Source organism: Acetobacter sp. A11-2, from assembly GCF_040208445.1.
Taxonomy (GTDB): Bacteria; Pseudomonadota; Alphaproteobacteria; order Acetobacterales; family Acetobacteraceae; genus Acetobacter; species Acetobacter oryzoeni.
The window spans coordinates 132501-188190 of sequence record NZ_CP157843.1 but is presented as its reverse complement, the minus strand read 5'-3'; the positions used below and the strand labels follow the sequence as shown (position 1 = coordinate 188190).

Here is a 55690-nt window from a genome sequence, read left to right as displayed (position 1 = left end):
CTTCGGGTCGGATGAGCTACGTGGTTCATTATCGAGCCAATGGCCGGTTCCGACGTTATACGATCGGCCATCATGGTCCCTGGACGGCAGACAAAGCACGCGATGAAGCGATTAAAATCCTCGCTCGTGTGAAAGACGGCAACGACCCAAACACCGAACGCGGCGAAGAGCGGACCTCCCCCACAATCAGTCAGTTCTGCAAGACTTTCATTGAACGGCATGTAAAGACGCATCTGAAATCAACCACACAAGCCGAATATCAACGCGCGATTGACCTGTTCATTATAAAAAAAATTGGCAGCCGGATGGTGGCCACCCTGACCCACTCGGATGTGGTCGCATTCCACCACGCCTATCGCCATATCCCGTATCAGGCGAACCGGACTCTGGGTGTGCTGTCGAAAATGTTCTCTCTGGCAATCCTCTGGGGTGTGCGGACAGACAACGTCAATCCATGCAGGGGCGTGAAACGCTATAAGGAGCAGAAGCGCGAGCGCTACCTCACAACAGAAGAACATCAGCGTCTTGGCAAAGCACTCGACGACGGCCGTTCCGCAATGCCGGAAGCCGTCAACGCGTTCCAACTCCTGCTTTTAACCGGTTGCCGCCTGCGGGAAATCCAACGTCTGAAATGGGAATATGTTTTTCTGGACGAAGGGATAATCAGATTACCTGACAGCAAAAATGGTGCCCGCACGGTTCAGTTGGGCGAGAGTGCGATCGGCTTGCTTGGAGACATCACGCGGGTTGAGGGCAATCCCTATGTCATCACGGGACGGAAAGACGGTGGTCACCTGACCGATCTGGAGAAGCCGTGGCGGCGCATCCGAAAGGAAGCCGGGCTGCATGATGTCCGCATTCACGATCTCCGCCATTCCTTTGCATCCGATGCGCTGGAACTCGGCGAGGATCTGGTCATGATCGGGAAACTGCTGGGTCATCGCGATCTCAAATCGACCGCACGTTATGCTCACCTCAAGAAAGAACCAATCCAGCGTGCAGTCAAAGGGATCGATTTGAAAATTTTTACGGCACTTGTTTCAGGAGGCAGCGAGAGCAACATCTGAACACGTCAATTATGCCCTGCCTCACAGAACTATTTTTAAAAATACCTAAAAATATATTCGGCTTTGTTGCACAATTCACTGATTGGTCGTGCTGAACGCTCTTATGTTTTTTGTTATACGACCTCCTAAGTGATTGAGGTTCCGAGCGTTGTGAAGCGGTTAAAAGTAGCAACGTGGATGTGAACTTCGGCGATCTTCCACGTATTTGCGAAACAAAGCCGCCGCCAAGCCAAAATGGGCTCTTCAACGCGGAAATCTCACAGAAGGGTTGTACATCGGGTTAGGTTATGAAAAAGTCTGTTTTACGTAAAAGAAATTTTCGTAAGCTATAAGAAAACCCGATGCAGACAGAGTGTAGCGCAGGCGCGTATGAGTTTCCAGCCTCCTGTGGACGGCGTGTTGTGGCCCGTTTTGACGGGGGTCGCATGAGTTCGGATGGGGGCGTCATTCTGGTGAAGCAGGCTGATGACATTCTGGGTCTCAGTCGCCGCTTTGCTGCCTGTTTTCGCGATGAACGGCATCCCGGCTTTGTGGAATACCGGGTTGAAGACCTTGTCCGTCAGCGGATCATGGGCCTGGCACTGGGCTATGAAGATCTCAATGATCACGATGCCCTGCGGCATGACCTGATCTTTGGTCTGGCCTCGGGCCGTCTGTCAGGAGGCCGGGCAAACTGCGCAGCATTGGCTGGCAAATCTACACTGAACCGGTTGGAGCGCAGTGGGCACAAGGCAGATCGTTACTGCCGCATCATTGCTGATCATGAGGCCCTGGCTACCCTGTTCGTCACGCTCTTCCTTGACCAGCATGAGCACGCACCCGCCCGGATCGTTCTGGATGTGGATGCCACCGATGACCGTATCCATGGCCATCAGGAAGGCCGCGCCTTTCATGGATATTACGGCCATAACTGCTATCTTCCCCTGTATGTCTTCTGCGGGGACCATCTCCTCAGCGCTACCCTGCGCACGGCAGACAGGGACCCGGGGAAGGAAGCACTGGCAGACATCCGCCGGATCGTGGAGCAGATCAGGAGCCGTTGGCCCCGGGTGCGTATCCTGGTGCGTGGGGACAGCGGTTTCGCCCGGGATAGTCTGATGACATGGTGCGAAGACAACCACGTTGACTTCCTGTTCGGGCTTGCAGGCAACACCCGCCTGTATGACCGGATTGCCTCTTTGTCCGCTGAGGTGCGTGACGAAGCCGCCACGACAGGCAGAGCTGCGCGCGGTTTCGCCTCCTTTGACTGGATCACAAAGGACAGCTGGACGCGCCGCAGGCGGGTCGTGGCCAAGGCCGAATGGCGCCACGGCAACCGCTATCATCGCTTTATTGTCACCACGCTACCGCAGGGAATGTCCGACCCCCGCCATCTCTACGAACAGATTTACTGCGCACGCGGGGATATGGAAAACCGCATCAAGGAATGCCAGATGGATCTGTTCTCAGACAGGACCTCGTCCCACACCATCCGGGCCAACCAGCTCCGGCTGTGGTTCTCGGCCGCAGCCTATGTCCTGCTGACCGCTCTGCAAAGACTGGCCCTTGGCCAGACCAGCCTGGAGACGGCGACCTGTGGCACCATACGCGCACGACTGCTCAAAATCGCAACAGTCGTAAAGGTCAGCGTCCGTCGGATTGTCCTGTCCATGCCGGACATGTTCCCCTGTCAGCATGAATTCGCCCTCGCTCATGCACGATTGCGAAGGCTCCGGCAGGCCATCTGAAGAAACAGACAGTGCACAGACCACATAGCTTCCACCAACACTGCCTTCTCAGGCCGTGACACCCTCACTGCGTTCAGAACCCGCTGCCAGAAGCAGAATATCGTCAATATTCCAGATCGGGCTCCTGTGGGATGACTGAATTCTACAAAATAACCCGAAATTGCCTCAAGTGTGAGAAATCAGCGTCAAGCATCCTGGTAGGAATGCCTGCCATGTGTGTGCAATATCGGGTTGACAGGCTCGCAACCATAATGGATTTTATAAAAAGTCTACCGTGACAGGAGCATATGTTTTCAAAAGATGGCCCATGCCATACATCCTGCGCCCCGCTCTTCATTGAGCCGCTGGTTTCTGGTCGCGTTCACGCTCATGGGCTTTCTGGGGCAACTCCTGATCCAGAGTCAGGCAATGCCGGGAGAAATGCCTCGTGCTACCATCCTGCGCCTGACAGGCATTGATATCGCTCCACATCTTTATCACACGCCACATAAGCACTCCGTCTGTGCGGATATGCCTGGCATGACAATGGACAATGTGACGCAGGCTGTGTCAGCCGACAATGAGGGCGACCACGACCACATGTCCGGGCATCCTTCTCATCACGATGGAAGCTGTCCGTTATGCCCCCTCCTGCACCTGCCAGTATTCCTGTTCACAGCTCTCGTGATCTTGCTGGCACTGGCGTTTATTCGTTGGCAACGCCACGTCAACATCGTTAACCCCCGTGCTCCACCTGTCATCACACTTGGTGTTCCTTTCTCCTGTGGCCCCCCTGTGTCTGCGGTCTTCTAGCGCCCGCAGGCCGTTTAAGCTGTCATTCATCGACCGTACGCGTTCACTTAACGCATAGTGCGTCGCTGACGTCATAAACTAATGACGAAAAAGACAATGACCGTCCTGCTGGCTGAACGATATTCTCAGCTCAGGATCAGCTTTCATGTCTTCGACACATGTTTGCGCACACACGTTCCACCGCGCGCACTTACTTTCTGCCGCCGCAATTTTTCTTATCCCGTCCTTCGCGGCGCATGCCAATGAACTGCCCGGAAAAGAGCGTGAGAGTGCCGCATCAACCAGGCAGGCGGCGATTAAAAAAACTCCGGAACAGTCATCACGAAACACGTCAAAACAACTCGGCGCTCACGTAAAAACAGGAGCAGCCGTCCCTATATCCAGCAACGCAGCTGAGCGGCTCGTTGTCACAGCCACGCGAACGCCACAGCAGATCCAGGACGTTCCCGCCTCGGTCAGCCTGATAACACGTCAGGACATCCAAATGAGGCAATCTTCCACGATTTCAGATGCCCTCAATCGCTTGCCTGATGTCGATATGGTCGGCACGGCGCGTATGGAAGGTCAGGTTCCCCAAATCCGTGGGTTTGCGGGACGCGAGATCATTTTGATGGTCGATGGCGCACGGCGTAATTGGGATTCCCAAGGGATTGAAGCGCCGCTTTATATCGATCCCGCCTTTATCCAGAGTGTAGAAGTTGTCGCCGGATCAGCGTCCACTCTTTATGGAACAGGTGGTCTCGGCGGAGTTATGTCAATTAAGACTATTGACGCAAAGTCCCTTCTGAAACCGGGTCAAGGCTTGGGCGGAGAAATTGATGGCGGCTATCAAAGCGCCAACGGAAATGGGAAGGGATCAGCAAAAATATACGGAAAATGGGGCAAGTTCGATGCGCTTCTTGCTTATTCTGGGCAAACCTTCAACTCGATACGATTAGGGGGCGGCGAGAGACTTTCACCCAATGACGGGCAAAGCCACAGCGCACTACTTAAACTTGGATATGACATCAATGACCGAATTAGAATAGATTTTGGTCAGCAATTTTATCTTGATGAAAACTATAGATCTTCAGTGCCACAAAAAGGTCCTTCCACTTACCACTGTTCTACCTGCCAAGAGCAAAATGTCCGACAGGACGAGTCAACATTGCACCTCACAACACATAACGAGCAAGGCGAGGAAGATGGAAGGCTGACCCTTTACAGAACGAAAATGGCCTCAAAGCAGGTGCCGAACAGCATGGACTCTAATGGCGGGTCCACTGTCCTTGAGACCTATGGTTTCGACTTACAAAAATCATACTTTCGTAATTTCGGATTGTTTGGAAGACATAAATTTACTGGAGGCGTAAATTACTACCGCGATTTTTATACGTACACCACATCTGGTTCAAATACACCCAACGCACAACAGCAGGTATATGGGGTTTACGGGCAAGATGAAATAAAATTTCGCCACCATGTCACTCTTTCCCCTAGCTTGCGTTACGATAGATACAATACCTTTCCTGAACACGGGAAAGGTCTCTCAAATAGCTCAAACGGTGCTATTCTTCCAAAAATAACATTATCGTGGCAACCAACACGCGAATGGATGATATATCTCAGTTGGGGGAAAGCTTATAATGCTCCCACCCCAGCGCAAAGCGACATGGATTTGACAGGCAATCAATGGTTCGCAAATTTTGTTTCTAACAAAAATCTAAAACCCGAATCTGCCAAAACATACGAAGGCGGATTTACTTATACAAAGAGCGCACTGTTTAGCGAGCACGATCGTGCGAGCGTCCGCGCTACAGGTTTTTACGAAGACGTAACCAATCTCATTCAAGAAGTTACTATCGGGCGTTTTAATGGAAAATATGGGAAAAACAGACCCATTTATCAATATCAGAACGTTGGACACGCCACACGTTACGGTATTGAGCTACATAGTAATTACGACATAGGAAACTGGGGGTTTGATCTGAGCTTCAGCCACATAAGAGTCACAAACGCTCGGACCGGTGCTGGGTTGTACTCGCCTCCAGATAAAGTTGCCGCTGATATGCGTTACCGTTTTCCGAACATCGGACTGACTTTAATGTACAGCCTCATGGCCGTAGACGCTCAGAACTACGATGCAACTATTATTCGTCGGCGTCCCGGCTATATGGTGCACGACATACTCGCAACCTGGGCACCTCCTCGCAAGCCTTGGCGAATTAATTTTGCTGTTACCAACTTATTCGACAAGGAATACAGTATGTATAAAATGGCTTCCACAAACGTTGATTTTCCTGAAGTAGGTCGCAGCTTTCGCTTTGATCTATCATATAGATTTTGACAATTGCCAGGAGGTTATTCTGAAATAAATCAAATTATTACACGTAATTCCATTGATTTATTTCCTGTTTTTATGTATAATTAGACGCCACATAGAATGTCTATTGTGGTTACTGGAGGTATGAAATGACTATTACTATAACTATACTTAAAACCAAACAAATTTCTGTACCTGTCCGGGCCGGACTGCAGTGTGGTTCGGGTGTCTGCGGTTATAACGCTTAAAACAATACAGAGACTGGCGCCTTTCCGCGCCAGTCTCGCACTAGGAGGTATACGATGTGTAACGGTTCTATTGGCATAAATTTCACTGGCGGCCAATCTTACTCATCTATTATGTCCCTTATTGACGAGGGACATATAGATTACGTCGAACTCCTGATCGACAATTTTTTACATCTCAATCCAACAGAAATTGCAAAGAAATTTCCTTGCCCTGTCGCATTCCATATTATGCAATCCCGTTTTTTGGAGCGAGGTGAGGAAGAATTAAAGTATATATCAAGCAGAATAACGCAAATGTCTGAGGCGTTTCAGCCACTTTATATTTCCGATCATATCGCACTTTTCGAGCATAACGGAACTAATTTTTATCAACTCGCCGAAATAAATTATGCAATAGGGTCAATATATTTTGATAAAATTCGGCGATGGCAGGATATGCTTGGTCATACTCTATATTTAGAGAATTATCCTTCACTGCTCGACGGTTCTTATGAAGCTCCAACTTTCTTCGAGCATATATCAAAGAAAACTGAATGTAATGTGTTGTTTGATATATCCAATGCTGTTTGTGCCTCTAGGAATACGGGCGCAGACATAGACGACTGGAAGAATGTAATATCGAAAACGCTACACTATCATGTTGCAGGATACACTCCAGCACCAAGCGATAATAATATTTTAATTGATTCACATTCGGAGCAGATTTCATCAGAAACGGAGATCTTCATAGATCGTTATGCTGATCTGTTTTTTCGTGAAAATACTACAATTACTTACGAACGAGACGGAAATTTTGATTACGACCTTATAGTGGAAGATTTAAACAGCCTTCGCTTGAAATCGAAAAACCAGAGTGTATACAATGAACAATCATAGAAAATATTTGCGTGATATCGATGTCATAGACTTTATGTCGCGCCCAGATCAGTTTTCTTTGTTTTCTGACAACAGGCGCGCGTTGGTGCGATTAGATATTGCGTGGCGCGGTTATTGGCATGCTCTTTATGATCCATGTCCATCCCTACTGGATTTTTCTGGTGATCAAGACGGATTCAATATTTTTCGGCCCTTTATGAGGTGGGGTTCTGAGCGAAAAATTTGTTTTGGTTGGCCATTACACCTCTGGGTTATCATTTGGTTGCAAGAAAATGAGATGCTGAATAGTTCTAATTCCGAAATCATTCTATCGGAATTGGCGGGAGCTGCAGCTGCTCGGTGGGCCATATCTGATCGCACAGAAGCACTAGGCATCGCCATTTACCGCGGTATCAAACAAAACTGGACTGTCGGCTGGAAGTGCCGTGCGGTAGATCTGCAACGAGAAATTCAAGAAATTGAAATTGGTGCGGATTTAAGCCCGGAAGATGATATTCCGTCGTATTTCCTTATTTTTGATAACAAAATTTCTGTATTCCCTGGATGGAGCCGCATACTGTGAGCAATTTGACCTATGCGCCGTCAGTGTATAGAATAAATTTTTTTTTGTTATTCATTGGGATGGGTCTATTTATTTTCCCGGCCTTTTCTTCAAACGAAGCCCACGCAGCACCAAAGCTCGGGCGCCTTACTTTCCAGGCGGCATTCGGAAACCAGCCGGTAAGTTGTGCTAGAACCATAAGCCCGGTGGGGACAAGCGACAATACGGTCCGCATCAACGATCTACGCTTCTACATCCACGATGTGGCGCTGCTCACGAAGGACGGCCGTGCGGTGCTGGTCAAGCCAGGGCCGTCCGGCCTCTGGCAGCGTGACGGGATAGCGCTGATCGACCTGATCGATCGCAATATTCCATGCAGCGATACGACTCCGTCGCCGAACTCGGCTATCAGTTTTGTTTGGCCGCAAGGCCATTTCACCGGCCTGCGCTTCACCGTTGGGCTGCCTATGGCCGCCAATCACGGCGATCCTACGATTGCACAGCCACCACTGAACATGACGAGCATGTTCTGGACCTGGCAGTCAGGATATCGTTTTTTCACGCTCGACATCACGATGATTCCGAAGCCTGGCGACAAAGCGCGACCGCACGGCTTCCCTGTCCATATCGGGAGCACCGGCTGTGAGTCCGCCAGCGCGGTCGAGGCGCCGAAGGGCGCGTGCACGGCCCCGAACCTCGTCACGGTCACGCTGCCGGAGTTCGATCCGGCGCATCAGACCGTGAAGCTCGACATAAGTCGACTGCTCGCTCTGAGTAATGTCAGCACCAACCAGATTAATAGTGCGCCAGGTTGCATGTCTGGACCGGACGACAAGGATTGCGCAGGTGTGTTCCGTGAGTTCGGCCTGCCATTCGGATCAGAGACCTCTCCGCCGGCTCAGTCGGTATTTCGGGGTCGATAAGATGCGCACGTTATTTCGCAAAGTTCTCCAGATGGCCCTTCTGGGTGGGGGGGCGCTGCTTCTATCGGCCGCAACCCGGCCCACGACGTGGCATTGGGACATCCCCTCCTGGGCGCCTGCGCCAGTCGTCCCGTCCGACAATCCGATGAGGGCAGAGAAGGTCGCACTGGGGCGGCGGCTGTTTTATGACAAACGGCTATCGGAGAATGGGACGCTCGCCTGCGCGTCGTGCCATCTCCAGAAACTGGGCTTTGCCTCTGGTGTCCCGACGCATGTAGGCGCGCATGGCGAGCCGGGACTACGCACGCCGATGCCACTGGCGAACGTAGCCTATCTGCCGAGCTACACCTGGGCCAATCCACAGCTCACCACTCTGGAAAAGCAGATGCTGATCCCGATGTTCAGCGACCAACCGGTCGAGCTGGGCATGGGCGGCCAGGAAAAGGCGCTGTTCGCCCGGCTCTCGGATGATCCCTGCTATGCGCGCCTGTTCCGTGTCGCCTTCCCCGAGGCGAAGGGCGCGATCACACTCTCCACGGTCACGAAGGCGATTGCATCCTTCGAGCGCACGCTGCTGTCCTTCGACAGTCCCTACGACCACTCGCTGCATGGCGACAAGACGGCGCTGTCCCCGGCCGCGCAACGAGGCGAGGCGCTCTTCTTCGGCGAGAAGCTCGAATGTTCGCATTGCCATAATGGCCTGAATCTGACCGACAATATCCGCGCGGCTAACATGCCCTTTCCAGAAACAGGCTTTCACAATACCGGCTTGTATAACGAGGACGGCAAGGGGGCCTATCCTGCCAGTGATCACGGGCTGCGGACAGTGACAGGCAATGCCGAGGACGAGGGGAAATTCCGCACGGAAAGCCTGCGCAACGTCGCTCTGACGGGTCCCTATATGCATGATGGCTCCATCGCCACGCTGCACGACGTGCTGGCAGCACATTACTCGAAGGGAGGTCGGTCGGCGACAGGGCCACACGGAGAGAACCCGTTGCGCGACCAGTTCATAGAGCCGTTCGATATCAGCGAGGCGGAGATCGCGGACGTGATCGCCTTCCTGAACTCCCTGACGGATCAGAGCTTCCTCACCAACCCGGCGTTCTCAGATCCGGGAAAGACCTGCCCTTTGGCTCTGCCCTCAGCCTCTCCCTCTGGTAAAGGCGCACAATGATGACTTCGCGACTGGTGTACGGCTTATCGCATCTTAGCAACTCCGCCATGTCATCAGGCGTCGATATGGTATCTGGATCTAGTGTCTTCGTCTTCGATTCTTCGGGTAAAGACTATATCGACGCGGTGTCGGCACTGTTTTGCGCTACGCTCGGCTTTCATAATGAACGCCTGATCGAAGCCGCCACACGCCAGATGCGAGAGCTGCCAGTCTATCCCACCGCGCTAAACCGGACGGTCCCTGTCGTCCACGCGCTTGCGGACGCGCTCAGCGCGGCAGCGCCGATACCGGACGCTCACGTTCTTTTCGCCACAACCGGATCGGAAGCTATCGAAACTCTCATTAAAACGACTTGGTATATCAATAAACAACGAAATCCAAAACGGCATAAAATAATCACGCGTCGGGGGAGCTACCATGGATCGACGATATTTGCCACGAGACTTGGCGGGATCGAAAGCATTATCAATTCATTCGATCTGACGGGTGACGATATTCTGTATGCTGCGCAACCCCGCTGGCCACGTGACGCGTTGGCTGGAGAAACAGAAGAAGATTATGCACATCGCCTGGCTCGGGAACTGGCAGAACTGATAGATCACACGGGTGCCGAAAATATCGCGGCCTTCCTCTGCGAGCCAGTCTCGATTGCTGGCGGCATGTACCCAGCGCCGGAAGGATATTTTGAAGCAATACGCAACGTCTTGTCGATGCGCGATATTCCTCTTTATTTCGATGAAATCGTGACGGGCTTCGGTCGAACCGGAAAGATGTGGGGAAGCCAGACCGTCAACCAGACTCCCGACTGCCTCGTCGCATCGAAGGGGCTTTCAGCGGCCTATCAACCGATTTCGGCGGTCGTCATGAATGATGATTTTCACTCCGCATTGGTGGACTGCTCGATTATGCACCATGGGTTTCATCATGGCGGCACATATCACGCACATCCTGTTGCCGCTGCCGTCGCCCTTGAAACGCTAAAAATCTACGAGGATGAAAGAATAGTAGATCATGTTCAGGATATTTCGAAACATTGGATAAAGATGATTTCGAAACTTGCGGCACACGAGCTGGTCCGATCCACACGGACAATCGGATTATTAAGCGCGATTGAAGTCGGATTTTGTAGCTACAGGGAGCTTGATTTCCGAAATGATGAGAAGAGAGACATAAAACGGTCAGTTGTGAAAGCGTGTATGGAACACGGCGTCCTGATAAGAATCTCATACGACAGCATAATTTTAGCACCTCCTCTCATTATTTCTAAAAAAGACATTGATGAGCTTGAGCAACGCATGACGAAAGCTTTCAATACTATTCTGTTTCCAACAGCATAGCTGCGTCGAAGGTATCCCTTTCGTTGGTCAATAAGAGACTTTTTTCTCTGAAAATATTTGTCTTTCTGCTGTAATTCACACCAAGCGAGGAAAGTAAACATGACTTCTATCCGTAAAATCGTTGCCTCTATGTGTCTCGCAGGGAACTTCGTTCTGCAGATGGCGGACCCTGCCTATGCACATGCCCACCTGAACGCCGAAATACCCGCTGCGGATAGCACGGGAACGGCACCGCAGAGCCTGACGCTAGGCTTTACTGAAGCAGTAGTTGTCAAGCTCACCGGCGTCGTTGTCACTGGCCCCAAGGGTAATGTTATAGAAACAGGAAACGTTGCCCTGTCGGATGACGGCAAGACTCTGACGATCCCGCTCAAAATTGACCTCGTGCCTGGACGATATTCCGTAACCTGGCACGCCCTTGCCGTCGATGGACACAAGACTCACGGCGTCTACGGGTTCACAGTTACTAACCGATGACACCGGATGCTTTCCTGATCCTATGTCGCGCCGCACGAGACAGCCTGGCGCTCTTTCTTACAGGTAGCCTGCTTTTTGCAGGGTGGCTGGCTCCGCGCGACCTCGGAATCGCACTCTCTGCCCGCCTGAGAAAGTTTTGGGCATGGGGGAGCGTTTTTACGACAGTAATAGTCATTGCAACACTGCCAGCCGAAGTCTCCGAGGTCGGAGATGGGTGGCAGGATGCCTTCTCGCCGACTTTAAGCAAAGCCGTGCTTGTTGACACCACCATTGGACAGGCGTGGATCATTCAGGCCGTAGCTGGTGTCTGTCTTCTACTTCTAACTTGGCGTAAATGCGGCGCGCTCCTGTCGGTCATACCCGCATGCTTGCTTCTGACGGCGACAGCTTTGACAGGTCACGTGCGCATGATCGGTATGGGCGCGATGTTCTTCCAGGCCGTGCATTTGCTTGCAGGTGGTTTCTGGTGCGGGGGCCTCATCCCCGTTGCCATGCTTGTCAGTGATACACGAAAAAAGAAGTGGGATCGCTCCATGCAAATGGCGTTAGCACGGTATTCGGCTGCGGGACATATCGCGGTGCCTTTGGTCCTGCTTACCGGCTCTGGACTGGGCCTGAACATCCTGGGCGGATGGCCGAAGCATTTCACTGTCTATTCTACACTACTCATTCTCAAGCTGGGATTAACGAGCGGTATGGTCTGTATCGCCTGCGTCAACCGCTATGTTTACGTAAGAAATCTACGACAGAAGAGAAACATTACGGCCAGCCTTAAATATCTTCAACGCGGAACAATAGCCGAAATTGCATTTTCTGCTGCTATTATTGCAATTGTTGCCGTTGCTGGGCGAATGGACCCGACAACCTTATCTCTACCTACAAACTAGAGTCATGCGCGCATATCTATAGATGCGAATAAATATATCTAGGTATTAATTGTGGTATATAAGAAATATATAAATATTACATTATATTTTTCATGTATACATAAATTATATTATTGTGCGTTACAACACTCACACTACAAACTGTCGAATTTTAATTTGTATGAGAGGAAAGAAATGGAATGGTAAGACACCCTCCTCTTGATCTACGGGAACTGCAATGCGTATGCGCAATTGCTCTTCAAGGAAGCATCCATGGCGCGGCACGCGCTCTAAATTCCAAACAGTCCGCAGTCAGTCGTTCACTTCGGCTACTTGAGGAGCGCGTCGGAATTCAGCTTTTCCGCAGGACATCATCTGGCACAACGCCTACGCCAGTCGGCGAAGCATTCCTCCGACAAGCTGAGGCTCTGTTGCACGACACAAATGCTCTTTATGAATATACTCGGAGATGCGCCTTGGGTGAAAGCGGTATCGTATCAATAGGAATACAAAGTAATGTACCGCCAGGACGGGTGTCGGCCTTCATCGAACCGTATAGAATTCTTTATCCCGGTATTTCGTTTATATATCGTGACGTATCCAAGAGAGATGTAATTTCGGCTCTTTTCGACGGTATCGTTGATTTAGTAATTATAGCCCTTCCGCTGAACGAATCTTGCGCAGCTACCTTACCACTGTGGAGCGATCGAATTGTCGCTGTGACACCGACAAACCATCCTCTTGCTTCGTCTGTCACGACATGTTGGAGCGATTTACGGGAAGAAACTTTTGTCTTCGGTAACGATGATACAGGAGAGGACATGTCTACACTGTTAAAACGCAAAGCAAGCATTGCTGGCTTTCTACCAACAGTGTGTAGGGAAGAAATCATAAGTCTGCGGACGATCGCTCTCGTCATTAACGGACATGGTATTACGCTCATGCCGGCTGGCTGGCTCGCATTTTTTCCAGGTACGATCCTTGAGCAGGTAACTGTGCTAGAAGTGCGCGACGGCGACGGTTTTTCACATCTTGATTACGGCATTGGATGGCGCGATAGAAATTTGTCGACCGTCGCACATAAAATACTTGTTTTCTTGGGAAAGCAGAATCTCGAATAGACTAAGTTTCTCTGCTTACTATCTGCTTAGCTCGCGCACGCTTAAGCTTCGCGAAAGCTCGATCAGATGCAATGAATCCACGGATCATGTGCGGCACGAGACGGGTTGGATCGACGGGCTGACCATTCTGGCTGACCAGTGCTGCGTAAGTCACCAGATCACGATGGAGGTCCGCCGGTAAGTCCACGGGCATGCGGACCGGCTTTTCATCCGGAATTTCAGTGATGCGCAGCGTTGTCATGGTGCTGTTTCCTTTGCGTGGCGAGGTTGCAGGACAAGGTCGCGGTTAAGGATCAAGGTGAAAGGCAGCCCCGGCCGGTCGGTTAGGGTCGGCTGGATGTTGAGGCTGCGATCAACCAACCGGTTACCAACCATGGAAAACCCATTGCTGGCCCCAGAACGGATGGCCTGCGCCAGATTGTTCTCGCTCTGACTGGTTCCGGCCTCTGATCCGACGCTCAGGAGCGTGGTCACGATGGCAGCCCTGAAAAGCTGGCCCCAGTGGTTGTTCACTTCATCGGACAGGCCGGACTGGCCGATGGCGTCGCCACCGGGCAGTTTTTCCAGCACCAGGCTCTCGCCGTTCGGGTAAATCAGCCGGGTCCAGATGATCTGGGTACGCTGCTGCCCGAAAGAAATGCCGCTGTTATAGGCCCCGAACAGCAGGCTTCCCTGCGGGATCAGCAGGAAACGACCGGTCGGGCTGTCATAGACGTTCTGCGTGACATGGCCAGTAATCTGACCCGGAAGGTCAGAGCTGATTTTCGTGTTCAGCGCCCCCGCGATGACAGTGCCCGCCTGAAGGATATAAGGCGAAGCTGACGGCATGATGCGATCCGGGCTGGTCGTCGCGCGGTCAGGCTGGCCTGCCAGAAAGGCACGGTTGCCTGATTGGGCGTCGGTCGAAGAAGATGGATTTGCCTGGGACGCAGATGCACCCGATGTGGGCGGAGTTGCCTGGTCGGTACCCCGGTCGCGTTCTCCCGTCTGCACGAACAATTTGCTGGCGATTGCGGCCTCGACCTCCTGCGCGGCACGGCGGTCGTCGCCACCCGAGGCTGCCTTTCCCTGCTCCTGTGCGTGGAGGATGGTATGCCCCAGATCACCGGGCAGCGCTGGTCCCAGCTTCGGCACATCCTTGCCGACATAGTCGGACGGCAGTCCCGCCAGCCCGTCGGCAGAGGGACGCACATCCGCGTCCTGCGCGGCAGGCGTGGATGACACCCGATGGCTTGCCTGAAGGGCATAGCCCAGCGCGAAGGCCACCGCGATCATGCCAACCCCGCCCAGCGACCAGACCACGGTGCGGGAAAGCCGCACGACACGCGGTCGTTCCGTCCGCAGACGCAGATCAGGTGGCGGCGGTGATGCTGCGGAATTTCCCCCTGTGGCCGGAGCCGCAGAATTTTCTCCCACTGTGTGAGCCTGCCCGGTCATGACTTCCTGCCGTCAATGCGGACAATGCGCACCCGCTGCTCGGAATGCTTATCGCCCAGCCGCAGTTCAGCGGCGGCGAACAGCCGATCCACGATCATCCAGTTCTGCCGCACCCGGTAATTGACCAGTTCCGGGCCGCCATCCGCCCCCAGCACGAAGAGCGGCGGCAGTTCCCCCTGCCCGATCCCGGATGGAAAAGCGATATAGACCTTGTGACCGTCATCAAAGGCCCGGCCGGGTAACCAGGGCGGCGTGCCGCCTTTCACCGGCTGGATGGCATAGCGGAAATTCAGAGTATCGAGATTCAGCCCCGCGTCCACTGGGGCAGAGTCATCGGCCGCGTCGTCCTGCCGGTGCAGGGCAATCAGATCGTCCTCGGGATAGTTCCACGAGACCGACGCCATGTATGTGGGGGGTGTTGACCTCAATTCCGCCAGATAAGTCCGTCGGTCAGTATTGATGATCAGATTAGTGGTCAGATCCGGCCGGGTCGGCTTCACCAGGATATGAATGCGTTTGGTCGCCCCTTCTCCGCTTTCGGTGTCACCGATGACCCAGCGCACCGTATCCCCAGCAGCAACTGGGCCGGTGCCCACCAGTTTTTCACCCTGCTGGAGCATGATGTCCGTGATCTCGCCTGGCGAGGTATAGACCTGATAGAGGGCACCCGGAGAATAGGGATAGACCTGCACCGCATTGATGAAACCGGCCCGCGTCGGCTGGATGCGCGCCGCCAGATTAGCCTGGGTCACGCGCGTGGTCGGATCAGTAACCTCGGGGACCGGATGGGCCGTGCGTCGTGACGGCAGTGGCTTGAACTGGCCCGGCAGAGGAAGTGGCTGTGGCACCTCCACCACCTGCACGGGCTTCGGTGGATCGGGAATTCTCGTCGCGCGCGCGGCGTCATCGTACCGGATGACGGGCGGATGGTAACTGCCCGCGCAACCGGCAAGCGAGAGCAGCGCCACAGGAAGGGCTGCGAAAATGAAGCGCGTCATTGACCAAGCTCCTTCGACCAGTTGATGGCGGAGACGTAGATTCCGAGCGGATTTTTCCTGAGATGGTCGGCATCGCGTGGCGTGTGCAGAACGACCGACACGATGGCGGTCCAGCGTTCGGTGCCGGTGAACGCGCCGTCGCGGTAATGGCGCTCGCTCCAGGCGACACGGAAGCTGCCGGGAGACGCCCGGATCACCGAGGCGATGTCCACCTCGACCTGCTCATGCCCGATGCGCGAGAACGGATCATTGAGGCGGGCATAATCGTTAAGCGCCTGAGCGCCCGACGTGGTGGTGAAATCATAGGCGCGTAGCCAGTTCTGCCGCACCACCACAGGGTCCGACGACAGAGCGCGCACGTCATGAACGAACTGCGCCAGATACCAAGCGATCTGCGGATCGGCGGGCATATAGCCCGCTATCGCGGGGGCCACGACCTGCGCCTGCCCCAGCCGATCGACCTGCACGACCCACGGCGTGATGGTACCGCGCGCGGACTGCCAGACCAGCCCTACGCCAAGGCCTGCGGACAGAAGCAGAGAGCCGAACGCCATCAGCCGCCAGTTACGGGCCTGTACACGGGCGGAGCCGATGCGCTCGTCCCAGACTTGCGCGGCTTTCTGATAGGGCGTGACAGGCTCGGGCGTGGTCCCGTAGCGGGTGGTGGAGCGACGGAACATCGTCCTCATTCCTTTTCCGACAGATCGATGGAGGAAGATCCGCCCCCGCCATCGGCGGAGCGGATAACATGGGCGGCCTCAGCAGCATGAGCGGCGGCATTGCGGCGCTTCATCTTCTGAGCCCAGCGGGGCGGTTCGCCGGAACCGCCACCATCTCCACCAGACGGACCCTCACCGGTAGGGCCGCCACCCGTGGGGCCATCCCCTTCTCCGGCAGGACCACCGCCTCCAGAAGGTGCCGGTCCGTTATCCCCGGCTCCGCCTTCGCCTCCCTCCCCCATCCCGCGCGCGGCCCAGCGTCCACCGGCGGCATAGCTTTCCTTGAGGGATGAACCGGCACGCGAAGCCGCCCCTTTGACGGCATTCGCGACATTTCCACCGACGGCCCGGCCCATGCCTCCGATCCCGGCGGCCATGCTGCCCGCGCCGCCAGACGCGCCTGCGGCTCCGGCCGAATAGGCGGAGGTAGCAGCCCCGGCAATCGCGGCCCCTCCCCGCGCGGCGGCAGCCGTGGCGCCGAGGGCTGCGGCACCACCGGAAGCAACAGCCCCGACACCGGCCGCCGCAGCAGCACCCATGGCGCCAACCGCCATGCCGGTACCGACTGCCGCTCCCGCGCCAAGCTGCGGTGCGCCGGAAATCAGCCCATTGGCGATGCTGCCGCCAAAAATGGACAGGCCGACAATTGCAAGGGAGGCCAGCACCACCGAGACGGACTGCCCGATCGTGGGAACGTCGCTGCCGTAGGAGGTTGAGAACTGGGCGAACAGAACCGACGCGATAGCGGAAATGACCGCCAGCACCATGATCTTCACACCCGACGAGACGACATTGCCCAGCACCTTTTCCGCCAGAAAGGCGGTGCGGCTGAACAGGGCGAAGGGGATCAGGATGAAACCCGCCAGCGTGGTCAGCTTGAATTCGATCAGGGCAACAAAAAGCTGCACGGCCAGAATGAAGAACGCCGCGAGCACGATCAGCCACGACAGACAGAGCACAAAGATCTGAATGAAGTTCGTAAAGAAGGCGACAGGACCAAGGAGATTATGGACTGAATCCAGAAGCGGCTGGGCTGCATCGAAACCCGTGGATGCCAGTCGGCCGGGCCGCAGGAAGTCTCCGAGTGCCAGATTGCCGCCACCGGCTCTCAGGCCAAGGGCCGCAAAACTGTCAAAGACGGTCTTCGACAGACTGGAGAAATTGCTGATCAGAAAGGAAAAGAATCCGATATAGAGCGTCTTCTTCACCAGACGCTGGATGATGTCCTCATCAGCAGCCCAGGCCCAGAACAGGCCAGCCAGCGCCATATCCAGCACGGACAGTGTTCCTGCTAGTGAGATCACATTCCCCTTCACCAGACCGAAGCCGCTGTCGATGGTGGTGGTGAAGGTATTCAGGAAAGTGTCGATAACGCCCACATTGCCCATCGCCATGGCGGTCAGTTCCCGCTGCTGCCGAAAATGGACACCGTGCCGGGCACATAGGCGTCATGCTGTGAAAAATGCTGATACTGAGCTTCACTTTCCGCTTCCGTCGCAGCATCGCGCGCCTGTTGCAGGGCTGTGGCGCGGCCATTGGCAGCAAGTTCGGCCTGAATGTCGGATAACTGACGGGACTGTAGCGCCAGAAGCTGGTTTCCTGCCTGCGCCGCCTGCAACGCGCCCGTGGAGGTCTGGCTGGAAGAGACAAGCTGGGTCATGGCCGAACTGTCGCTGGGGATGTTTCCTACCACCCGAGCCTGAAGCTTCAGGGCATCTTCGAACCCGCCCACGGAATTCTGCCACCGTGTCTGTGCCTGGCTGAACAGGGCACTGTCTGACATGCCGGACGAGATTGAGGTGTACGCCTGCTGGTATTGCTGCTCGACCGAGGTCACCGAATAAGCGATGTTCTGTGCCTGCGCGAGCAAGGCTGTTGTCTGGGAAATCGTTGATTGCAGCGTCGACAATGTCGACAGTGGCAGGCTCGCCAGATTACGGCCCTGGTTGACCAGCATCTGCGCCTGATTGGCAAGAGATGTGATCTGGTTGTCGATCTGCTGAAGCGTGCGGGCCGCGATCAGCACGTTCTGGACGTGGTTCGCCCCATCATAGACCGCCCATTGGGCACGGGCCGGTCGTGAAAGGTCGAACGTTGCACCGAATGCCAGCGTAACAGAGGCGACAAGAGCAGTGCGATGGAAATGTTTTTCTCTCACACGCGCAAAAAAATCGGTCCGAAGCTGGCAATGTCTTTCCGTCATGGCACGTCCTCCGCCCCGCGATCGTCGCGCAACAGATCCGCCGCCCATGACACGCCCCGCGCGTCAAACCACGCGAGGAGAAAACCGTCCCGGCCGTGTTCCGCCAGCACTGCATCGATCAGCTTGTGATCGTCCTTCCCTGATGCTGCGCATAAGGCGAGTGCGACAGGCCCGAGCCCCAGTTCGAACAGGCGATTGCCGCGTTGCGTCTGGCAGTAATAGTCCCGCTTCGACGCGGCCCGCGCGATGATGGCGATCTGTCGGTCGTTCAGGCCAAAATCCCGATAGAGCGCCATGATCTGCGGCTCGATCGCCCGCTCGTTAGGCAGGAATATCCGTGTCGGGCAGCTTTCCACCACCGCCGGAGCAATGCGGGAATTGGCAATATCCGACAGGGACTGGGTGGCGAAGATGACGCTGGCGTTCTTTTTGCGCAGGGTTTTCAGCCACTCTCGCAACTGGCCGGAGAAATCCCCGTCATCGAGAACCAGCCAGCCCTCATCGATGACCAGCAGGGTCGGCCGGCCGTCCAGACGGCCTTCGATGCGGTGGAACAGGTACGACAGAACGGAGGAGGCCGCGCCCGAGCCGATCAGACCTTCGGTTTCGAACACCACCACATCGGCATCCCCGATACGCTCGGCATCCGCATCCAGGAGGCGGCCGTAGGGACCACCGAGGCAGTAGGGCGCCAACGCCTGCTTCAGGGCGTTGGACTGGAGAAGCGCGACCAGGCCGGACAGGGTCCGCTCACGGGCAGGCGACGATGCCAGCGAATTCAGAGCCGACCAGAGGTGAGACTTCACCTCCGGGGTCAGCGCCACCCCCTCGCCGACAAGGATCTGACCGAGCCATTCACTGGCCCATTTGCGCTCATCCGGATCATCGATCCGCGCCAGCGGCTGAAGTAATACGCCGCTGCCCTCTTCTCCAGACAGATCGGCATCTGTCAGTCCACCCCCGAGATCGCGCCAATCGCCTCCCATCGCCAGCGTTGCCGCGCGCATCGACCCGCCAAAATCGAAGGCAAAAATCTGCGATCCCGCATAGCGACGGAACTGGAGCGCCATGAGCGCCAGCAGCACGGATTTACCTGCCCCGGTCGGTCCCGCGATTAGCGTATGACCCACATCGCCGACATGCAGGGAAAACCGGAACGGCGTGGCCCCTGCCGTTTTGCCATAAAACAGCGGTGCGGCCTTGAAATGCCCATCCATCTCCGGCCCTGCCCACACGGCGGAAAGCGGAATCATGTGCGCCAGATTCAGGGTCGAGACCGGGGGCTGCCGCACATTGGCGTAGACATGCCCCGGCAGAGATCCCAGCCACGCCTCCACCGCGTTCAGGCTTTCCGCCATGCAGGTGAAGTCACGGCCCTGAATGATCTTTTCCACGAGGCGAAGTTTTTCCGCCGCTATGCTGGCGCTGCCATCCCACACCGTCACCGTGACCGTGATGTAAGCCTGCCCGACATCATCCGCGCCCAGCGACTGCAACGCCAGATCGGCATCGGCTGCCTTGTTGGCGGCATCGTTATCCACGAGAACTGACGCCTCATTGGTCATCACTTCGCGGACAATGGCTGCGATACTCTTGCGCTTTGCGAACCACTGGCGCCTGATTTTCGTCAGCACCTTGGTGGCGTCGGTCTTGTCCAGCAGGATGGCGCGGGTGGACCAGCGATAGGGCATGGCCAGCCGGTTCAGGTCGTCCAGGATTCCGGGGAAAGTCCGCGACGGGAAACCCGTAATGGTCAGGGTTTTCAGGAAGGCATCGCCCAGCTTTGGCTCCAGACCACCCGAAAGCGGCTGGTCCACCAGCAGGGCATCCAGATGCATCGGAATTTCCGGCACCCGGACCCGCTGGTTCCGGGTGGAGATGGTACTGTGCAGATAAGTCAGCATCTCACCGTCATCCAGCCATGCCGCCTCGGGCATGAAGCCATCCAGCAAGGCCAGCATCCGATCCGTGCGGTCCACGAACGTATGGAGCATGCCATGCGGATCGGGACCATCGCGTTCCCTGCCTTCATAGAGAAAACGCTCGGCGCGACCTGATGATTCCGCCGGTGGCAGCCAGACCAGGGTCAGAAAATACCGACTCTCGAAATGCGCGCCCTCATCCTCGAACTGCTCCCGGCGCTCCAGGTCGACCATCTGGCTGGCTGCGTCGGGAAAGTCACCGTCAGGATAGAGTGTCGCCGGGACGCGCTGCGCTTCCACGAACACCGCCCAGCCTGAGCCAAGGCGACGGAGCGCATTGTTCAATCTTCCGGTCACACCGACCAGTTCCGCTGGTGTTGCGCTATCGAGATCGGGACCACGTATTTTTGCGGTGCGCTGAAAACTGCCGTCCTTGTTCAGGACGACGCCCTTTTCGACCAGCGCGGCCCAGGGCAGGAAATCAGACAGCAGGGAGTTTCGGTTGCGATATTCGCCAAGGGACATCATGGCCCTGTCCTCCCTCTACGCACGAAGCCAGGCGGGATAACGGAGATGCCGTCGTCCCACCTCGATGAAGACCGGATCGCGTTTCGCACCCCAGACCGCGAGCCCATGGCCGACGATCCAGAATGCGGCCCCGATCAGCCACAGCCGCAGACCAAGGGCGATCGCTGCCGCCAGCGTGCCGTTGGCGATGGCAACGGCGCGGGGCGCACCACCGAGCAGGATGGGATCGGTCAGCGAGCGATGCACCGGGACATGGAAGCCCGGCACGGCATCATCGTCATATCCCACGGCCATCAGATCAGCGCCCCACCGGAGAACGAAAAGAACGACAGGAAGAAGCTGGACGCGGCAAAAGCAATGGATAGACCAAAGACAATCTGGATCAGGCGGCGGAACCCGCCGGATGTTTCCCCGAAGGCCAGCGTCAGGCCGGTCACGGTAATGATGATCACCGAGATGATTTTGGCGACCGGTCCCTGCACGGATTCCAGAATCTCGTTGAGCGGGGTTTCCCACGGCATGCTGGATCCTGACGCCCATGCCGACGACGCGAAAGCAAACGACAGCAACAGGGACGTTCCGAATACACGGAGATCCCGCACATGCCAGTCAGGACGTGCGACAGCGCACACGACGGCGCGCAGACGTGAAGGCGGCCTCATGATGACTCTCCATTGGCAGAGCAGGATGTTTCGGGAGACGAGAAGCTGACCGGACGGATGCGATAGGCACCCGTCACGGGATCTAGGCCATCGATTTCTGCCAGTTCGGACAGGTGGCGGGCCGTGCCGCGTCCGGACAGGACCGCGATGACGTCGATGGTTTCCGCGATCATGGCGCGTGGCACTGTGACCACCGCCTCCTGGATCAGTTGTTCCAGCCGATACAGGGCCGCGAGCACTGATCCGGCATGTAGTGTACCGATACCGCCGGGATGGCCGGTGCCCCATGCTTTCAGCAGGTCCAGCGCCTCGGGGCCGCGCACCTCACCAATCGGGATACGGTCGGGCCGCAGGCGCAGGGCGGACCGCACCAGTTCGGACAGGGTTACGACACCATCCCTTGTACGCATGGCGATCAGATTGGGGGCTGTGCATTGCAGTTCCCGCGTATCTTCGATCAGCACGACGCGATCACCGGTTTTCGCGACCTCGGCCAGCAGCGCATTGACCAGCGTGGTCTTGCCGGTCGATGTCCCGCCGGCGACCAGGATGTTTTTCCGTTCCGCGACCGCGCGGCGCAGAAATACCGCCTGCCCCACCGTCATGATTCCGGCGGCGACATAATCGTCGAGGGTGAACACGGCCACGGCGGGCTTGCGGATGGCGAAACTCGGGGCGGTCACGACGGGCGGGAGCAATCCCTCGAACCGCTCACCGGTTGGCAGTTCCGCCGATACGCGCGGTGCTGCCTCATGCACCTCCGCCCCGACATGGTGCGCGACCAGGCGTACGATGCGCTCGGCATCGGCCGGCGTAACCCTGTCGCCGGTATCGCCCAGCCCCTCGGACAGGCGGTCGATCCACAGCCTGCCATCGGGATTGAGCATCACCTCGACAATGGCAGGATCAGCGAGGTGCCGGGCAATCGCCGGTCCCATCGCCGTGCGCAGCATGGACATGCCGCGTACCGTGGCCCTTTCATGGATGCTGGAAACTGACATGATTTTCCCCGCTATGAGCCGAACACGATGCGCGGACAGCAACGGGGCAATTAAGAAAGGCAGGAAACCACGCGGTTCAACAGGAATTCATGCGTCGTAGGGCGGTGGGGAAACGTAGGGCAAAAATACTTGCAGGGTGCGGAAATTACGAATCCGGTTCATCCTGTAAGGCAGGATCGGAAACATCGTCTGGAATTTCCTGCTGGAGTCTCGGTCCCTGGGCCAGCCTGCGACCGAGGGCCGAGACAAAATTATCGTAACGCGCCCCGGCCTGCGCCCGTGCTGCCCTGGCAGCCGGTTCAGGCAAGGGCGGGGTCGTGGTGAGCCAGAAGCGGATGAACAGCGCCAGGGTCTCCACCGTGATGCCGATATCGCGCTCCAGCCGCGCAAGACGCCGGTCCTGCCGGTCGAGGCGCTTCGATGTTGCAGCCTCGCGGCGCTCCTCCCCGTCGGGCGACAGAAAGGAAGCGACGGCAGCCTCCACGATCAGGGACATCGGCTGCGCACGTCGCGCGGCATAGGCGGAGAGGGTCTTCATCACATCAGGGTCGAGATAGACGGAGATCTGGGCTTTCTTTTTTGCCATCACCATACTTTCCTCACAGTTCCAGCTCGTCGCCACAGTCGAGCGATGCCTGCCGGGCCACACCGCGCATGAGATCGTTCATCCGGTTGTTACGGGGCGCGATGTCGTCGAATTCGTCAGTCGGGTCGGGTGCGAATTCATTTTCCATCGGCTCCTTCTTCTCGACCGTTCCCTCACCCAGTTCTGGCTGACGGCGGCGGGCAGACTGTTTCGGGTCTTCATCCCCCTCGTCCTCCGTCGGCTCCGCCCCGGCATCCGGCGCCGGTGGGCGTGGCGGCAACGGTCGCGTGCTCCAGTCGTCGGGACGGCCATCTTTCGGGCGCGGAAGATCAGGCGGAGGAAGAACGCGCTCGCGGAAGCGGTCATCCTCGAAATAGCGGGCCTTCTTCGCGCGGATCGGATAGAGACCGGAGACCATGACGATCTCGTCCGCTGGCGGGAGCTGCATGACTTCTCCCGCCGTCAGCAGCGGGCGTGCCGTCTCCGAGCGCGAAACCATCAGATGGCCCAGCCAGGGCGAAAGCCGGTGCCCCGCGTAGTTCTTCATCGCCTTCATCTCGGTGGCAGTCCCAAGCGCGTCAGACACACGTTTCGCCGTCCGCTCATCGTTGGTGGCGAAGCTCACCCGGACATGGCAGTTGTCGAGGATCGAATTGTTCGGCCCATAAGCCCGTTCGATCTGGTTGAGGGACTGGGCGATCAGGAAGCTTTTGATCCGGTAGCCCGCCATGAAAGCCAGCGCCGATTCAAAGAAATCCAGACGCCCGAGGGCCGGAAATTCGTCGAGCATCAGTAGCAGGCGCCGTCGCTGTGCCGCAGCCTCCAAGTCTTCCGTCAGCCTACGGCCAATCTGGTTCAGCACCAGCCTGATCAATGGCTTGGTGCGGCTGATATCCGAGGGGGGCACGGTCAGGTAAAGCGTCACTGGGCGGTCCCCTCCAACGATGTCGGCAATGCGCCATTCGCAGCGCCGGGTGACTTCCGCCACCACCGGATCACGGTACAGGCCAAGGAAGGACATGGCAGTGGAGAGCACGCCCGAGCGTTCATTGGGCGATTTGTTCAGCAGCTCGCGCGCGGCCGATGCAACAACAGGATGTGGCCACTTCTCACCCAGATGGTTTGTCCGCATCATGACCGACAGCGTGGTGGCGATCGGGCGCTTCGGGTCCGACAGGAAATTGGCGACACCGGCGAGGGTTTTGTCTGGCTCGGCATAGAGGACATGCAGGATGGCGCCGACAAGCAGGGAGTGTGAGGTTTTCTCCCAGTGATTGCGCTTCTCCAGACTGCCTTCCGGGTCCACGAGGATATCGGCGACATTCTGGGCATCGCGGACTTCCCACTCTCCACGCCGGATTTCCAGTAACGGGTTATAGGCGGACGAGATCGCATTGGTCGGGTCAAACAGCACGACGCGACCGAAACGGGCGCGAAATCCCGCCGTCAACTCCCAGTTCTCGCCCTTAATGTCGTGGACAATAGCTGAGCCAGGCCAGGTCAGAAGCGTCGGGATGACCATACCGACACCCTTGCCACTGCGCGTTGGTGCAAAGGTCAGGACGTGCTCCGGTCCGTCATGGCGCAGATAGGCCTTGCCATACCGGCCAAGCACCACCCCATCCGGGTCAAGCAGCCCGGCTTTCGCGATCTCGTCCGGGTCCGCCCAGCGTGCCGACCCGTAGGTTTCGATTTTCCTGGCTTCACGGGCGCGATGGACCGACAGCGTCACGGCGGCGGCGAAAGCCAGCACCCCACCCGATCCGGCCATCCACGCCCCGCGCGCAAAGACGTTCGGGGCATAGGCGTCGAATTCGAACCACCACCAGAAAAACAGCGGCGGCGCGTAGACCGACCAGTGATGGAACAGCACGAACCAGGGCCGACCGAGTTCAGGCTGGAAGCCCAGTTCCCAGGCCGTCCATTGGGTCGCGGCCCACCAGGACAGGACGACAATGGACAGGACCACCGCGACCTGTCCCCATTGAATTTTGGTTCCCGGCATTTTCGATTCCTCCTTGCGCAGGAACAGGTCGGGCGGCCATTTTCCGTTCCGCAAGGGCTTTTCCCGCGTCGTCGCATCCCGGCGCATGGCAGGGAAAAAATACTTGTCCGGTGCGGCCCAGACCGTCATCACATTGAGCGAAGGTCGCGGGAGTCGAATGATAACCGGGTCTTGTGGCTGGACGGGTGCTGCGGCCAACGATGATGCGAACCCCGACCAGACATGGATTTTCTGGCACTCCCTCTCATTATGTAGTAATGTTCCTACATTGCAGTCTGGAGGCCGGACATGAGCATCACCACACTTTCAAGCCGCGAGTTCAACCAGGACACCAGCCGGGCCAAGAAGGCGGCGGCCGAGGGACCGGTGTTCATCACCGACAGGGGACGCACGGCCCATGTCCTGCTCAGTATTGAGGAATACCGCCGTCTGACACACCATCCGCGCAAGATCGCGGACGCTCTGGCGATGCCGGAAGCTGCGGACATCGCATTCGATCCGCCTCGCGCCAATATCACACTCCGCCCGGCCGATTTTTCCTGATGTTCCTGCTGGACACGAACGTCGTTTCAGAACTGAGAAAAATCCGTGCCGGGAAAGCCGACCCGAATGTCGCGGCATGGGCGGATAGCGTGGAGGCAGAAGATCTGTATCTCTCCGCCATCACCGTCATGGAACTGGAAAACGGCATCCTGCGCGTGGAGCGCCGCGACGGAGCCACTGGCACGATCCTGCGGACCTGGCTGGAACAGTATGTCCTTCCTGCGTTCGAAGGGCGTATTTTTCCCGTCGATACATCCGTAGCCCTGCGCTGCGCCCGGCTCCATGTCCCCGATCCCCGTTCGGAACGTGATGCCCTCATCGCCGCGACCGCGCTGGTTCATGGCAAGACGGTCGTGACCCGCAACGTCGCGGATTTCCTGCCATGCGGTGTCCCCCTGCTCAACCCGTGGGAACCCCAGCCGGACTGACAGGAGCGCTGGTTCACAAACCCAGCCCCCTGTTCCGGGTGAAGCTCCAGTCAATCCCGCCATTGTCGCGCGCGACACCGGAGACGTGCCTGCCCTGCTGCTTCTCCAGCGATGGCGTCCAGGGCACAAGCTGGAACTGAAGCCCGTCATCAATCATCGCATAGCGACCCGAGGCCAGCACCATGCGCTGACGATAGGTGCCGGTGACATACTCCCCCGAACCCGACTGGCTGAATGTCCGTCCCGTCTCGACGGCCAGCCGCTCTCCAACTTCCCGGACCTCCCGGTCCCTGAGCGTCCCGATCAAGTTGCGCGCCAGAACCACCCGCTGCGTGTGACGTTCGGCAAGACCCTGCTCAATCAGTTGCTCCGCCCGGCGCTCCATCGCCTCACGGACCTCGGCGCCAAAGCCCGCCTGCCCCAATGCAACAGGGTCGCGCGCCACTGCCTGCCGGTCGAGCCAGGTGGCCCCTCGCGCCATCACCTGATCCTCGATCGACAGATCAGACCGCACAGCCAGCGCCACACGCCGTTGCCCCTTCCGGTCATCGAAGGCGCGCAGTTCCACCACCGAACCCATTACACTGTCCCCGGTCGCATCGAGATCGGGAAAGCGGATATGATGCGTACGCCCGTCCACGCCGTCGATGACCGCATAGGCCGTGCCTTTCAGTTCATCGTCCAGACCACGATCAACCAGCCTGCCGATGACGGGAACATCCAGGCTTTCGCCCGCCAGCACATAACTCGACGTGCTCCGCTCGATCCCGCGCTCGGCCAGGGAACGGTGAATGCGCTTGATGATGTCGCCGCGTTCGCCCAGTTCACGCAGCGTCGCCTCGGCCGTCTCATCCAGCAACCATTGCCCCTCTCCAACCTGATGGGCGAGACCAAGCCCTTCCAGCCGACGCAGGCGTCCGACCTTCAATGCCCCGAACGGATCGGGCTGCTCACCAGGCGAAGGCGCCGTGTCGATGACGCCATCGCGCCCCGCATCGCGCTGAAGCTGCCGGTCAAGCTGGGTCCAGTATTCGGCATCGACCTGACGTTCGAGGGCGCGGTGAATTTCGATGTCATTGCGCTGCCCGAGTTCCTGCGTCACCAGATCCTGGGCACGGGCGCGCAACCCGTCTTTGATATAATCCCGCGAGATGACAAGGTCGCTGCCATCCTCGGCTACACCGCGCACGAGGATATGGACGTGGGGGTGCTGCGTGTTCCAGTGATCCACCCCCACCCAGTCCAGTTTCGTGCCGAAGTCTTTTTCCATCTGCCCGACCAGTTCGCGGGCATAGCCCTTGAGGTCGGCCATGTCGGGCGCGTCCTCGGGCGAGACGATGAAACGGAAATGGTGACGGTCGTCCTCGCAGCGTTCGGCGAACGCCTTCGGGTCGGCATCGTCGATGCCGGGACCAAAGAGCCGTGCCTTCTCACCGTCCTTCGTGACCCCTTCCCGGCGCAGGTAACGCAGATGGGCGGCGAGCGGCGCCTTGCGCCCGCTATGGCGTACGACACGGGCCTTGACGGTCACGCGGCGGGCTCGGCTGGTCAGCAGGCGATTGGCCCTGGCTGCCGCGATGCGGCCACGCCCGAAGGACGAACGGGAACCACTGCCGTTGCGGCCCGAGCGGAACCCGCCGCCACCGGCACGCTGGGCCGAAGCAAGGGCCTGGGCGACGAAGGGCTTGAGCCGCTGGGCGCGCGGCGAGCGGATGCGACCCAGACGGGGCCGGAAGTCATTCTCGCGGGCCATTGGACCCTCCAATGTGCGAAAAAGGCTGGTGCAACAAAGGAAAACAGGGTCGGCAAACATTGCCAAAGAAGAGGAAACATTGCTGAAAGAACGAAAAAACGCAGGAAAACCGACACCCCAACCGAGGCGCAATGTGCGCCCTTTTATCTCGCCTCTCATTCCCCATGCCCCAAAGCGCCTGTTCACCCCTGCCAGCACCCGATCCGCGATGCTGGCCCCTGGCCCGATCGCCCTGCGCGAACCAACGCAAACCGGCAGGAAGAAGGATGCCTGGACGCGTATTCATGGCGTTGCCACCGATGCGGAAGAAGCGACAAAAAGCCCACCGGAAAGCGGCCTGACAGGCGCAAGACCATGCGCCATGATGTCACTTCGAACATCCTTCGACGGCAGCTTCATTGCAGCCGGAACGCCCTGCCCCGCATCGTCCGACTGCACGGCGAAAATCGGCGCATGAGTCCAGAACAGCGGATCGGGATGCGAAACCGGTAGCAACGATTCAGCACCGCCCTGACCGATCAGGGGCAGCAATCCGGCGACATAGGCGCGCGTTTCGGGTGGCAGCGGACGTTGCCGATCACGGTAGTCCTCATAGCGCCCCGGCCCGGCGTTATAGGCTGCCAGGAAACCCGGCGAGCCGTACCGATCGTGCATCTCGTGCAGGAACGCAGCGCCCGCGAGGATATTGTCATGCACATCGAACGGATCGTTTCCCAAGCCGTAGCGGGCACGAAGGTCGCTCCAGGTCGCGGGCATGATCTGCATGAGTCCGAGCGCGCCTTTCGATGAAATAGCGCCAGTATCACCACCGCTCTCAGCGCTCATGACAGCCCGTATCCACGTCGCGGGAATGTCGAAGCGCTGCACGGCTTCAGCGATCACGGCGGCATACGGATCGGTGTCAGCAGGCACTGAAACCGACGCCGCCCGTGCGTGATCGATGGCACCCGATGCACTGATCGCAGTAACGCCGACAGCGAGGAAAAACGCGCGTCGCATCGTCTCATTCCCCGCGTTCAACACGCCGTGACGGACGCGTCCAGTTCAGCACCCAGACCGCACGCTCCCCACCGGCACGGAAGAGATTGGCCCGGATCGGTTGTGCAAAGGCGGGGTCATCGAGGGCTACTGCGATGTATTCACCAGCCAGCTCGCCGGTGCGTTTCCAGCCAGCACCAACCTCCGGGCCATCGGCATCGGTGAGATGGATGCGGTAATCCGGGGCATGTTCGGCGTCGGAAAACTCGGCCGGAACGAGAAGGATATCCTGCGCCACGGTGAGGGTGCGGATGCGCCCGGCAAAGCCGGTTTTCGTGCGCGTGAAAAGACCAATCTGAGTCATCTCATTGCCCTTTCGTGGATGGAGTGAAGATCACGTCGACAGATTGCTGGCTCCCGGACGGAAGCCAGACTGGCGTTGCGCGTCCGATGACGGTGGAGACGGACAACGGGCCGAAATATCGCCCGTCGAGACTGCGTGGCTCAGCCGGGTTCATGACGAAGACCTGGCCGGGAGCGAGGTGTTGGCACCCCTGCCAGACGGGCAATGGACGGCCCCGGTGATCGAGGGATTGCGCGTCGCCAGCGAAGTGCCCGTCGATGGTTACGCGCTGCCCGGTACGGCACACGGACTGCCCTGCGATAGCCGCTACAGGCTTGAGCAGGGGCACACCGAGAGGGAGGTAGCCGCGTTTTGCCAGCAGCATCGCCTCGCGCGCTGGCAGACGGACGGCGACCAGATCACCGACATGCGGTGTGGGGTTCCTATGCAATCGGTAGAGCCCGACGGGCACGCTCGCCGTCTCGTTCCAGATCAGCCGTGGCGCAGGATGAACGACCATCGACGCGCCCACACCGAGCACGGCTAAATAAGTCGCAAAGAACCAGCCACGCCGGGTCATGACGTCACCTGCCGTCGCTTGAGCCATGCTGAATGCTGCTCGCGCGTATAGGCACGCGGCTCATGTCCGGCCGTGATGCGATGGTGCAGATGCCGCCAGTATTCGGGCGCTGCATCCGCCGGATCGAGACCCAGTGCCTCAATGGCATCGACCGACCGGAGCACATGTTCGACCCTTGGCCAGCTATCGACACGCAGGAGGATTTCGCCGCCGGGACGCACGAACGGCAAAGTCTGGAACACTTCGCCAGCCCTGACCGCGCGCACGATATCCAGCCGGGAGACGGTGATACCGAGGTCATTGGACGCCCAGCGCACAAAGGCGAAAACACTTCCTGGCGCAAAGCTGGAAATGCGGCGGCGGTCATCGAGTATCTGCTCGTCACTGCAATGCCCGAAGCGCAGCCAGTGTTCGATGCGCCTATCGATCCAGGTCAGTTCGACATGTGTCAGCGCCGCCGGATGCCGATGGGAGATGCGAGAGTACCGGGTCATGGCCCGTCTCCCGGCCCCTTGAAGGGGGCAATGGACGGGCAGAAAGGGTTATCCGCAGAACGGCGCTTCCCATCAACATAAGAGTTAGATTCTAAGTTAGATAAGTTAAGGGCCGGAATCGCCGTTTCAGGCCAAAGACTTAGCTGGGGTGTGTGCGTGTGAAGTCCCGATAGTCCTGCGTGTGATGTCCCGATAGTGGATGCGTGTGAAGTCCCGATACCATTCACATAGTTATCCACAGGATGTGTGGATAAGTCAGTTGGCAGGATGCGCAGCAACTCACGCGCGCCAGCACGCTCAATGTTCAGGCGATAGCCTGGCAAGGTCTGGCTGGCGGCGGCTCGCCGGATCTGAATGGCAAAGTCCGAGGGACGCATCAGGCTGCCGGATTTCTGGTGCAGATGCCCGATCTCGAAAGTCCAGCCGGTAGGTTGGCGACCCGCGTGTTTGCGGGCGACACGGTAGAGCCAGCGCTCAATGCCACCGGTCAGCCGGAAATAGGTCGGGTCGATGGCCAGCACCAGCGACCGGTCGATCACGCCACGATAGAGCCATTCCGGAATGACGATCTCGATACCAGCGGCGCGACCGTTCCGGCTGGCGCAGATTTCCCACTCGGTAATCCAGGAAAACTGCTGCCGTCGCCAGTTCTGGCCGTTGCGGATCGTGGTAGCGACTACGGTGGACTGGAGCCGGGCAAGTGCCGCCCTGAGCAGCCCATAATCCCGCGCCCCGGTCTGTCGGCCAATGCCGGTGAGCAACTGGTAGGGGGTGAAGCGCAGGAAGCGTGACGTTGTCAGGCCGAGATTTTCAGCCTCGACAATCTGGCTGGCAGCCCAGATCAGCACGTCAGCGTCCCAGATCGTCGCCATGCCGTGCTCGGGCATCCCGAACACCTCAACGCGCGTGTCCCCTGCCGCGTAGAGGATTGGCGTGGTGCGCTTCGTTTTGGACAGAGAGAAAAACGGTCGCTCCATCAGATCGCGCTGGTCGCGCGGGCTGATCTCGCCGCTGGCGACAACGAACGGCAGGAGCCTGCTGCGCTCGCTGGCCGTGAGGGTATGGCGGGCCTGCATGTCCATCCTCCCCTCACCGGCGATCAAGGCCGGCAGAGCGGGCCTCGTCGTAATTCGGATCAGAGGTGGACCGGCAGGCGCTGGCGGCAGCCCAGGCGTCGAGGTCGTCGATCAGATAGACGACACGACCACCAAGCTTGCGGAAGGTCGGGCCACTGCCATGGCAGCGGTATTTTTCCAGCGTGCGGGGAGAAAGGCCAAGAATCTGCGCGGCCTGATGTGTGCGCAGGTAGCGTGCCGGTGACGGCGCGTGTCTGTCGAGCATGGTATGCCTCCATCTGGTCTCGAAGCGCCGCAGGAATGATGCGGCGGATCGGGATGACGGTGGCGGAGAAAGCGGGCGTTGAGGGTGGACGAAGATTTTTCGAGGTCAGTGTCCACCCCCGCGCGTCGGAGCGTATGCCGGAGATGCCGGGCGCAGCCGGGCATAGGGCAGCGTTGAACAGATGGGAAAACGCAGCGCGAAGGAGCAAAAACCGGTTGTGTTATCGCCCGCGTAAAAAATCCAGATAGCCGCCACTGACCCGGTTTCGGGCGTCAAGAAGCAGGCGCTCCGCATGGCGACGCGCCGCCGTGTTGCGCCATTCCACCGCTGGTAAAGCGGCTTGCCATGAACGATTGACCGCAATGGCGATATCGCGGGTGGTACCGCCCGCTTCGTGAATATCGAAGGCGAGCAGGAGCAGCATCTGTCGCGCGCGTTGCAGCGGGGTGAGCTGGAGGGCGCGTGGAAGCAGGCCAACGCGCTGGCCGCGCTGCCTGCGAAAGAAACGCAGCGCCACGTCGAGACGCAGTTCGGCGGCGTCATCCATCGGCAGAAGCACGGCGGGGCGGCCTATGGCCAGCGGGCTCAGAAGCCGAAGGTAGAGTTCGCCCGCCGCGTCACCGATCACCCGCCATGTGTCGTCTTCCGCATCATGACGGGCCAGGATGGTTCCGAGCACCGCCGGATTGATCGGGGTCACGGTGGCGAAATCCGATGGCGCGGGTGTCAGAATCAGCGTGGCCGGTGAAACCTCGGGCCGCCAGACCATGCGCCCCTGACGGGCGGGTTCATCGGGCGCATGAACAAAAGCAGAGCCCCCAGCGCCGTGCGAACGCCGCGCACTCGGCAGCGGAATCCACGCCCCGACGGCCGATCCGCCGTTGCAGGCGGGCATAATCGCGGCGATAGGTGGTGTTACGACGGAGAAATTCGACGGCGAAACCGGAGCGGTCCAGGCGGCTGATATGGTCGCGCAGTTCCGGTGAACGCCAGAAGGATGTCGGCATGCGGGCCTCCCTGTCTGTCCCCCATGCGGCAATAGGGGGAGCTTCCATCAGCCAGATCGGGAGCGGGAGTGCATAGACCCTGATTTTTTATCAGGGAGAGAAGCGCAGGGCGCATGCGGGAGCCGGGGCGAAGCCCGGCTATTGCAGGCGCGATTGCAACAGATGCTGGAAACCTGCTTCGGTCATCCAGCGCGCCCGTGCCAGATGCCTGTCATGCACCACCTTGGCGCGTTCGGGCTCACAGACGGGATCAAGGCCAAACAGCACCGCGACGACCTCGCGCCAGTCCGCCCCTTCCTCGTCCGCTACCAGAAGGCGCAGGTAGAGCCCGAGATGCGCTTCGTCGTAGGCGTTCACCCGTTCGGTGAGAGGAGGATGGTCGAGGAAAGACGGGTCGGTCATGGCGGTTCCTCGTGATACCGCTGCCAGATCGGTTCGATAACAAAGATCGGGATTGCTGACCGGCCCGGTTCGCATGCCCCCACCAGAAATCAGCGCGCTCACGGGGAAAAACGACACACACGGAACGGATCAGGAGGATTCCGCTCGGCCACGCCCCCTACCCTGCCGCGTCTGGATATCGGAAGTCTCGTTTAGAAACATGACGCCGCGTCCCTGTCCGGACTCGATGAACAGAATGCCCGCCGCTTCCAGCGCACGACGAACCTGATCGATCGTGCCTTCATGAACGCCCAGACCGCGTTCAGATTCAAGGCGCTTGAGCGCGGTCAATGCTACGAGGGCTTTTTCAGCGAGCCTTTCCTGTGTCCAGTTCAGAAGTGCCCGTGCCGCCCTTACCTGTCGGCCAGTGATCATCCGCGATCACATCCGCCACGCAAGGCCTGCACACCAGAAATACGACTATAATAGTCGCTTTATGAATATTCAACATCGTTCTTTCCGGACGGTGGGAAAAAGGAATCGGCGTCCATGCACCATTCAGGCGGCTCCAGTCCTGTCGGACAAGACCGTCGGGCTGACCAGAAAAAAGCCCCCCGTCAGGCGGGGGGCTCGGCATCGCGTCGGGCAAGCGCCTCCTTGAGTTCGCGCTCGATCTGCCGGCGCTCGCGACGGCTGAGGTGAAAGCTGGTCAGTTCGGCGCGCAGCATCTGGATGTGGTCGTGTAGCGTGGTCATCATCCTGCTCCTTTCGTTTCTCGAAGACAGGACGGACGGCTCATGCCGGGGCGGACCGGGTCAGGGATCGCCGTCAGGCGACCGGCCTGCCGGCGCGTGGGGGAGCCGATTTTGTCTGGCGTACCCGAAGGGTGCGTCGGGCAAAATTGGGGGGACCACGCGTCCTTGACGCGGTTCGCCCTCGCGCATGGTACAATGGGAAGGCTGAGGGAAAGCCTCGTATTCCTCCTGCACCTCACGTCGGGCGACCAGGGCTGCCGCCCCCGCCCCGGAAGAGCATGTGGGAAAAAAAGACCCGGAAGGCCCCGCCCGGAGAGACCGGGCGGGGTTGGTCGTGTGAGGTTCAGTCCCCGTTCCGGCTGCGCGGCCGGGTCCAGATCAGGGAGTAGCCCTCGCCTTCCTCGTCGGTGAACAGGTTGGCGAAGATCGGGGCGGCGAAGGAGGGATCGTCCAGCTTCAGGCTCAGATAGGTGCGACCTTCGCTGGAGCGGCGGGTCCATGCGGCGCCCAGTTCTACGCGCCCGAGATAGACGCGGTAGTTGGGGGCGTTATCGTTGGCGCGGTTGGTCTCGGCCACCAGGCGGACGTTGCGGGCCTGCAGGGCCAGGGTGACGATTTCGCCTTCGAAGCCTTCGCCTACCTTCTTGAAGGAACCGATGTTAGCCATTGTCGTATCTCCATGCTGTTATCGGGCCGCGACCACCGTGGCCTCGATGGCGATCGACCAGCCGGAGGCGAGCGGCAGAGCACCCTTCAGGGCCGCAGCGCAGCGGAGGACGGCAGGGCCGGAACTTTCTTGTTTCGCGAGGAATGACGGCGCAGCCGTCAAGGGAAGAAAGTTCTGGAACGCCGTTGCGGCCAGCCGATCGAGGCGCAGCCGGTCTTCGGCTAGATCAGCCATCCGACAGAGGCCATGGTGTGCGGATCCGACAGCCCCCCGGAGATACGATGCCGGCATGACCGGTCCGTCAGGTGGGGGACGATGCGATCTGGCGCGAGACTGTCACGCTGGCATTGTGGGAAACTGGCCCCGTCCGGTGGTCGTTTTTGCCGTCCCCGATGTTACGCCGCCTTTTCACCCGCTCATGGGTAGGGTTGCGTCGTGCAGCGCTACAGGCCCCCGCTCCCGGCACAGGCGCATCCTTTCAAAGCGGGCCGGATGATCCCTCGTTCGCTGCCTGCCGTCCCGGCCCTTTCACCGATGGGGATGACATGGGCTTTTCACCCCCATGGACCGTCCCCGCAGACGCACGGGGCTGCCATCGAACTCCGTCCCGCCGGTTCTCCGGGTGGGGTCTTCCGGGTGACAGGCGAACGTGCTTCCCGCCATCAGGTGCGCAGGGCCTGGGGAGCCCGACGTCATTGCGGCTCAGGGATCTGGCAACAGATGTCAGGCCACTTTCATGAAACAGTCATGGGAATGGCGCTCACGCGCCACTCCCTTTCTGGAACCTCCAGACCGGGATGCCCATCTGTTTCGCCTTGTCGGCCAGATTGTCCTGAATGCCCGATCCCGGAAACACCATGACGCCTACAGGCAGGACTTTCAGCAGGGCGTCGTTGCGCCGGAACGGGGCGGCCTTGCCATGCCGGTTCCAGTCCGGCTTGAAGGCGATCTGCGCCACCTGCCGGTGATCGGCCCAGCGGGAGGCGATGAATTCCGCGCCCTTCGGTGAGCCGCCATGCAGCAGCACCATGTCTGGATGCTTCTCACGCACCTTGTCCAGACGCTTCCAGATCAGGACATGGTCCTCGTAGTCGAGCCCACCGGTGACCGCGACCTTGGGGCCGGCCGGCACCAGCAGCTCCGTTTCAGCTTTCCTGCGGGCGTTGAGGAAATCACGGCTGTCGATCATCGACGCCGTCAGCGTGCTGCGGCTGACCAGCGAGCCAGAGTGTGGTCGCCAGGGCGACATGGTCAGGCGTTCGAACTGGTCGCAGGCGAGGTCGCGGAAGATCTCGTAAGCGTTGCGTCGTTCCAGCAGGGTCAGCCCTTCGGCAATGAGGCGCTCCAGTTCCACCGAGCGGATTTCGCTACCATCCTGTTCCTGCTGGCTGCGCTTCTGCACCTGCTCGTTGCGATCAAGCTCACGTTCCACCTGCCCGACCATGCGGTGAAAGACATTGACGGTGGACCAGAGCAGCGGTTCGAGATCGGGTTCCAGCCGCGTGTCCGTCAACGTGGCGGACAGGGCATCGAAGATGTCGGCCACCGCGCCCTCGATCTGGCTGGCGTCAGGCAGCGGCCTCGGGTCCGGCTCGTCCTCAAACGGACGGTGGCCGTAAAGCTGGAGTTCCGTCAGCACATGGGCGGTGGAAGAGGTAGCGTGGGCGGGTTCGAAATCGTCCTGTGTACGGGTCATGGGTCTGTCCTCCGGTTCTGGCCGCGCCCCTCGCGGCCTTTCCGGGGGCGGATAGCGGCAGACGAGGGCCGGGCCGGAACCGCGCAACGCGCGGCCGGAACGCAGTGAAGGATGGCAGGGAGACGGCAATTTTGCTTCGCGATGCAAAGCGCGGCACGCGCGGCGGAAAATAGCCGTCTCCGCCATTGCAGGCCCGGTCTGGCTGACGCCCGCTCCTCTTCCTGAAAGGCCGCGGGCGCGCCTCATCCGGAAACGGGACAGCCCCACGCCACACCGGAAAGAAGATGCCCCTCACACCCCCTTCCCGGCCCGCCTCAGTGCGTGACCGGATGCAGGAACCGCGCCACGTCCCGCGGGGCAAGCTGGGGATGCAGGATCGCCCGCATTGCGCCACGCCCGAGGTAGCGGAGATCATCGTTGAAATCCGCCAGACGCGGTGACAGCACAAGGCACTCGATCCCGGCCTCGTGCGACCGGGTCTGCAGGGTCGTCACCGCATGGTCTCCGGCCGGGTCGTCATCGCGCAGCACGTAGAGGCGGCGCAGCGTGGCCGGAAACGCCATGGCGGCGAGATGCGCCGAGGACAGGCAGGCGGCCAGTGGCAGAGCGGGCATGATCTCATGGAGCGACAGCACCGTCTCGATGCCCTCGCCTGCCGCCAGAACGTCGGACACCGCGCCAAAGCGCACGGCATTGCCGAGCAGGTCGCCCATGGCCCGACGGGACATGGCGACGGGGGCCTTGCCCTTTCCGTCCCGCGCCAGCCAGGTGCGATGCACGCCTGTAACGCGGCTATCAGGGTCGGTCACGGCGGCGATCAGCGCGGGCCAGGTCTCGGTCGCGCTGTCGGTATCGGCACGATAATAGCAGTCAGGATGGAAACGCAGCGATGGCAGGTCCGTCAGGCGAGTCAGGTCACGATGCCGCAGCCAGGTTTCCACCAGTGTGCCCGCAATCGGGCGGGACATGGCCCAGAGCCGACGTGCGGCGTCTGCGGTGCCAGATGCCTGCCCCGAAGTATCGTGGCTGAACGCATGGGCACGGCCGCGATCAGGGGCCGATCGTGGCTCGGAGTGCGGCAGGCAGAGAAAGCGCCGAGCCTCGTCGGCGACATCGCGAAAATCCAGCAGCCCGAGGCTTTCACGGATGATGTCGAGCAGATCGCCATGCTGCCCCGTCGCGCCATCCGTCCATTTGCCCGCGCGGCCACGCCCGTCCGGTCCACCATGCAGGCGGACATAGAGCGACCGCCCCGGGGTGTTATGAACATCCCCGACCAGCCAGTAATTGCCGTGCCGTCGCCCGGCCGAGAGGTAATGCCGGCAGACCGCCTCGGCATTTTCAGCCAGCCTGCGGGCCAGATCGCCAGCATCCCATGACTGCGCATCTGTCATCTCACCCTCCCTGCAGGCTTGATGCCGCCATGATTCCCCCGTAACGGCAGAGGCAACGGGCACAGGCCCGAATGCAAAAGGATAGTTTCATGAAGATTGCCGATCTGGTCGATCATATCGCCACCACCACCGACACGAGCAAAACCGATACCCGCAAGGTGCTGGACGCCCTGATCGAGGCGATGACCGCCGCCGCCAAGGCCGGTGACGAAATCACCCTGCCGAACTTCGGCAAGTTCAAGGTGAAAGAAGTCGCCGCCCGCGAAGGCCGCAACCCGGCCACGGGTGCGACCATCCAGATCGCAGCCTCGCGCAAGCTGGCCTTCACGCCTGCCAAGGCGCTCAAGGACAGCCTGAACGACTGACCTGCCGACAGGCAAAAGGCGGCGGACCCTGTCCGCCGCCCCTTCCCCATCATGCCGGTTTCTGATGACGGTCGCGTTCATCCGACCTTCTCCATCAGCTTTCGTGCCCTACCCTCCAGATCCAGCCGCGTGTCCTGGTTGGTCTTTGTCCGCGCCAGGGCTGTAATCCCCTGCACGAAATCAAACACGCTCTCAGGCTTGCGCCCTTCCTCATGCAAGACCGTTTCGATGATCTTTGTAGTTTCCGGTTTGGAGAACCCACGACGACGCAGGAAACTTTCGCGGTCGTCGTCGGTTCTGGCCACCAGCGCCCGGCGCGAGGCCTGAATGCCAGAGACGAACGACGCCGGACTGGCCATGGCGAAATTCCGGAGCGCCGGTGTGGCCTGATGCACGAAACGAGACGCAGCAAACTTGCTATGCCGGATCGTGATCTGTTCGAAATTTTCGACGCCCCACAAAAGGCGGTTTTGACACACTCCGCGCAGATAAAACGACGCAATACCAAGACTCTTACTGCCGACTTCCGAATTCCACGCATAGAAGCCCCGGAAATAGAGGTCAGGATCGCCATTGGGCAGACGCCCGGCTTCGATCGGGTGGGTGTCGTCGACAAGGAACAGAAACACATCGCGATCCGATGCGTAGAGCGTCGTGGTTTCCCTGGTGATGTCGACATAGGGATTGTGGGTCATGGTGGCCCAGTCGATCATACCCGGCACCTTCCAGTTGGTATCGCCCGTGCCGTCACCGGCGATCTTGCGCACCGCTCCGACCAGTTCATGGTCCCATATGCGGCCGTAATCGGGACCGGTCACGGCGCGTAGCTCGACGCGGCCGTCTTCCGTCTCCAGCGTCTTGACCAGTTCGGCGCGGTGCGACAGCAGCCCGTGCTGCAGGTTGATCGCCGCCAGTGGAGCCGGGAGACTGCGGAGATACGACGACGGGGCACCAACCAGACTGCACATCTGACCAAAGGACCAGTGTGTGGGAGCGATCGGGTCATTCTGTCCTGGCACGGTCAGGGTCAGGCGCTCGGCATTGTCGCGCGACGCCTCCACGCGGATGGCGCGGCTTTCCACCGTACGAGCGGTGGCCCGATCCGCCCGCGCCAGTGTGGCGGCGTGCAGATCGGACAGCGACAGGTAGCGCTCATCATCAGGGCGGGAGAACCATTCGGACGATACGCGGGCGCTGCGGGTACCACGGGAGGGATCAATCCGGAAGCCGCTGGACGCGGCGCCACGGGACACAGGAGGCAGGATGGTGGTCGTGGTCATGGAAAACTCTCCTCTGATGCCGGTTATTCGGCACAGAAGGCGAAGCCGACCTCTCCCTCTTTCCGGGGCGCCGGACATGAAAAAAGCGGCTTCCGGGCACCGGAAGCCGCTGTCTCACCATTCCAAAAATCCATTGCACTATTCGGCGGCAATGGCTTCCATATCCCCGCCTGTCGTCACTGTTTCAACCTGTGCCTGATCGGCCAGCCCCACGGTCCGCAATGCCTCGGGCAACCAGCCCGAACCATCGAGCAGCCGCTCGGCCTCGCGCGCCATGTCGGGCTTTTTCAGGTGGGCAATACGGTCAGCCGCCTCATCACCGCGTGCTTCCCGCACTGCCTGGAGGATACGGGCCTTGGTCACCCGGCCGAGATAGTTCTCGACCGAGGGCTGCCAGCCGGCCTCCACCAGATCGAGGCCGAGGGCCGATGCCAGACGGTCTGCACGCTTGAGACGTTCGGTGACGCTGCGCTGGGACACTGCGCCATAGGCGGGCATGCGCTCGTAGAGCGCATTGACCCCGAAGGACAGGCAATGGGCCAGCAGCGCCATACGGCTGGCATCGTCCAGCCCGTCGATCCAGCGCCACAGCGCATCCTCGTCCTCGGGCAGATCATGCTTCCAGCCGTCATTGCGCTGGCGCAGCGCATGGGCCGGCACACTGCCCGGCATGTCAGGCGAATGGACCGGCAGGGAGATTTCGCGGACATAGGCTTCAAGGCAATCCGTACCCGGTGTCTGCCAGTACACATCACGCACCAGCGTGTGCAGAAATTCGGTCAGGGCAATGTGCGGGTTACTGGCAAACGCGTCCCGCAGGGCCAGCGTGCGCCAGGCTGTCAGTTCGGTGAGCAGCCGGTCAGGCAGTGGTTTGATCCCGTCTTCCTCCTCGGGTTCGACATCGGGAGAGATGGTGTTGCCCTCCCCGCCCGCATCGCCGCCATAATCAGCAATACGTTCATCCCGCCCATCATACGTGGGGTGATCGTATTCATCCGAACCATCGGCATTATCGGCTTCTTCTGGCTCGACCGGCATGTCATCGGGCAGCACGAAGCCGCGCTCCACCTGCAGCGTGCCATCACTGTCGAGGCTGACGAAGGCCCCCGCCCGCGCCATGTCAGCGGAATCGAACGTCAGGGGCCGTTCTTCCAGGGCAAGAATGGCCCGTTCGATCTCGCCCAGCCTTGCATCAACCTTATCAGGGTATTCATCAGCCTGGGCGTATTCAGCCTCGATAGTTTCCTGCTCGGCATGAAGGGCTTCGAGACGAGTTGCCTCTTCATCGGTCAGTGGCATTTCCGTGCCGTCGATCTCAGCGAAATGCCGTGTGTGACCCCATGGGAATGACAGGGCAGTTTCGACCCACTTCCAGCCTTCGGCGCGGATATCTTCTTCGGCTGCGTGCAGCTTTTCCATGACCAGCCGATCCAGAATGGCCGGATCCTGCAGCCAGCCGCCATCATCCGCCTCGAACAGGTCGCGCATAATAGGACCACCAGCGGCAAGATAGGCGTCCAGTCCCACGAAGCGCACGCGACGATCCGAGGCCCGCACGGTTTTTTCCGTCAGCATGCGGCGGATGACGTAGGGTTCGCGGTTATGGCTCTGGGCCACGATCTCCCAGACCTGTTCCTGGCGGACATGATCATCGCTGATGGAAAAGGCCATCAGTTGCTCCAGACGCATGCCGTCCTGCTCATAAACATCGAGCAATTTGTCCGACACGGTCATCAGCCGCAGACGCTGTCTGACCACGGCCGGTGCGACAAAGAACGCGGCGGCGATTTCCTCCTCGGACATGCCTTTTTCCAGCATGTCACGGAAAGCACGGAACTGGTCCAGCGGGTGCAGGGCCACGCGCTGGACGTTTTCGGCCAGAGAATCATCCTCGGCGAGAATGGCCGATCCGGCCTCGCGCACCACGCACGGCACCGGGGCAGTCTTCGCCAGTTTCTTCTGCTTCACCAGCAGTTCAAGAGTAACCGGCCGTTCTAGGCCGCCTTGATTATGCGGCCTGCCTATGCGGTATATTCGCGGGTTTCCAGTTCCATGGCAACAGTTCGTGGAGCCGATTGATCTTGTGCTCGTTGATACGGGCCAGGACGTCGGCGAGGTAATCGTGCGGGTTGATGCCTGAGAGTTTTGCGCTTTCGATAAGCGTCATGGCATCAGCGATGTTGTCGCCCCCGGCGTCTGAACCGGCAAACAGATAGTTTTTCCGCCCGACGCATACCGGTCGTATGGCCCGTTCGGCAGGATTGTTGTCGATGGCAACACGACCATCTTCGAGGAAGATGGTAAAGGCTGCCCACCGGTTGAGCGCATAACGGATTGCTTTTGCCAGTTCCCCCTTGCCTGGGATACGGGCGAGCTGTGTTTCGCACCATGCGTGGAATGCTGTGACACGAGGGCGGCTTTTTTCCTGTCGGACAGCCAGACGATACGGAGCAGGAGACCCGGTGAGCTGCCGCTCGATATCGTAGAGTTCCCCGATCTGCTCGAGTGCTTCCCTTGCGATTGTCGAATCACTGCCCTTCCAGACATCATGGAAGGCCCTGCGGAGATGAGCCCAGCAGGCCGCTTCGCGCACATGCACGGTTCCCGTTGCATCGGGTTTATACAGATCCCTGAACCCCGCGTAGGCGTCAGCCTGCAGAATGCCCCGGAACTGTGCCAGATGGGTCTGGGGATTGATCCCCTTGCGATCGGGAGAGAACCAGTAGGCCACGGCGGGCGGATCACTCCCGCCCCAGGGGCGGGGATCGCGCAGATAGGTCCAGATCCGCCCTTCCTTCACACCACGTGGTTTCCCAGCCTGACGCAGGCGAGGATCAAGAACCTGGATGGGTGTATCATCGGCATGCAGCAGGTCTGCCTTTACGACATCCTGACGGATCAGATCTGTGAGAGGACGCAGAACGGCAACGGCCTGACCACACCAGTCGATCAGGGTTGAACGGGGAATGTCCACACCCTGACGGGAAAAGATCTCATTCTGACGATAAAGCGGAATGTGATCATCGAATTTTGAGACCAGGATATGGGCCAGCAGCCCGGGGCCAGCCATGCCCCGTGGGACAGGGCGCGACGGTGCTTCAGGCTGTACCATTGTTTCGCAATGACGGCAGGATTTCTTCAGCCGTGCCGTTTCGACAACTTTCAGTTTTGCCGCAATAAAGTCCAGTATTTCGGTGACATCTTCGCCAACGAGGCGTAGGGGACCGCCACAGGCGGGACAGGCCTCGCCCGGGTCGAGAACAATACGCTCCCGTGGTGTCGTGTCGGAAACCTTTGGTTTGCCGCGCCGTCTGGGGGAAAAGACCACACCATCGCTGTCATCGTGCTCCCTGATGTCAGGAGAAGGATCGGCTGCCGCGATGGCGATTTTCACATCTTCAAGAAGCAGTTCGAGCTGTTCAATCTCACGGTCTATCTTTTCTGAACTGGCCCCGAATTTCTGTTTCTGAAGACGCGCGATCCGGATTTTGAGAGACTGGACAAGAGCTTCATACGCACGGGCTGAAGCGGAAAGCCGAGCCACTTCAGTCTGCAGGGAAACAATCATTTCCCTCAGGATATCCGGATCATCAGGCAGGACCGCGGGCGCATGCGTCATTATGAAAAAATAGCAGAAAACCCAATAAAAGACAAAAGGTTCTGCATGATCACGTCATAAAAATCAGGCCACGCGAGACGGTGGCGCAGACCAGGAAGGTCGTCTCCACTCCATGCCTTCCCACAGCATGGCCATCTGTGCGGCTGTCAGGCGTGCAACGCCCTCTGCCGGCGAGGGCCATGGAAAACGTCCCTTCTCAAGAACCTTGTAATAAAGACAGAACCCCTGACCGTCCCACATCAGAAGCTTGATCCTGTCCCCACGGCGACCACGAAAGGCAAAGAGCGCCCCTGATGTCGGGTTCTGACGCAGCACGTCCTGTGCCAGTGCAGCCAGACCCGATATCCCCTTGCGCATATCCGTAACCCCGCAGGCCAGATAGACGCGCACACCGTTGCCCACGCCAATCATGCTGTCTCGGCAATCCGGATGATCTTCGCCAGAAACTCTTCTGCAGGATGTCCACTCACCCTGATACTGCGGCCATTACGCAGCATAATGGCCAGCCCTTCATTATCATCGCCAGAGACCAGAGCAGGTGTCTTCACTGCAGCGACAGGAACAAACGCCACAGACTGATCCGGGGAAGACAGTCTTTGGCGGAAAGACGTCCGCCATTGGTAAAGATGTTGACGGGTCAGGTCATGCCGACGGGCCACATCCGATACACTTGCCCCGTCCACACCAACTTCAGCCAGTATCGCAAGCTTGCGTTCATCCGACCAGCGGCGACGGCGTTCAACGCCAATCAGGATTTCTTGAGCCATAGCTACCTCCCAAACAACGTCAATAACGACGTCGTTAACGACGGTAACTTACCAGGCACAATCCTCACTCATAAGGCGGTCTCAAGCGGCCGCTTACGTTCAAGAGCACGGAAACGACGCCCACCGGCGGGCACTTCATAGCTGCCGGTCTCGGCCCCTTCGCCGTCAAGGACGGGCCGGACGTTCAGGCTCTGCAGCAGCCCTCGGCGCTCGATGTCGCGGGCCAGTTCCTCAATCGACAGGCCGGACTTCACACGACGCACGTTGGACTGGGACAGCACCAGCCGGTTGAACGGGATGTCACGGGACGAACTCAGGGTGATTTTGGGAATGGCGGTCGCCATGACGAAAACTCCATGACGGGCGGACAGGAGACTCTCTCCCACCCTCTCAACCCGTCACGAAAATCCGCGCAGCCCTTTGACTCTAATGACCTCCCCCAAGCCAATCCGTCCCCGACTGGCATGTATTGGCAACAACACTAAATAAATATGAAATATATACCTAAAATATCATTTATTATTTAGATTTCTTACTTAATCCATAGATCAACCGGAAAAGTTCAGCCTGATACCTAGCATCATGAAGGGCATCATGATCTCCCTTCTGAGTTGGATGCACAACTTTATCAATAGCACTAGACCGAGTATCGTACCACGAGCATCCTATAACGCCCATGAAAAGAGCTTTGATATCTAACGCTGTAAAGCCGAATGGATTATTACCCAAGTATTTTAAGAAATAATAGTTTATAAACCCCCAATCAAATGGCGCATTCAATCCCACAAATACTGGAACACCACCTTCAGGCAAGTTCTTATCGATCCATATACCAAACTTCGACATGGCATCGGCTGGTAATAAACCTTCTTTCGCAGCCTTTTCCAACGTCAATCCAGTGACTTCCAGAGCTGACGCGACCGATTTCTCGCTAATTGGCTTCAGCATTACCGAGAAGGAGACCTCAGGTTGATATACCAAGCATGCACCCACCGTAAGCATACTATGTTCACCGACGAGAGGCCCTGCAGTTTCAATGTCGACTGAAATAAAGACTTCATGCTTTTTGCTCATTGTCTTGCTCCAGCAAGCCTTATTGAATCACCCTTCCATCACAGGCGATGGTCCTAATTCTGCAACAGCTTGATAGAAGTGCTTCACCGCCAATGGCGAATCCGGAAACGCCAGTGACATAGCAGTCGGATACAAGCGTGTCCGAATGTCAGAGTACGTCCAAGCTGGCTGAGTATCCGTCGCTGCGGTCGCCTTGACAAGTTTCTCAATCTCGCTGGCAGAAATCCCTAGATCACCTAGGTCTCTGGTGAACAGTTCATGCCGCTCAACATCGGAAGGTCGTTCAAAATTCTCGACGATCGATGCGCGACGAATAACTGCGGCATCTAATGCTCCCAAACGATTTGTACAAAGAATGACGAAAATACGTCCACCATGCTTCCGCATGTTATCGATGGATTGAATAAGCGTATTTACCCCCACCTTATCTTCATGGTGACTATGGTCCTGACTGCGAGATGCTCCTAATGAATCACCTTCGTCGATAATCAGAAACGCTCGCCCCTTACCTGGCCCGATGGCTCTAGTAATATCATCGAAAGCCTGCGTAATAAGAGTACCCATTTCGCCGACTCTACCGGTTCCACGAACTTTATTACTTAGCTTAAAAAGAATAGCATCTTGTATTTTTGCATCCCGCGCCAAGCGGTTTGCAATTGCTTCGGCATTTGCCGTTTTCCCAGTTCCAACATCACCATAGAAAATGGCCAAAGGATATTGATCACTCAGCAGTTCGATAATCGCGAGTTGTTTTTTGTGATGGGTCATGCTCCACCGTTCCAATTCCTTCGCGTGTAGAATGAGTTGAAGGCGCTTTTGAATACGTAGATAACGTGCATCAAACCCCAACAATTTCTGCGCCTGAGCGTCAAGCTGCAACGTAGGTAGGTTAACTTTTTCTTCAAACACAGATACGTTGTTCATGAAAAATCTTTCCTATTTGTGCCAAATCCATTGCTGCTATAGCCTCGACCAGTAGAAACGGTCAGATCTTTATGACTGGTATCAGTAGACGACGGGCTCCAAGAAATTTTCATGGGAAGCTTGGCACGCTCTTCTGCCGATGACGAGGCGGTATACTGTAAAAAAATTCGAATCCACCCCCCTTTGTCTTCCGGTGTCAGTGGCCATAAGACCCCACCAGGGCGTTCCGTTCCCGTCGCATCCTCAGTCTGAAATTCATATTTAACAGCTCGTACCTCGGATGACCCACACATGAGTGTCACGTCAGCATATCTGAGATGGTTTTTCTTGGCTAAGACTTCAATGTCATGGGCATAATTTACCGCGTCATTCTCGGTCATCGCTTTGGTTGATTTTGCAATCATAATCAAGTCAGCCTTAACGCTGCGCATGACCTTTTCAACGTCTGCGACCGTATAGGTATCAGTACTGGAATAAGTACTCATTTCTTTTAATCCTTGGTCTTAAAACGGTTGCCGAAAATTTCTTTCCAAACCTCGTCATTATTTTCGACAGATGCGTAGACTGCTGTTTCCCACGTATCTTCCGCAATTTTCGCAATACGCTCCTGTTCATCTTTCGTGATACGAGACGCTACGTTGTTTTCCGGACTTACCGGATCAATAATCACAACTGGATCGCTGAAACTGACCACTCGTTTTCTAGAATTTTCTGGGAAGTCAATGCGCTCACTTAACTTAGTTCGGGAAATGTAAAGCAAGAATTCCCCAAACCGCTTCTCGATACTCTCTGCCGGACCTTCTGTATCAACCAAGTGAGCCATAATGAGCTCGATATGGAAAGACTTTAGACTAGGGATATCATGGAAATGCTTCCAGCGCTTCGCCAAGCGCACCAACGTACGAAAGTGTTTATCTTTCTCTTTCCGGGCACGAATGAACCCGATATGACATGGGGCACAGGTAAGGTTTTTAACACCACTCTTAATGTCGAATTGCCAGCCATGATCCATGTCTGTGCTATGTTGCAGAACCGGGACAACGTCTACAATGAGACCGCTCTTCACAAAGGTCACTGTTGCGGCACGACGCTGGATTTTGAAATCATCAACCTTCTTACTTGGGTAGATATCTATCAGAAGCTCGTAAATTTGATTGCAAAGTTCCTCATAAGATTTACTATTTTCCTCTACCCCTGTAATATAAAAAACAACGTCAACATCGGTCGGATAATCGTCAACGTTACGCAAAATAGTGTATTTGGCGAACGAACCAGCCTTCACCACTTTTGTGACTTTCAGCTCCGATTTATTCGTAATGCGCTTTTTCAGCTCGCTTACAAGGTTATCAACCTGCGCGTGATACTCAGTGCGCTTTTCACCTGGCAAACGCAATACATTATGGTCAAAGTATTCGAGGTCTTTATTTGACAAGGGCATTTTTTCACTCTCTATACCAACGTAGAAAATTTTTATTCCATATTTACAGCGTCATACCGTTCGCAATGTAGTCCACAACAACTGCCGCCGCAGCTTTCGCCGCCAATAGGTGGAACCTGTTATCTTTTTTCGAATCACCAAAATCGCTAATACCTCGCACCATAAGGACAGGTTTACCGAAGTTCGCGCATGCAGCAAAAAGGCCGGCGGCTTCCATTTCGGCCACCTCCACCTTGCCGTGAAGTTCACGCAGACCTAGAAATTTTTCAGGATCGCGAAGCAACTTTTCACCACTAGCAACCGTAGCTGTCTTCGGCATTACGCCTTGGGCAACAGGGCCGGCCTCCACTTCGCTGGGGAATTCAATGCCCAATGCCTTATAGCTATCTGTAAGGCGAGTTTGGAGGGCCATTCTATTAGAGAGATAAGAACTAAGATCTTGACGCACACGCATTTCCAACCGGGCAATTTCAGGACGCGCTTCGGCTTTCCCGCCTCCAACAAGCGCAGCACCTTCATACGCAACCACACGCTCTGCTAGAATGACTTCTCCCAATGCGCATTTGTCTCGTAAACCTGCCGCTATGCCCAGCATCACTACATTGGTTGGCCTCAGTTCCCCTAAGAGCATAGAAGTCACAGAGGCCGCGTCTACATTGCCGGCCCCTGCAAAGCAAGCTACCACGCAGCTAGCAGTTTTGCTTCCACCGCGTTTGATAACAGATGCTTTCCAAACGTGAAGACCGTGCTCCGTGGTCACATACTCAGCATCTTCTGCAATACCCAATGCCTGCTTAGCTGCAGCCAATTCAATGTCCAAAGCGGTCAACACCAAGACGTCAGGGGGCAATGCACCAATACGGCCCAACTCTTCTTCATAGAAAATTGTAATGATACGCTGACTAATCTCAGAATAGCTCAGAACGGGATCTTGCAAGGACAACGCGGGCAAAAACTTGACAACTTTATTTCCGGTATTCGGCATGTAGCTCAGAGGGTTAGCCAGGAAATTCTTTAATACGCCAAGCGCGCCAGCGCCGTCTTCACTATTTGCCCCCAATTGCAAATCTAACGGCAGTACAGGCAATAATTTTTTGACCATTTTGCGCGCGCGGTCCAGAACGCCTTTTCCACCGCCTAACGCCACCATGGCTGTCGCATATTCAACTTGCTCATCGCCGATATTACCTCCCGTCACCACATCTTCTTCGAGAGGGACAATTTCCGCAACACCACGCGCAACCATTCCCAAGAGCAGTTTGCGCTGTTCGGGATTGGCCTTCGCTTGCAAGCGATCCCACGATGCTACAATTCTCAAACGAATTTTCTGACTGTCACCTGGAATCAATCTGTCGACGGCCTTAGCTATCGTCCAGTCGAATAGCAGCGGTTTGTTATCTCCATTAACAGGCTCCGCAGCCACGTAAATTACAAAACCACCACCAGCATCAATGACTTTCTCGACAAATGTATTGACGAATTCATGCGCCCGATCAATAAGATCGTTTTCGGTGGTATTTGATATACTTCCAGCAAGCAAAATATAACTTGAAGACAGCATAGAAGAACTTATCATAATTCATCTCACTTAAATTTTATATATAATTTCACAAAAGACCAAATCGAAATTGATCTTTATTGCGAAACAATATCGAAAGAACCAACCTATAGATAATTGGGAATATTTTTTAAATTTCAATACCTCTTTCAAAATATTATCTTTGATAAAGTCTCTTACGACACTACCTTTTGAGCGAGGATTGGTGAGTGATTGTATCCCTTGTTGATGTGCAAAGCAAAAACCTCGGGCGACGAGTGTCCGACCTGAGGCCCCCTCAGATCGGGCAGACACCGCTGGCACATTGCAGATGCGCCCAGTCCACCACTTCACGCACCTCATCATCCTGAATCATGGCGGTGATAGCTGCGAATTTCCCTGCCGTGACCTCCTCCTCCGGCAGGTATTCATAGCCAAGGCCGGAATCCGGGCGGCTGGGCAGCACGGCGCAGCAACGCACATGCGACTGATTGGCCGCGACCATGGCGCGAAAACCGTCAAGATCATGCCGGTCGGTATAGATCTTGAGCGTGTAGGACACCTGATTGCCCTGCTCCGCCCCGATCCAGTATTTCTCCAGCAGTTCCAGCCACCGATACTGCTGCTCCGGCGTGGCTTCAGGGGCAGTGACCACGCGCTCGCCCATTCCAAGACGCTGGATACGTGGCACGGTGGGAAAGCCCACAATGCTCATGCCGGGAAAACTTCGCAACGAGCGCACAGGATAGCCCTTGTGCTCGTAAGCAGGCAGCAACGGGTCGGTTCCCGCTTCCCATGTGCCGTCGTCCTCGCGCCGCACGCCCTTGAACTGCACCCAGCGAAGATATTGCCGCCGTGCAGGCAGATGCGCGCCTTCGGTCAGACCAAACAGTTTGGATGTGGTGCCAGCGGGCTTGACCGTTGTGACCGTAACCGGCTGGGAGGTGCCGGTCTCAAGCGCATAGGCATTCACCTCGCTTTTGGCGATGGTAGAGAGTTCGCGCACAGCGTTCCAGAAGGGAGCGGCACGCTCCTCGTCCAGCAAATCATGAAAGTCGAGACCGAAACGCACCCATGCCCATTCGTGCAGGCCGGTCGGGCCGATACCAATCCGGTTGGTCCGTCGCACTTCCTCGCCATACAGCGCGTCCATGCGGTTGGCACGCAGCAGGAAGCGCACGCCCAGCCGCACGGAATCCCGCACGCGGGCATCCCATATGTCCGCCGTTTCAGCTGAGACCCGACCGGGCATCACTTCCTCTGGCGCCACCGGACAGGCCAGCAGCGGAGCGAAATCGCCAATCACACAATAACCACCCGTAACGTGGAGCGTGATCTCGCCGCAGGGGTTAGTCGTGACCGGGAAATGTGCGGACGTGGCTCGCTGCGCCAGATCGGCCAGCAGCTCGGCCCCTTCGGTTGCCTGATAGCGATGCGAGCGAAAATCCCGTCCATCCGCACGCACCTGCTTGAGCCGTGCGCTGCCGGTTCGGTTATCTTCCAGCTGGTCACCGTTGATAAAGCCGGGCTCACCATTGACCCATGCGCACCGGGTGGCTTCCGCAAACACCATGCGGGCGTGGTTGGCCAACGGGCCGGTCTTCGCGGGGTCGTTCACATAGTCCCAGAATTCGGCATCCACCATGACAGAGTGGTTGGCGGTCCACAGGCCGCCTTCCTCCTTGGCGCGGATGAAGCACAACACATCCACATCCCGCCATGACTTGGTGGCCATGCGCGCGGCTCGGCGTGCACCCCCAACCTGCACCTCGACCGACAGATAATGATCCACCCGCAGCGCCTGTTCCCATAGCGGCATTGCGCCTGCACGCGCGGCTTCGATCACGTGCTGACGCAGATTGAGCAGCCCACGCAGCAACGAGACTGGTCCCGAAGCAGGTCGCCCCTGCATGCCCGCAATCGGGCTGCCGGCACAGCGGATGGCGCTGAAATCCAGCACCAGCGTACGATCACGCTCACCACGGAAAGCCATTGCCTCGATCGTCTCGACCGCTTTGCCCCAGCCTTCCCGGCTGTCCTCGATGACGTGCAGGAGATCGTTGCCCTCGGGAGGGCGAGTCAGCACGGTTTCAGCCAGAAAGGCGCGAACCTGCACCTCCCTATCCGCATCGAAGACTTCCAGCGCCATACCCCAGGGCAGGATCTGCATATCAAGACCAAAGCGCAGCAGGCTGGCGCGATCATGCGGGTAGTCCGGATGGTCAGGCGACAGGACGAATTTCACGTCCGGGGCCTGACCCCAATCCACCACACACAGCTCATCATCATAGGCCCGTCCGACGCCGGAGCCGTTGAGCAACAGGTAGAATTTCGCAAAGGAGCAGATGGCCGTGGCGCAGTTGGTGAACATTTCCATGTTCCGCCCGGGCTGCGTGCTGTCACCATGCTGGAGGTGACGACCCGAAGTAAGGAGCGCCCCGGTTGCGATGGCATTGCGGAGTTGCATGATCTCCGCATCACCAACCGTGGCCAGCAACCCGGCATTGCCTTCGGCCACACGGTCCGCCACGCACCCGAAATCCTCCCGGTCGGAAGGACGGAACACGGTCCGGCGACCGACCGCCTCTCCCATTCCGCGATCCAGTGGTCGCGCCGCAACAGGTCGGGTGCCGAATGCCCCTTCAAACGGGTCGCGAACAGCCTTGCGACCACCCTGCCCGCCCGTAAACAGCGAGAAATCTCCGTCCATGCACCGGCTCCATCCTGCAGGCGAGCGTGGTCCCGTTTTCGGCGCCATTTCGCTCATATTGTGTATATGGATACATGGTTACACCAGATGTTGTGCCTTGCACGCAGAAAATAGCGGGCCGCACCGTCCTGATCGCTGTCACCCGCAGTTTTCCTTGATCTGCGACCTGATTTTTTTTGGGTTTCTGCTGACCTGCCTGCCAGGAGAATCAGGTCAGTCGCTTCGAACGCCCTAGCGGCGACGTGGCCGGGCCTGGAGGCCATGCGACAATGATCACGCACACGTGAAATCAGCCCGAACTACGCTGGAGTTTCACTCCCAGTTGCATCCTATACGCATCCTGCGCGTATATCCCAAACGCAGAAAGCCGCCCTTACGGGCGGCTTAACATGCTGATGATATTGGATAAGATTTGGTTGCGGGGGCAGGATTTGAACCTGCGGCCTTCAGGTTATGAGCCTGACGAGCTACCGGGCTGCTCCACCCCGCGGTTGAAGATGTGTTGAAATTTGTAGGGGTAAGATTTGTATAGGGTGGATTGGAAGACCTGGCGGCGACCGACTTTCCCGTGGCTTAAGCCACAGTATCATAGGCGCTGGGGGTTTTCACGGCCGAGTTCGGGATGGGATCGGGTGGATCTCTCCCCGCCATGGCCACCAGGTCATCCAGTCCACCCTGTAAGGGGTGTGTGGAGGACGGTTGGTTATGAAGAAGTAGGCGTTATATGGATGATTTCTGTGCACGGGCCGTCCTTTTAAGGGGACAGTAAGAGAGTGAGCCTATTGGGTGATTAGGACCAGTTAGCTGCACGTGTTACCACGCTTTCACACCTGGCCTATTAACGTGGTGGTCTACCACGACCCTCAGGGAGACCTAGTTTTGAGGTGGGTTTCCCGCTTAGATGCTTTCAGCGGTTATCCCTTCCATACTTAGCTACCCGGCGGTGCCGCTGGCGCGACAACCGGTGCACCAGAGGTATGTTCATCCCGGTCCTCTCGTACTAGGGACAAATCCTCTCAAGTCTCCAACATCCACGGCAGATAGGGACCGAACTGTCTCACGACGTTCTAAACCCAGCTCACGTACCACTTTAATCGGCGAACAGCCGAACCCTTGGGACCTGCTCCAGCCCCAGGATGTGATGAGCCGACATCGAGGTGCCAAACCTCCCCGTCGATGTGGACTCTTGGGGGAGATCAGCCTGTTATCCCTAGAGTACCTTTTATCCGTTGAGCGATGGCCCTTCCACGCGGGACCACCGGATCACTATGGCCGACTTTCGTCTCTGCTCGAGCTGTCACTCTCGCAGTCAGGCGGGCTTATGCCATTGCACTCAACAGCCGGTTTCCGACCGGCCTGAGCCCACCATCGCGCGCCTCCGTTACACTTTGGGAGGCGACCGCCCCAGTCAAACTGCCCACCATACAGGGTCCCGGATCAGGCTAACTGACCACGGTTAGACATCAGAAAAATTCAGGGTGGTATTTCAAGGATGGCTCCACAGGAACTGGCGCCCCTGCTTCAAAGCCTCCCACCTATCCTACACAGAATGTCTCTGATGCCACTGTAAAGCTGCAGTAAAGGTTCATAGGGTCTTTCCGTCTGACCGCGGATACCCCGCATCTTCACGGGGAATTCAATTTCGCTGAGCCGATGCTGGAGACAGCGGGGAAGTCGTTACGCCATTCGTGCAGGTCGGAACTTACCCGACAAGGAATTTCGCTACCTTAGGACCGTTATAGTTACGGCCGCCGTTTACCGGGGCTTCAATTCAGCGCTCTCACACCTCCTCTTAACCTTCCGGCACCGGGCAGGCGTCAGACCCTATACGTCGTCTTTCGACTTCGCAGAGTCCTGTGTTTTTAATAAACAGTCGCTACCCCCTGGTCTGTGCCACCCGCCAATGGTTGCCCACCAACGGGTCTCGCTTATCCCGAAGTTACACGAGCAATTTGCCTAGTTCCTTCAGCATCGTTCTCTCAAGCGCCTTGGTATTCTCTACCAGTCCACCTGTGTCGGTTTCGGGTACGGTCTATACGCCAGAGCTATTTCCTGGAATGCTCCAAAAGCCAGGTCAATCCGTTAAGACCTGACAACATATCGCATTCGTCACTTCTGGCAGGTACAGGAATATTCACCTGTTTCCCATCGACTACGGCTCTCGCCCTCGCCTTAGGGGCCGACTAACCCTGCGTGGATTAACCTTGCGCAGGAACCCTTGGACTTTCGGCGACAGTGTTTCTCGCACTGTTTGTCGCTACTCATGTCAGCATTCGCACTTCCGATATCTCCAGAGAGGGTCACCCCGTCTCCTTCACAGACTTACGGAACGCTCCGCTACCGCGCATATCATAGATATGCACCCACAGCTTCGGCACGTGGCTTGAGCCCCGTTACATTTTCGGCGCAGGGTTTCTATTAGACCAGTGAGCTATTACGCTTTCTTTAAAGGATGGCTGCTTCTAAGCCAACCTCCTGGTTGTTATGGAATCCCCACATCCTTTCCCACTTAGCCACGATTTGGGGGCCTTAGCTGGTGGTCTGGGCTGTTTCCCTCTCGACAATGGACCTTAGCACCCACTGTCTGTCTGCCAGGCTATACTTCCGGGTATTCGGAGTTTGGTTGGGTTTGGTAAGGCTTTGGGCCCCCCTAGCCCATCCAGTGCTCTACCCCCCGGGGTAACCACCTGACGGTCTACCTCAATAGATTTCGCGGAGAACCAGCTATCTCCGAGTTTGATTGGCCTTTCACCCCTAGCCACAGCTCATCCCCGACTTTTTCAACAGGCGTGGGTTCGGCCCTCCAGTGCGTGTTACCGCACCTTCAGCCTGGCCATGGCTAGATCACTCGGTTTCGGGTCTTCTGCCAGCAACTATGCGCCCTATTCAGACTCGCTTTCGCTACGCCTACACCTATCGGCTTAAGCTCGCTGCAAACAGAAACTCGCTGACCCATTATACAAAAGGTACGCCGTCACCCCATAAGAGGCTCCGACTGCTTGTAGGCATCCGGTTTCAGGTCTCTTTCACTCCCCTCGTCGGGGTGCTTTTCACCTTTCCCTCACGGTACTTGTTCGCTATCGGTCACTAGGGAGTATTTAGGCTTGGAGGGTGGTCCCCCCATGTTCAGACAGGGTTTCACGTGCCCCGCCCTACTCAAGCATTCTCAAAGACACTACACATACGGGACTATCACCCACTGTGGTCAGCCTTTCCAGACTGTTCTGCTTCTTCTTCAAAAATGACTGGCCTGTTCCGCGTTCGCTCGCCACTACTAGCAGAATCTCAATTGATGTCTTTTCCTCCAGGTACTGAGATGTTTCAATTCCCCGGGTTCGCCTCGTAACCCTATGTATTCAGATCACGATACCCATCGCTGGGTGGGTTGCCCCATTCGGAAATCTGCGGATCAATGCCTGCTCGCGGCTCCCCACAGCTTATCGCAGCGTGCTACGTCCTTCGTCGCCTCCTAGTGCCAAGGCATCCACCGAATGCCCTTCTCATACTCACTCACCCCATGCACAGAAACCATCCATACCTACAAACGCAGATACAAACAGCTCCAAAGCATGACGCATCCGAGTACGTCTACTTCTTCAAAACGCTTCTGAACGCTTACACCAGAAATGCTTAACGCATGAGTAAATCTCTCTACTCAATACGGGTCAGACCAACCCACATTTCTGATACGCCCAGACGCGCACCAACCGATTCACACTGACAAAGATCAACACCAGACACACAATCATACGTGCCGCTATCGCAGCGCCGCATAAATGAAGTCCGATCCACAAACTCCCTTGCAACAGATACTCTCAACACCACAAAACCACTCTGGATCCTTGGTGGAGACGGACGGGTTCGAACCGACGACCCCCTGCTTGCAAAGCAGGTGCTCTCCCAGCTGAGCTACGCCCCCATAGGAACCGGCAGTCTCAAATGGTGGTGGGCCAGGGAGGACTTGAACCTCCGACCCCACGCTTATCAAGCGTGTGCTCTAACCAACTGAGCTACTAGCCCAAAACCCGACTGAATAACCCAGACGATACAAAACGCATCAGCCCAAATCACTCAGACATCTGTTGCAGAAAGGGATATGTT

At 57.7% G+C, this 55690-nt stretch carries 57 protein-coding genes, 3 tRNA genes, 2 rRNA genes and 2 pseudogenes (1 of these 64 running past the window's edge); 18 read left to right on the top strand and 46 right to left on the bottom strand.

Annotated features, from left to right (window positions below):
* Both ABNV41_RS00985 and ABNV41_RS00980 read left to right on the top strand, forming a co-directional pair.
* Positions 1-1067 carry the 3' portion of a site-specific integrase gene (locus tag ABNV41_RS00985; RefSeq protein WP_034931190.1) on the top strand. The gene continues 103 nt to the left of window position 1, outside the view, so only the last 1067 of its 1170 coding nucleotides appear in the window; its start codon lies beyond the left edge, outside the window; it ends in the stop codon at positions 1065-1067.
* A 341-nt stretch (positions 1068-1408) separates the two neighbouring features.
* Positions 1409-2794, top strand: coding sequence for an IS1380-like element IS1380A family transposase (locus ABNV41_RS00980; protein WP_349934794.1), 1386 nt, complete (start codon positions 1409-1411; stop codon positions 2792-2794).
* Between the two features lie 333 nt (positions 2795-3127).
* Here ABNV41_RS00980 and ABNV41_RS00975 read toward each other — a convergent pair whose 3' ends face one another.
* A complete protein-coding gene (locus tag ABNV41_RS00975) occupies positions 3128-3283 on the bottom strand; it encodes a hypothetical protein (protein ID WP_244297038.1) in 156 nt (51 codons plus the stop codon).
* On the opposite strand from ABNV41_RS00975, the gene ABNV41_RS00970 reads away from it, so the two are divergent.
* From ABNV41_RS00970 to ABNV41_RS00915, 12 genes and pseudogenes are all read left to right on the top strand, one after another.
* A complete protein-coding gene (locus ABNV41_RS00970; RefSeq protein ID WP_228122168.1) occupies positions 3215-3586 on the top strand; it encodes a DUF2946 family protein in 372 nt (123 codons plus the stop codon). The genes ABNV41_RS00975 and ABNV41_RS00970 overlap by 69 nt on opposite strands.
* 145 nt (positions 3587-3731) lie before the next feature.
* A complete protein-coding gene (locus tag ABNV41_RS00965) occupies positions 3732-5912 on the top strand; it encodes a TonB-dependent receptor domain-containing protein (protein WP_349934860.1) in 2181 nt (726 codons plus the stop codon).
* 125 nt (positions 5913-6037) lie between these two features.
* On the top strand, positions 6038-6136 hold the full coding sequence (gene mbnA, locus ABNV41_RS00960) for a methanobactin (protein WP_082770916.1): 99 nt from the start codon (positions 6038-6040) through the stop codon (positions 6134-6136).
* A gap of 54 nt (positions 6137-6190) precedes the next feature.
* Positions 6191-7012 (top strand): methanobactin biosynthesis protein MbnB, encoded by an 822-nt coding sequence (mbnB, locus tag ABNV41_RS00955; protein WP_010517450.1) that lies wholly within the window; start codon positions 6191-6193, stop codon positions 7010-7012.
* Positions 6999-7574 (top strand): methanobactin biosynthesis protein MbnC, encoded by a 576-nt coding sequence (mbnC, locus tag ABNV41_RS00950; protein WP_010517452.1) that lies wholly within the window; start codon positions 6999-7001, stop codon positions 7572-7574. Before mbnB ends, mbnC begins: the two co-directional genes overlap by 14 nt.
* A complete protein-coding gene (locus ABNV41_RS00945) occupies positions 7571-8476 on the top strand; it encodes an MbnP family copper-binding protein (protein WP_157132976.1) in 906 nt (301 codons plus the stop codon). The genes mbnC and ABNV41_RS00945 overlap by 4 nt, the downstream gene beginning before the upstream one ends.
* 1 nt (position 8477) lies before the next feature.
* On the top strand, positions 8478-9653 hold the full coding sequence (locus ABNV41_RS00940; protein WP_143221966.1) for a methanobactin export MATE transporter MbnM: 1176 nt from the start codon (positions 8478-8480) through the stop codon (positions 9651-9653).
* Positions 9650-10990, top strand: coding sequence for an aminotransferase class III-fold pyridoxal phosphate-dependent enzyme (locus ABNV41_RS00935; RefSeq protein ID WP_349934859.1), 1341 nt, complete (start codon positions 9650-9652; stop codon positions 10988-10990). Before ABNV41_RS00940 ends, ABNV41_RS00935 begins: the two co-directional genes overlap by 4 nt.
* Positions 10991-11089: 99 nt before the next feature.
* Entirely contained in the window at positions 11090-11467 is a 378-nt protein-coding gene (gene copC, locus ABNV41_RS00930; protein ID WP_143221965.1) for a copper homeostasis periplasmic binding protein CopC, read from the top strand.
* Positions 11464-12354 (top strand): CopD family protein, encoded by an 891-nt coding sequence (locus ABNV41_RS00925; RefSeq protein ID WP_130732930.1) that lies wholly within the window; start codon positions 11464-11466, stop codon positions 12352-12354. The genes copC and ABNV41_RS00925 overlap by 4 nt, the downstream gene beginning before the upstream one ends.
* A 179-nt stretch (positions 12355-12533) precedes the next feature.
* Positions 12534-12725: pseudogene (locus tag ABNV41_RS00920) on the top strand (LysR family transcriptional regulator); the annotation flags it as partial.
* 84 nt (positions 12726-12809) lie between these two features.
* Positions 12810-13454 carry a LysR family substrate-binding domain-containing protein gene (locus ABNV41_RS00915; RefSeq protein WP_228120804.1) on the top strand — a complete coding sequence of 215 codons (645 nt, stop codon included), beginning with the start codon at positions 12810-12812 and terminating at the stop codon, positions 13452-13454.
* A 1-nt stretch (position 13455) separates the two neighbouring features.
* On the opposite strand, the gene ABNV41_RS00910 is transcribed toward ABNV41_RS00915, so the two are convergent.
* Together ABNV41_RS00910 and ABNV41_RS00905 are read right to left on the bottom strand one after the other, a co-directional pair.
* Entirely contained in the window at positions 13456-13695 is a 240-nt protein-coding gene (locus ABNV41_RS00910) for a DUF2274 domain-containing protein (RefSeq protein ID WP_007397926.1), read from the bottom strand.
* Complete coding sequence (locus ABNV41_RS00905; protein ID WP_408737385.1) at positions 13692-14729, bottom strand: TrbI/VirB10 family protein; 1038 nt, start codon at positions 14727-14729, stop codon at positions 13692-13694. Before ABNV41_RS00905 ends, ABNV41_RS00910 begins: the two co-directional genes overlap by 4 nt.
* Between ABNV41_RS00905 and ABNV41_RS00900 the strand changes: the two genes are divergently transcribed.
* Positions 14728-14877: a hypothetical protein gene (locus tag ABNV41_RS00900; RefSeq protein ID WP_259328758.1), complete on the top strand. Its 150-nt coding sequence runs from the start codon at positions 14728-14730 to the stop codon at positions 14875-14877. The genes ABNV41_RS00905 and ABNV41_RS00900 overlap by 2 nt on opposite strands.
* 10 nt (positions 14878-14887) lie before the next feature.
* On the opposite strand, the gene trbG is transcribed toward ABNV41_RS00900, so the two are convergent.
* The 10 genes from trbG to ABNV41_RS00850 all read right to left on the bottom strand — a co-directional run bounded on the left by trbG (position 14888) and on the right by ABNV41_RS00850 (position 25515).
* Positions 14888-15889 carry a P-type conjugative transfer protein TrbG gene (gene trbG, locus ABNV41_RS00895; RefSeq protein WP_007397924.1) on the bottom strand — a complete coding sequence of 334 codons (1002 nt, stop codon included), beginning with the start codon at positions 15887-15889 and terminating at the stop codon, positions 14888-14890.
* A complete protein-coding gene (gene trbF, locus ABNV41_RS00890; protein WP_007397923.1) occupies positions 15886-16569 on the bottom strand; it encodes a conjugal transfer protein TrbF in 684 nt (227 codons plus the stop codon). The genes trbG and trbF overlap by 4 nt, the downstream gene beginning before the upstream one ends.
* 5 nt (positions 16570-16574) lie before the next feature.
* The gene (gene trbL, locus ABNV41_RS00885; RefSeq protein WP_034933517.1) at positions 16575-18002 is read right to left on the bottom strand and encodes a P-type conjugative transfer protein TrbL; all 1428 of its coding nucleotides are present in this window, start codon (positions 18000-18002) and stop codon (positions 16575-16577) included.
* Positions 18003-18007: 5 nt separating this feature from the next.
* Positions 18008-18811 carry a P-type conjugative transfer protein TrbJ gene (trbJ, locus tag ABNV41_RS00880; RefSeq protein WP_034933520.1) on the bottom strand — a complete coding sequence of 268 codons (804 nt, stop codon included), beginning with the start codon at positions 18809-18811 and terminating at the stop codon, positions 18008-18010.
* Positions 18808-21261 carry a conjugal transfer protein TrbE gene (gene trbE, locus ABNV41_RS00875; protein WP_349934858.1) on the bottom strand — a complete coding sequence of 818 codons (2454 nt, stop codon included), beginning with the start codon at positions 21259-21261 and terminating at the stop codon, positions 18808-18810. Before trbE ends, trbJ begins: the two co-directional genes overlap by 4 nt.
* Positions 21262-21276: 15 nt before the next feature.
* Positions 21277-21555, bottom strand: coding sequence for a VirB3 family type IV secretion system protein (locus ABNV41_RS00870; RefSeq protein ID WP_007397919.1), 279 nt, complete (start codon positions 21553-21555; stop codon positions 21277-21279).
* Positions 21555-21923, bottom strand: coding sequence for a TrbC/VirB2 family protein (locus tag ABNV41_RS00865; RefSeq protein ID WP_034933525.1), 369 nt, complete (start codon positions 21921-21923; stop codon positions 21555-21557). The genes ABNV41_RS00870 and ABNV41_RS00865 overlap by 1 nt, the downstream gene beginning before the upstream one ends.
* A complete protein-coding gene (trbB, locus tag ABNV41_RS00860) occupies positions 21920-22924 on the bottom strand; it encodes a P-type conjugative transfer ATPase TrbB (RefSeq protein ID WP_082770880.1) in 1005 nt (334 codons plus the stop codon). Before trbB ends, ABNV41_RS00865 begins: the two co-directional genes overlap by 4 nt.
* 145 nt (positions 22925-23069) lie before the next feature.
* Positions 23070-23516 (bottom strand): hypothetical protein, encoded by a 447-nt coding sequence (locus ABNV41_RS00855; protein ID WP_010517994.1) that lies wholly within the window; start codon positions 23514-23516, stop codon positions 23070-23072.
* A gap of 7 nt (positions 23517-23523) precedes the next feature.
* On the bottom strand, positions 23524-25515 hold the full coding sequence (locus tag ABNV41_RS00850; protein ID WP_010517992.1) for a conjugal transfer protein TraG: 1992 nt from the start codon (positions 25513-25515) through the stop codon (positions 23524-23526).
* A gap of 288 nt (positions 25516-25803) precedes the next feature.
* Here ABNV41_RS00850 and ABNV41_RS00845 point away from each other — a divergent pair, with 288 nt between their 5' ends.
* Positions 25804-26058 carry a type II toxin-antitoxin system Phd/YefM family antitoxin gene (locus ABNV41_RS00845; protein ID WP_010517990.1) on the top strand — a complete coding sequence of 85 codons (255 nt, stop codon included), beginning with the start codon at positions 25804-25806 and terminating at the stop codon, positions 26056-26058.
* On the top strand, positions 26058-26486 hold the full coding sequence (locus ABNV41_RS00840; protein WP_349934857.1) for a type II toxin-antitoxin system VapC family toxin: 429 nt from the start codon (positions 26058-26060) through the stop codon (positions 26484-26486). Before ABNV41_RS00845 ends, ABNV41_RS00840 begins: the two co-directional genes overlap by 1 nt.
* Before the next feature lie 13 nt (positions 26487-26499).
* Here ABNV41_RS00840 and ABNV41_RS00835 read toward each other — a convergent pair whose 3' ends face one another.
* From ABNV41_RS00835 to ABNV41_RS00760, 16 genes are all read right to left on the bottom strand, one after another.
* On the bottom strand, positions 26500-28239 hold the full coding sequence (locus ABNV41_RS00835) for a VirD2 family relaxase/mobilization nuclease (RefSeq protein ID WP_039733993.1): 1740 nt from the start codon (positions 28237-28239) through the stop codon (positions 26500-26502).
* Between the two features lie 282 nt (positions 28240-28521).
* Positions 28522-29238 (bottom strand): lytic transglycosylase domain-containing protein, encoded by a 717-nt coding sequence (locus tag ABNV41_RS00830; protein WP_349934856.1) that lies wholly within the window; start codon positions 29236-29238, stop codon positions 28522-28524.
* A gap of 4 nt (positions 29239-29242) precedes the next feature.
* Positions 29243-29581 (bottom strand): DUF736 domain-containing protein, encoded by a 339-nt coding sequence (locus tag ABNV41_RS00825; protein ID WP_349934855.1) that lies wholly within the window; start codon positions 29579-29581, stop codon positions 29243-29245.
* A gap of 1 nt (position 29582) precedes the next feature.
* Positions 29583-30140 carry a S26 family signal peptidase gene (locus tag ABNV41_RS00820; protein WP_349934854.1) on the bottom strand — a complete coding sequence of 186 codons (558 nt, stop codon included), beginning with the start codon at positions 30138-30140 and terminating at the stop codon, positions 29583-29585.
* Positions 30137-30634, bottom strand: coding sequence for a DUF2840 domain-containing protein (locus ABNV41_RS00815; protein ID WP_349934853.1), 498 nt, complete (start codon positions 30632-30634; stop codon positions 30137-30139). Before ABNV41_RS00815 ends, ABNV41_RS00820 begins: the two co-directional genes overlap by 4 nt.
* Positions 30631-31710 (bottom strand): replication initiator protein A, encoded by a 1080-nt coding sequence (locus ABNV41_RS00810; protein WP_408871365.1) that lies wholly within the window; start codon positions 31708-31710, stop codon positions 30631-30633. Before ABNV41_RS00810 ends, ABNV41_RS00815 begins: the two co-directional genes overlap by 4 nt.
* A gap of 13 nt (positions 31711-31723) precedes the next feature.
* Complete coding sequence (locus tag ABNV41_RS00805) at positions 31724-31975, bottom strand: AlpA family transcriptional regulator (protein WP_078527163.1); 252 nt, start codon at positions 31973-31975, stop codon at positions 31724-31726.
* 220 nt (positions 31976-32195) lie between these two features.
* Entirely contained in the window at positions 32196-32744 is a 549-nt protein-coding gene (locus ABNV41_RS00800; protein ID WP_349934851.1) for a DUF2285 domain-containing protein, read from the bottom strand.
* A gap of 19 nt (positions 32745-32763) precedes the next feature.
* Positions 32764-32982, bottom strand: coding sequence for a transcriptional regulator domain-containing protein (locus tag ABNV41_RS00795; RefSeq protein ID WP_349934850.1), 219 nt, complete (start codon positions 32980-32982; stop codon positions 32764-32766).
* Positions 32983-33120: 138 nt separating this feature from the next.
* Positions 33121-33384 (bottom strand): DUF2285 domain-containing protein, encoded by a 264-nt coding sequence (locus ABNV41_RS00790; RefSeq protein WP_349934849.1) that lies wholly within the window; start codon positions 33382-33384, stop codon positions 33121-33123.
* A 129-nt stretch (positions 33385-33513) separates the two neighbouring features.
* Positions 33514-33798, bottom strand: coding sequence for a hypothetical protein (locus tag ABNV41_RS00785; protein ID WP_061275917.1), 285 nt, complete (start codon positions 33796-33798; stop codon positions 33514-33516).
* A gap of 182 nt (positions 33799-33980) precedes the next feature.
* Entirely contained in the window at positions 33981-34121 is a 141-nt protein-coding gene (locus ABNV41_RS00780) for a hypothetical protein (RefSeq protein WP_349935119.1), read from the bottom strand.
* Between the two features lie 340 nt (positions 34122-34461).
* The gene (locus tag ABNV41_RS00775; RefSeq protein WP_006560122.1) at positions 34462-34785 is read right to left on the bottom strand and encodes a DUF736 domain-containing protein; all 324 of its coding nucleotides are present in this window, start codon (positions 34783-34785) and stop codon (positions 34462-34464) included.
* A gap of 18 nt (positions 34786-34803) precedes the next feature.
* Positions 34804-35019 carry a hypothetical protein gene (locus ABNV41_RS00770; RefSeq protein ID WP_041247388.1) on the bottom strand — a complete coding sequence of 72 codons (216 nt, stop codon included), beginning with the start codon at positions 35017-35019 and terminating at the stop codon, positions 34804-34806.
* Between the two features lie 526 nt (positions 35020-35545).
* The gene (locus ABNV41_RS00765; protein ID WP_349934848.1) at positions 35546-36481 is read right to left on the bottom strand and encodes a DUF2493 domain-containing protein; all 936 of its coding nucleotides are present in this window, start codon (positions 36479-36481) and stop codon (positions 35546-35548) included.
* 314 nt (positions 36482-36795) lie between these two features.
* The gene (locus ABNV41_RS00760; protein ID WP_349934847.1) at positions 36796-37875 is read right to left on the bottom strand and encodes a toprim domain-containing protein; all 1080 of its coding nucleotides are present in this window, start codon (positions 37873-37875) and stop codon (positions 36796-36798) included.
* 89 nt (positions 37876-37964) lie between these two features.
* Between ABNV41_RS00760 and ABNV41_RS00755 the strand changes: the two genes are divergently transcribed.
* The gene (locus ABNV41_RS00755; RefSeq protein ID WP_061276630.1) at positions 37965-38240 is read left to right on the top strand and encodes an HU family DNA-binding protein; all 276 of its coding nucleotides are present in this window, start codon (positions 37965-37967) and stop codon (positions 38238-38240) included.
* 77 nt (positions 38241-38317) lie between these two features.
* On the opposite strand, the gene ABNV41_RS00750 is transcribed toward ABNV41_RS00755, so the two are convergent.
* The 17 genes and pseudogenes from ABNV41_RS00750 to ABNV41_RS00670 all read right to left on the bottom strand — a co-directional run bounded on the left by ABNV41_RS00750 (position 38318) and on the right by ABNV41_RS00670 (position 55609).
* Positions 38318-39520, bottom strand: coding sequence for a DUF932 domain-containing protein (locus ABNV41_RS00750; protein WP_349934846.1), 1203 nt, complete (start codon positions 39518-39520; stop codon positions 38318-38320).
* A gap of 138 nt (positions 39521-39658) precedes the next feature.
* Complete coding sequence (locus ABNV41_RS00745; RefSeq protein ID WP_349935079.1) at positions 39659-41554, bottom strand: chromosome partitioning protein ParB; 1896 nt, start codon at positions 41552-41554, stop codon at positions 39659-39661.
* Positions 41529-43139, bottom strand: coding sequence for an IS66 family transposase (gene tnpC / locus ABNV41_RS00740; RefSeq protein WP_349934665.1), 1611 nt, complete (start codon positions 43137-43139; stop codon positions 41529-41531). Before tnpC ends, ABNV41_RS00745 begins: the two co-directional genes overlap by 26 nt.
* A gap of 63 nt (positions 43140-43202) precedes the next feature.
* A complete protein-coding gene (tnpB, locus tag ABNV41_RS00735; protein WP_012812355.1) occupies positions 43203-43550 on the bottom strand; it encodes an IS66 family insertion sequence element accessory protein TnpB in 348 nt (115 codons plus the stop codon).
* On the bottom strand, positions 43547-43906 hold the full coding sequence (tnpA, locus tag ABNV41_RS00730) for an IS66-like element accessory protein TnpA (protein WP_012812356.1): 360 nt from the start codon (positions 43904-43906) through the stop codon (positions 43547-43549). The genes tnpB and tnpA overlap by 4 nt, the downstream gene beginning before the upstream one ends.
* A gap of 98 nt (positions 43907-44004) precedes the next feature.
* A pseudogene (locus ABNV41_RS00725) lies at positions 44005-44250 on the bottom strand (ParB/RepB/Spo0J family partition protein); the annotation flags it as partial.
* Between the two features lie 175 nt (positions 44251-44425).
* The gene (locus ABNV41_RS00720) at positions 44426-44980 is read right to left on the bottom strand and encodes a 3'-5' exonuclease (protein WP_349934845.1); all 555 of its coding nucleotides are present in this window, start codon (positions 44978-44980) and stop codon (positions 44426-44428) included.
* A gap of 27 nt (positions 44981-45007) precedes the next feature.
* Positions 45008-45904, bottom strand: coding sequence for an ATP-binding protein (locus ABNV41_RS00715; protein WP_349934844.1), 897 nt, complete (start codon positions 45902-45904; stop codon positions 45008-45010).
* Positions 45901-46389, bottom strand: a complete 489-nt coding sequence (locus tag ABNV41_RS00710; protein WP_349934843.1) for a hypothetical protein — start codon at positions 46387-46389, stop codon at positions 45901-45903. Before ABNV41_RS00710 ends, ABNV41_RS00715 begins: the two co-directional genes overlap by 4 nt.
* A gap of 5 nt (positions 46390-46394) precedes the next feature.
* Complete coding sequence (locus ABNV41_RS00705; RefSeq protein WP_349934842.1) at positions 46395-47342, bottom strand: CBASS oligonucleotide cyclase; 948 nt, start codon at positions 47340-47342, stop codon at positions 46395-46397.
* Positions 47343-47385: 43 nt separating this feature from the next.
* A complete protein-coding gene (locus ABNV41_RS00700) occupies positions 47386-48918 on the bottom strand; it encodes a hypothetical protein (RefSeq protein WP_349934841.1) in 1533 nt (510 codons plus the stop codon).
* 259 nt (positions 48919-49177) lie between these two features.
* Positions 49178-51589 carry a recombinase gene (locus tag ABNV41_RS00695; RefSeq protein ID WP_349934840.1) on the bottom strand — a complete coding sequence of 804 codons (2412 nt, stop codon included), beginning with the start codon at positions 51587-51589 and terminating at the stop codon, positions 49178-49180.
* A 413-nt stretch (positions 51590-52002) separates the two neighbouring features.
* Positions 52003-52079: transfer RNA gene (locus ABNV41_RS00690), tRNA-Met, on the bottom strand.
* Positions 52080-52134: 55 nt separating this feature from the next.
* Positions 52135-52250 (bottom strand): 5S ribosomal RNA (rrf, locus tag ABNV41_RS00685).
* Between the two features lie 108 nt (positions 52251-52358).
* Positions 52359-55101 (bottom strand): 23S ribosomal RNA (locus ABNV41_RS00680).
* Positions 55102-55432: 331 nt separating this feature from the next.
* Positions 55433-55508, bottom strand: a tRNA-Ala gene (locus ABNV41_RS00675).
* A 24-nt stretch (positions 55509-55532) separates the two neighbouring features.
* Positions 55533-55609 (bottom strand) — tRNA-Ile (locus tag ABNV41_RS00670).
* Positions 55610-55690: the final 81 nt, after the last annotated feature.

Coding starts and splice junctions, on each gene's coding strand:
- ABNV41_RS00750 (WP_349934846.1), bottom strand. CDS start 39,520: ATGACCACGACCACCATCCTGCCTCCTGTGTCCCGTGGCGCCGCGTCC.
- ABNV41_RS00850 (WP_010517992.1), bottom strand. CDS start 25,515: ATGCCGGGAACCAAAATTCAATGGGGACAGGTCGCGGTGGTCCTGTCC.
- ABNV41_RS00695 (WP_349934840.1), bottom strand. CDS start 51,589: ATGGACGGAGATTTCTCGCTGTTTACGGGCGGGCAGGGTGGTCGCAAG.
- ABNV41_RS00790 (WP_349934849.1), bottom strand. CDS start 33,384: ATGACCGACCCGTCTTTCCTCGACCATCCTCCTCTCACCGAACGGGTG.
- ABNV41_RS00780 (WP_349935119.1), bottom strand. CDS start 34,121: ATGATGACCACGCTACACGACCACATCCAGATGCTGCGCGCCGAACTG.
- trbB (WP_082770880.1), bottom strand. CDS start 22,924: ATGTCAGTTTCCAGCATCCATGAAAGGGCCACGGTACGCGGCATGTCC.
- trbF (WP_007397923.1), bottom strand. CDS start 16,569: ATGTTCCGTCGCTCCACCACCCGCTACGGGACCACGCCCGAGCCTGTC.
- ABNV41_RS00925 (WP_130732930.1), top strand. CDS start 11,464: ATGACACCGGATGCTTTCCTGATCCTATGTCGCGCCGCACGAGACAGC.
- ABNV41_RS00905 (WP_408737385.1), bottom strand. CDS start 14,729: ATGATCGCGGTGGCCTTCGCGCTGGGCTATGCCCTTCAGGCAAGCCAT.
- ABNV41_RS00810 (WP_408871365.1), bottom strand. CDS start 31,710: ATGCAGGCCCGCCATACCCTCACGGCCAGCGAGCGCAGCAGGCTCCTG.
- ABNV41_RS00900 (WP_259328758.1), top strand. CDS start 14,728: ATGCCAACCCCGCCCAGCGACCAGACCACGGTGCGGGAAAGCCGCACG.
- ABNV41_RS00965 (WP_349934860.1), top strand. CDS start 3,732: ATGTCTTCGACACATGTTTGCGCACACACGTTCCACCGCGCGCACTTA.
- ABNV41_RS00800 (WP_349934851.1), bottom strand. CDS start 32,744: ATGGTCTGGCGGCCCGAGGTTTCACCGGCCACGCTGATTCTGACACCC.
- ABNV41_RS00975 (WP_244297038.1), bottom strand. CDS start 3,283: ATGTGGCGTGTGATAAAGATGTGGAGCGATATCAATGCCTGTCAGGCG.
- copC (WP_143221965.1), top strand. CDS start 11,090: ATGACTTCTATCCGTAAAATCGTTGCCTCTATGTGTCTCGCAGGGAAC.
- ABNV41_RS00970 (WP_228122168.1), top strand. CDS start 3,215: ATGCCTCGTGCTACCATCCTGCGCCTGACAGGCATTGATATCGCTCCA.
- ABNV41_RS00715 (WP_349934844.1), bottom strand. CDS start 45,904: ATGAACAACGTATCTGTGTTTGAAGAAAAAGTTAACCTACCTACGTTG.
- ABNV41_RS00870 (WP_007397919.1), bottom strand. CDS start 21,555: ATGGCCGTGGGATATGACGATGATGCCGTGCCGGGCTTCCATGTCCCG.
- ABNV41_RS00760 (WP_349934847.1), bottom strand. CDS start 37,875: ATGACAGATGCGCAGTCATGGGATGCTGGCGATCTGGCCCGCAGGCTG.
- ABNV41_RS00865 (WP_034933525.1), bottom strand. CDS start 21,923: ATGAGGCCGCCTTCACGTCTGCGCGCCGTCGTGTGCGCTGTCGCACGT.
- mbnA (WP_082770916.1), top strand. CDS start 6,038: ATGACTATTACTATAACTATACTTAAAACCAAACAAATTTCTGTACCT.
- ABNV41_RS00705 (WP_349934842.1), bottom strand. CDS start 47,342: ATGCCCTTGTCAAATAAAGACCTCGAATACTTTGACCATAATGTATTG.
- ABNV41_RS00820 (WP_349934854.1), bottom strand. CDS start 30,140: ATGACCCGGCGTGGCTGGTTCTTTGCGACTTATTTAGCCGTGCTCGGT.
- ABNV41_RS00940 (WP_143221966.1), top strand. CDS start 8,478: ATGCGCACGTTATTTCGCAAAGTTCTCCAGATGGCCCTTCTGGGTGGG.
- ABNV41_RS00805 (WP_078527163.1), bottom strand. CDS start 31,975: ATGCTCGACAGACACGCGCCGTCACCGGCACGCTACCTGCGCACACAT.
- ABNV41_RS00755 (WP_061276630.1), top strand. CDS start 37,965: ATGAAGATTGCCGATCTGGTCGATCATATCGCCACCACCACCGACACG.
- ABNV41_RS00785 (WP_061275917.1), bottom strand. CDS start 33,798: ATGATCACTGGCCGACAGGTAAGGGCGGCACGGGCACTTCTGAACTGG.
- ABNV41_RS00830 (WP_349934856.1), bottom strand. CDS start 29,238: ATGCGACGCGCGTTTTTCCTCGCTGTCGGCGTTACTGCGATCAGTGCA.
- ABNV41_RS00855 (WP_010517994.1), bottom strand. CDS start 23,516: ATGGTGATGGCAAAAAAGAAAGCCCAGATCTCCGTCTATCTCGACCCT.
- ABNV41_RS00825 (WP_349934855.1), bottom strand. CDS start 29,581: ATGACTCAGATTGGTCTTTTCACGCGCACGAAAACCGGCTTTGCCGGG.
- ABNV41_RS00710 (WP_349934843.1), bottom strand. CDS start 46,389: ATGAGTACTTATTCCAGTACTGATACCTATACGGTCGCAGACGTTGAA.
- ABNV41_RS00775 (WP_006560122.1), bottom strand. CDS start 34,785: ATGGCTAACATCGGTTCCTTCAAGAAGGTAGGCGAAGGCTTCGAAGGC.
- ABNV41_RS00770 (WP_041247388.1), bottom strand. CDS start 35,019: ATGGCTGATCTAGCCGAAGACCGGCTGCGCCTCGATCGGCTGGCCGCA.
- ABNV41_RS00795 (WP_349934850.1), bottom strand. CDS start 32,982: ATGCCGACATCCTTCTGGCGTTCACCGGAACTGCGCGACCATATCAGC.
- trbJ (WP_034933520.1), bottom strand. CDS start 18,811: ATGACGGAAAGACATTGCCAGCTTCGGACCGATTTTTTTGCGCGTGTG.
- ABNV41_RS00980 (WP_349934794.1), top strand. CDS start 1,409: ATGCAGACAGAGTGTAGCGCAGGCGCGTATGAGTTTCCAGCCTCCTGT.
- ABNV41_RS00835 (WP_039733993.1), bottom strand. CDS start 28,239: ATGGCCCGCGAGAATGACTTCCGGCCCCGTCTGGGTCGCATCCGCTCG.
- ABNV41_RS00845 (WP_010517990.1), top strand. CDS start 25,804: ATGAGCATCACCACACTTTCAAGCCGCGAGTTCAACCAGGACACCAGC.
- trbG (WP_007397924.1), bottom strand. CDS start 15,889: ATGACGCGCTTCATTTTCGCAGCCCTTCCTGTGGCGCTGCTCTCGCTT.
- tnpA (WP_012812356.1), bottom strand. CDS start 43,906: ATGGCTCAAGAAATCCTGATTGGCGTTGAACGCCGTCGCCGCTGGTCG.
- ABNV41_RS00840 (WP_349934857.1), top strand. CDS start 26,058: ATGTTCCTGCTGGACACGAACGTCGTTTCAGAACTGAGAAAAATCCGT.
- ABNV41_RS00720 (WP_349934845.1), bottom strand. CDS start 44,980: ATGAGCAAAAAGCATGAAGTCTTTATTTCAGTCGACATTGAAACTGCA.
- ABNV41_RS00815 (WP_349934853.1), bottom strand. CDS start 30,634: ATGACCCGGTACTCTCGCATCTCCCATCGGCATCCGGCGGCGCTGACA.
- mbnB (WP_010517450.1), top strand. CDS start 6,191: ATGTGTAACGGTTCTATTGGCATAAATTTCACTGGCGGCCAATCTTAC.
- tnpB (WP_012812355.1), bottom strand. CDS start 43,550: ATGATTGGCGTGGGCAACGGTGTGCGCGTCTATCTGGCCTGCGGGGTT.
- ABNV41_RS00935 (WP_349934859.1), top strand. CDS start 9,650: ATGATGACTTCGCGACTGGTGTACGGCTTATCGCATCTTAGCAACTCC.
- ABNV41_RS00765 (WP_349934848.1), bottom strand. CDS start 36,481: ATGACCCGTACACAGGACGATTTCGAACCCGCCCACGCTACCTCTTCC.
- trbE (WP_349934858.1), bottom strand. CDS start 21,261: ATGATGTCCCTTGGCGAATATCGCAACCGAAACTCCCTGCTGTCTGAT.
- ABNV41_RS00910 (WP_007397926.1), bottom strand. CDS start 13,695: ATGACAACGCTGCGCATCACTGAAATTCCGGATGAAAAGCCGGTCCGC.
- tnpC (WP_349934665.1), bottom strand. CDS start 43,139: ATGACGCATGCGCCCGCGGTCCTGCCTGATGATCCGGATATCCTGAGG.
- ABNV41_RS00700 (WP_349934841.1), bottom strand. CDS start 48,918: ATGATAAGTTCTTCTATGCTGTCTTCAAGTTATATTTTGCTTGCTGGA.
- trbL (WP_034933517.1), bottom strand. CDS start 18,002: ATGGCGATGGGCAATGTGGGCGTTATCGACACTTTCCTGAATACCTTC.
- mbnC (WP_010517452.1), top strand. CDS start 6,999: ATGAACAATCATAGAAAATATTTGCGTGATATCGATGTCATAGACTTT.